The 54,518-nt window shown below is 63.6% G+C and carries 56 protein-coding genes and 1 tRNA gene (1 of these 57 running past the window's edge); 14 read left to right on the top strand and 43 right to left on the bottom strand.

The window, feature by feature from the left end; all coding sequences use genetic code 11:
• The 4 genes in view from ACGYLQ_RS12045 to ACGYLQ_RS12030 are tightly spaced (at most 11 nt apart) and all read right to left on the bottom strand, a layout consistent with a single transcriptional unit that may run on beyond the window.
• Positions 1-371, bottom strand: partial view of an OmpA family protein gene (locus ACGYLQ_RS12045; RefSeq protein ID WP_394443186.1) — the start only. The gene continues 580 nt to the left of window position 1, outside the view; only the first 371 of its 951 coding nucleotides appear in the window; it begins with the start codon at positions 369-371; its stop codon lies off the left edge, out of view.
• A complete protein-coding gene (locus ACGYLQ_RS12040) occupies positions 368-937 on the bottom strand; it encodes a peroxidase-related enzyme (RefSeq protein WP_394409677.1) in 570 nt (189 codons plus the stop codon). The genes ACGYLQ_RS12045 and ACGYLQ_RS12040 overlap by 4 nt, the downstream gene beginning before the upstream one ends.
• Before the next feature lie 11 nt (positions 938-948).
• Positions 949-1,665: a GNAT family N-acetyltransferase gene (locus ACGYLQ_RS12035; RefSeq protein WP_394443183.1), complete on the bottom strand. Its 717-nt coding sequence runs from the start codon at positions 1,663-1,665 to the stop codon at positions 949-951.
• Positions 1,662-2,381 (bottom strand): competence/damage-inducible protein A, encoded by a 720-nt coding sequence (locus tag ACGYLQ_RS12030; protein ID WP_394443182.1) that lies wholly within the window; start codon positions 2,379-2,381, stop codon positions 1,662-1,664. Before ACGYLQ_RS12030 ends, ACGYLQ_RS12035 begins: the two co-directional genes overlap by 4 nt.
• A gap of 47 nt (positions 2,382-2,428) precedes the next feature.
• Between ACGYLQ_RS12030 and sfsA the strand changes: the two genes are divergently transcribed.
• Positions 2,429-3,136, top strand: coding sequence for a DNA/RNA nuclease SfsA (sfsA, locus tag ACGYLQ_RS12025; RefSeq protein WP_394443181.1), 708 nt, complete (start codon positions 2,429-2,431; stop codon positions 3,134-3,136).
• A gap of 51 nt (positions 3,137-3,187) precedes the next feature.
• Entirely contained in the window at positions 3,188-4,018 is an 831-nt protein-coding gene (map, locus tag ACGYLQ_RS12020) for a type I methionyl aminopeptidase (RefSeq protein ID WP_271688803.1), read from the top strand.
• A 28-nt stretch (positions 4,019-4,046) separates the two neighbouring features.
• Here the strand turns inward: map and ACGYLQ_RS12015 are convergent, their stop codons facing one another.
• The 8 genes from ACGYLQ_RS12015 to ACGYLQ_RS11980 all read right to left on the bottom strand — a co-directional run bounded on the left by ACGYLQ_RS12015 (position 4,047) and on the right by ACGYLQ_RS11980 (position 11,648).
• The gene (locus ACGYLQ_RS12015) at positions 4,047-5,123 is read right to left on the bottom strand and encodes a DUF1513 domain-containing protein (RefSeq protein WP_394443180.1); all 1,077 of its coding nucleotides are present in this window, start codon (positions 5,121-5,123) and stop codon (positions 4,047-4,049) included.
• Positions 5,123-6,109, bottom strand: coding sequence for an imelysin family protein (locus ACGYLQ_RS12010; protein WP_394443179.1), 987 nt, complete (start codon positions 6,107-6,109; stop codon positions 5,123-5,125). Before ACGYLQ_RS12010 ends, ACGYLQ_RS12015 begins: the two co-directional genes overlap by 1 nt.
• Complete coding sequence (locus ACGYLQ_RS12005; protein ID WP_394443177.1) at positions 6,109-7,650, bottom strand: di-heme oxidoredictase family protein; 1,542 nt, start codon at positions 7,648-7,650, stop codon at positions 6,109-6,111. The genes ACGYLQ_RS12010 and ACGYLQ_RS12005 overlap by 1 nt, the downstream gene beginning before the upstream one ends.
• A 52-nt stretch (positions 7,651-7,702) precedes the next feature.
• Entirely contained in the window at positions 7,703-8,188 is a 486-nt protein-coding gene (bfr, locus tag ACGYLQ_RS12000) for a bacterioferritin (protein WP_136720255.1), read from the bottom strand.
• Positions 8,185-8,433 carry a bacterioferritin-associated ferredoxin gene (locus ACGYLQ_RS11995; protein WP_394443176.1) on the bottom strand — a complete coding sequence of 83 codons (249 nt, stop codon included), beginning with the start codon at positions 8,431-8,433 and terminating at the stop codon, positions 8,185-8,187. Before ACGYLQ_RS11995 ends, bfr begins: the two co-directional genes overlap by 4 nt.
• A gap of 64 nt (positions 8,434-8,497) precedes the next feature.
• Positions 8,498-9,760 carry an imelysin family protein gene (locus tag ACGYLQ_RS11990; protein WP_394443174.1) on the bottom strand — a complete coding sequence of 421 codons (1,263 nt, stop codon included), beginning with the start codon at positions 9,758-9,760 and terminating at the stop codon, positions 8,498-8,500.
• A 128-nt stretch (positions 9,761-9,888) separates the two neighbouring features.
• Positions 9,889-10,446 carry a 16S rRNA (guanine(966)-N(2))-methyltransferase RsmD gene (gene rsmD, locus ACGYLQ_RS11985; protein WP_394443173.1) on the bottom strand — a complete coding sequence of 186 codons (558 nt, stop codon included), beginning with the start codon at positions 10,444-10,446 and terminating at the stop codon, positions 9,889-9,891.
• Positions 10,443-11,648: an NAD(P)/FAD-dependent oxidoreductase gene (locus tag ACGYLQ_RS11980; RefSeq protein ID WP_394443171.1), complete on the bottom strand. Its 1,206-nt coding sequence runs from the start codon at positions 11,646-11,648 to the stop codon at positions 10,443-10,445. The genes rsmD and ACGYLQ_RS11980 overlap by 4 nt, the downstream gene beginning before the upstream one ends.
• A gap of 88 nt (positions 11,649-11,736) precedes the next feature.
• Here ACGYLQ_RS11980 and ACGYLQ_RS11975 point away from each other — a divergent pair, with 88 nt between their 5' ends.
• On the top strand, positions 11,737-12,225 hold the full coding sequence (locus ACGYLQ_RS11975) for a peroxiredoxin (RefSeq protein ID WP_209218513.1): 489 nt from the start codon (positions 11,737-11,739) through the stop codon (positions 12,223-12,225).
• Positions 12,226-12,301: 76 nt separating this feature from the next.
• On the opposite strand, the gene ACGYLQ_RS11970 is transcribed toward ACGYLQ_RS11975, so the two are convergent.
• The 8 genes from ACGYLQ_RS11970 to ACGYLQ_RS11935 form a co-directional block, all read right to left on the bottom strand.
• Positions 12,302-13,147 (bottom strand): mechanosensitive ion channel family protein, encoded by an 846-nt coding sequence (locus ACGYLQ_RS11970; protein WP_394401907.1) that lies wholly within the window; start codon positions 13,145-13,147, stop codon positions 12,302-12,304.
• Between the two features lie 12 nt (positions 13,148-13,159).
• Positions 13,160-13,468, bottom strand: a complete 309-nt coding sequence (locus ACGYLQ_RS11965) for a 4a-hydroxytetrahydrobiopterin dehydratase (protein ID WP_209218515.1) — start codon at positions 13,466-13,468, stop codon at positions 13,160-13,162.
• Positions 13,465-14,652, bottom strand: coding sequence for a GNAT family N-acetyltransferase (locus ACGYLQ_RS11960; RefSeq protein WP_394443170.1), 1,188 nt, complete (start codon positions 14,650-14,652; stop codon positions 13,465-13,467). The genes ACGYLQ_RS11965 and ACGYLQ_RS11960 overlap by 4 nt, the downstream gene beginning before the upstream one ends.
• A 48-nt stretch (positions 14,653-14,700) precedes the next feature.
• Positions 14,701-15,462, bottom strand: coding sequence for a glycerophosphodiester phosphodiesterase family protein (locus ACGYLQ_RS11955; RefSeq protein ID WP_394443168.1), 762 nt, complete (start codon positions 15,460-15,462; stop codon positions 14,701-14,703).
• A complete protein-coding gene (locus tag ACGYLQ_RS11950) occupies positions 15,459-15,917 on the bottom strand; it encodes a RidA family protein (protein ID WP_394443166.1) in 459 nt (152 codons plus the stop codon). Before ACGYLQ_RS11950 ends, ACGYLQ_RS11955 begins: the two co-directional genes overlap by 4 nt.
• Before the next feature lie 84 nt (positions 15,918-16,001).
• Entirely contained in the window at positions 16,002-17,312 is a 1,311-nt protein-coding gene (locus ACGYLQ_RS11945) for an HlyD family type I secretion periplasmic adaptor subunit (RefSeq protein WP_394443164.1), read from the bottom strand.
• Positions 17,309-19,045 carry a type I secretion system permease/ATPase gene (locus ACGYLQ_RS11940; RefSeq protein WP_394443163.1) on the bottom strand — a complete coding sequence of 579 codons (1,737 nt, stop codon included), beginning with the start codon at positions 19,043-19,045 and terminating at the stop codon, positions 17,309-17,311. The genes ACGYLQ_RS11945 and ACGYLQ_RS11940 overlap by 4 nt, the downstream gene beginning before the upstream one ends.
• A gap of 112 nt (positions 19,046-19,157) precedes the next feature.
• Positions 19,158-21,407: a transglycosylase domain-containing protein gene (locus tag ACGYLQ_RS11935; RefSeq protein WP_394443162.1), complete on the bottom strand. Its 2,250-nt coding sequence runs from the start codon at positions 21,405-21,407 to the stop codon at positions 19,158-19,160.
• Positions 21,408-21,678: 271 nt separating this feature from the next.
• Between ACGYLQ_RS11935 and ACGYLQ_RS11930 the strand changes: the two genes are divergently transcribed.
• Entirely contained in the window at positions 21,679-22,986 is a 1,308-nt protein-coding gene (locus ACGYLQ_RS11930) for an ammonium transporter (RefSeq protein ID WP_067266825.1), read from the top strand.
• Positions 22,987-23,045: 59 nt separating this feature from the next.
• Here ACGYLQ_RS11930 and ACGYLQ_RS11925 read toward each other — a convergent pair whose 3' ends face one another.
• The 6 genes from ACGYLQ_RS11925 to ACGYLQ_RS11900 form a co-directional block, all read right to left on the bottom strand.
• A complete protein-coding gene (locus ACGYLQ_RS11925; protein WP_394443161.1) occupies positions 23,046-24,110 on the bottom strand; it encodes an ATP-binding protein in 1,065 nt (354 codons plus the stop codon).
• Positions 24,111-24,113: 3 nt separating this feature from the next.
• The gene (locus ACGYLQ_RS11920) at positions 24,114-24,770 is read right to left on the bottom strand and encodes a histidine kinase N-terminal 7TM domain-containing protein (protein ID WP_394443160.1); all 657 of its coding nucleotides are present in this window, start codon (positions 24,768-24,770) and stop codon (positions 24,114-24,116) included.
• Positions 24,771-24,961: 191 nt separating this feature from the next.
• Positions 24,962-26,143: an amino acid aminotransferase gene (locus tag ACGYLQ_RS11915; protein ID WP_067266822.1), complete on the bottom strand. Its 1,182-nt coding sequence runs from the start codon at positions 26,141-26,143 to the stop codon at positions 24,962-24,964.
• Between the two features lie 33 nt (positions 26,144-26,176).
• Complete coding sequence (gene sseA / locus ACGYLQ_RS11910) at positions 26,177-27,031, bottom strand: 3-mercaptopyruvate sulfurtransferase (protein ID WP_067266820.1); 855 nt, start codon at positions 27,029-27,031, stop codon at positions 26,177-26,179.
• 248 nt (positions 27,032-27,279) lie between these two features.
• The gene (smpB, locus tag ACGYLQ_RS11905) at positions 27,280-27,768 is read right to left on the bottom strand and encodes an SsrA-binding protein SmpB (RefSeq protein WP_067266812.1); all 489 of its coding nucleotides are present in this window, start codon (positions 27,766-27,768) and stop codon (positions 27,280-27,282) included.
• A 47-nt stretch (positions 27,769-27,815) separates the two neighbouring features.
• Complete coding sequence (locus tag ACGYLQ_RS11900) at positions 27,816-28,634, bottom strand: sulfotransferase family protein (protein ID WP_394443158.1); 819 nt, start codon at positions 28,632-28,634, stop codon at positions 27,816-27,818.
• A gap of 170 nt (positions 28,635-28,804) precedes the next feature.
• Between ACGYLQ_RS11900 and ACGYLQ_RS11895 the strand changes: the two genes are divergently transcribed.
• On the top strand, positions 28,805-30,382 hold the full coding sequence (locus ACGYLQ_RS11895) for a DUF5928 domain-containing protein (protein WP_394443157.1): 1,578 nt from the start codon (positions 28,805-28,807) through the stop codon (positions 30,380-30,382).
• A 99-nt stretch (positions 30,383-30,481) separates the two neighbouring features.
• Positions 30,482-30,994 carry a PepSY domain-containing protein gene (locus tag ACGYLQ_RS11890; protein WP_394443156.1) on the top strand — a complete coding sequence of 171 codons (513 nt, stop codon included), beginning with the start codon at positions 30,482-30,484 and terminating at the stop codon, positions 30,992-30,994.
• Positions 30,995-31,107: 113 nt separating this feature from the next.
• Here ACGYLQ_RS11890 and ACGYLQ_RS11885 read toward each other — a convergent pair whose 3' ends face one another.
• From ACGYLQ_RS11885 to ACGYLQ_RS11875, 3 genes are all read right to left on the bottom strand, one after another.
• On the bottom strand, positions 31,108-33,615 hold the full coding sequence (locus ACGYLQ_RS11885) for a cation:proton antiporter (RefSeq protein WP_394408464.1): 2,508 nt from the start codon (positions 33,613-33,615) through the stop codon (positions 31,108-31,110).
• Between the two features lie 76 nt (positions 33,616-33,691).
• Entirely contained in the window at positions 33,692-34,321 is a 630-nt protein-coding gene (locus tag ACGYLQ_RS11880; protein ID WP_394430674.1) for a DUF1523 family protein, read from the bottom strand.
• 127 nt (positions 34,322-34,448) lie between these two features.
• Positions 34,449-35,237, bottom strand: a complete 789-nt coding sequence (locus ACGYLQ_RS11875; protein ID WP_394443155.1) for an alpha/beta hydrolase — start codon at positions 35,235-35,237, stop codon at positions 34,449-34,451.
• A gap of 91 nt (positions 35,238-35,328) precedes the next feature.
• Here ACGYLQ_RS11875 and ACGYLQ_RS11870 point away from each other — a divergent pair, with 91 nt between their 5' ends.
• Positions 35,329-36,804, top strand: a complete 1,476-nt coding sequence (locus tag ACGYLQ_RS11870; RefSeq protein ID WP_394443153.1) for an NAD-dependent succinate-semialdehyde dehydrogenase — start codon at positions 35,329-35,331, stop codon at positions 36,802-36,804.
• Between the two features lie 58 nt (positions 36,805-36,862).
• Here the strand turns inward: ACGYLQ_RS11870 and ACGYLQ_RS11865 are convergent, their stop codons facing one another.
• The 9 genes from ACGYLQ_RS11865 to ACGYLQ_RS11825 all read right to left on the bottom strand — a co-directional run bounded on the left by ACGYLQ_RS11865 (position 36,863) and on the right by ACGYLQ_RS11825 (position 44,511).
• Positions 36,863-37,120 (bottom strand): DUF6525 family protein, encoded by a 258-nt coding sequence (locus ACGYLQ_RS11865; protein ID WP_394443152.1) that lies wholly within the window; start codon positions 37,118-37,120, stop codon positions 36,863-36,865.
• Between the two features lie 14 nt (positions 37,121-37,134).
• Entirely contained in the window at positions 37,135-37,809 is a 675-nt protein-coding gene (locus ACGYLQ_RS11860) for a metal-binding protein ZinT (RefSeq protein WP_394443151.1), read from the bottom strand.
• A gap of 182 nt (positions 37,810-37,991) precedes the next feature.
• A complete protein-coding gene (locus ACGYLQ_RS11855; protein WP_394443150.1) occupies positions 37,992-38,498 on the bottom strand; it encodes a hypothetical protein in 507 nt (168 codons plus the stop codon).
• Positions 38,499-38,744: 246 nt separating this feature from the next.
• Complete coding sequence (locus ACGYLQ_RS11850; RefSeq protein WP_067268529.1) at positions 38,745-39,215, bottom strand: Hsp20 family protein; 471 nt, start codon at positions 39,213-39,215, stop codon at positions 38,745-38,747.
• Between the two features lie 149 nt (positions 39,216-39,364).
• Positions 39,365-40,195 carry a serine protease gene (locus tag ACGYLQ_RS11845; protein WP_271692831.1) on the bottom strand — a complete coding sequence of 277 codons (831 nt, stop codon included), beginning with the start codon at positions 40,193-40,195 and terminating at the stop codon, positions 39,365-39,367.
• A gap of 48 nt (positions 40,196-40,243) precedes the next feature.
• The gene (gene glcF / locus ACGYLQ_RS11840; RefSeq protein ID WP_394443149.1) at positions 40,244-41,572 is read right to left on the bottom strand and encodes a glycolate oxidase subunit GlcF; all 1,329 of its coding nucleotides are present in this window, start codon (positions 41,570-41,572) and stop codon (positions 40,244-40,246) included.
• A gap of 13 nt (positions 41,573-41,585) precedes the next feature.
• Positions 41,586-41,954: a hypothetical protein gene (locus ACGYLQ_RS11835; RefSeq protein ID WP_394443148.1), complete on the bottom strand. Its 369-nt coding sequence runs from the start codon at positions 41,952-41,954 to the stop codon at positions 41,586-41,588.
• Positions 41,951-43,063, bottom strand: a complete 1,113-nt coding sequence (locus ACGYLQ_RS11830; protein WP_394443146.1) for an FAD-binding protein — start codon at positions 43,061-43,063, stop codon at positions 41,951-41,953. The genes ACGYLQ_RS11835 and ACGYLQ_RS11830 overlap by 4 nt, the downstream gene beginning before the upstream one ends.
• Complete coding sequence (locus ACGYLQ_RS11825; protein WP_394443145.1) at positions 43,060-44,511, bottom strand: FAD-linked oxidase C-terminal domain-containing protein; 1,452 nt, start codon at positions 44,509-44,511, stop codon at positions 43,060-43,062. Before ACGYLQ_RS11825 ends, ACGYLQ_RS11830 begins: the two co-directional genes overlap by 4 nt.
• Before the next feature lie 185 nt (positions 44,512-44,696).
• Between ACGYLQ_RS11825 and ACGYLQ_RS11820 the strand changes: the two genes are divergently transcribed.
• On the top strand, positions 44,697-45,053 hold the full coding sequence (locus tag ACGYLQ_RS11820) for a hypothetical protein (RefSeq protein ID WP_271692826.1): 357 nt from the start codon (positions 44,697-44,699) through the stop codon (positions 45,051-45,053).
• 11 nt (positions 45,054-45,064) lie between these two features.
• Here ACGYLQ_RS11820 and rlmH read toward each other — a convergent pair whose 3' ends face one another.
• The 3 genes from rlmH to ACGYLQ_RS11805 form a co-directional block, all read right to left on the bottom strand.
• Positions 45,065-45,535, bottom strand: coding sequence for a 23S rRNA (pseudouridine(1915)-N(3))-methyltransferase RlmH (rlmH, locus tag ACGYLQ_RS11815; RefSeq protein WP_067268518.1), 471 nt, complete (start codon positions 45,533-45,535; stop codon positions 45,065-45,067).
• A 22-nt stretch (positions 45,536-45,557) separates the two neighbouring features.
• The gene (gene rsfS / locus ACGYLQ_RS11810) at positions 45,558-45,929 is read right to left on the bottom strand and encodes a ribosome silencing factor (RefSeq protein ID WP_067268516.1); all 372 of its coding nucleotides are present in this window, start codon (positions 45,927-45,929) and stop codon (positions 45,558-45,560) included.
• 186 nt (positions 45,930-46,115) lie between these two features.
• Complete coding sequence (locus ACGYLQ_RS11805; protein ID WP_394443144.1) at positions 46,116-47,471, bottom strand: mechanosensitive ion channel family protein; 1,356 nt, start codon at positions 47,469-47,471, stop codon at positions 46,116-46,118.
• A gap of 278 nt (positions 47,472-47,749) precedes the next feature.
• On the opposite strand from ACGYLQ_RS11805, the gene leuC reads away from it, so the two are divergent.
• Complete coding sequence (gene leuC / locus ACGYLQ_RS11800; RefSeq protein ID WP_394443142.1) at positions 47,750-49,156, top strand: 3-isopropylmalate dehydratase large subunit; 1,407 nt, start codon at positions 47,750-47,752, stop codon at positions 49,154-49,156.
• A 38-nt stretch (positions 49,157-49,194) separates the two neighbouring features.
• Here leuC and ACGYLQ_RS11795 read toward each other — a convergent pair whose 3' ends face one another.
• Entirely contained in the window at positions 49,195-49,410 is a 216-nt protein-coding gene (locus ACGYLQ_RS11795) for a DUF2945 domain-containing protein (RefSeq protein ID WP_067268510.1), read from the bottom strand.
• Positions 49,411-49,490: 80 nt separating this feature from the next.
• Between ACGYLQ_RS11795 and leuD the strand changes: the two genes are divergently transcribed.
• The 5 genes from leuD to ACGYLQ_RS11770 all read left to right on the top strand — a co-directional run bounded on the left by leuD (position 49,491) and on the right by ACGYLQ_RS11770 (position 53,635).
• Positions 49,491-50,096, top strand: a complete 606-nt coding sequence (gene leuD / locus ACGYLQ_RS11790) for a 3-isopropylmalate dehydratase small subunit (protein ID WP_067268508.1) — start codon at positions 49,491-49,493, stop codon at positions 50,094-50,096.
• A gap of 277 nt (positions 50,097-50,373) precedes the next feature.
• Positions 50,374-51,204, top strand: a complete 831-nt coding sequence (locus ACGYLQ_RS11785) for a hypothetical protein (protein ID WP_394443141.1) — start codon at positions 50,374-50,376, stop codon at positions 51,202-51,204.
• A complete protein-coding gene (locus ACGYLQ_RS11780) occupies positions 51,087-52,193 on the top strand; it encodes an endonuclease/exonuclease/phosphatase family protein (RefSeq protein WP_394443140.1) in 1,107 nt (368 codons plus the stop codon). The genes ACGYLQ_RS11785 and ACGYLQ_RS11780 overlap by 118 nt, the downstream gene beginning before the upstream one ends.
• A 69-nt stretch (positions 52,194-52,262) precedes the next feature.
• Positions 52,263-53,369 carry a 3-isopropylmalate dehydrogenase gene (gene leuB / locus ACGYLQ_RS11775; RefSeq protein ID WP_394443139.1) on the top strand — a complete coding sequence of 369 codons (1,107 nt, stop codon included), beginning with the start codon at positions 52,263-52,265 and terminating at the stop codon, positions 53,367-53,369.
• Positions 53,370-53,558: 189 nt separating this feature from the next.
• Positions 53,559-53,635, top strand: a tRNA-Pro gene (locus ACGYLQ_RS11770).
• A gap of 45 nt (positions 53,636-53,680) precedes the next feature.
• On the opposite strand, the gene ACGYLQ_RS11765 is transcribed toward ACGYLQ_RS11770, so the two are convergent.
• On the bottom strand, positions 53,681-54,439 hold the full coding sequence (locus tag ACGYLQ_RS11765; protein WP_394443138.1) for a MauE/DoxX family redox-associated membrane protein: 759 nt from the start codon (positions 54,437-54,439) through the stop codon (positions 53,681-53,683).
• Positions 54,440-54,518: the final 79 nt, after the last annotated feature.

Below are 54,518 nucleotides of genomic sequence, written 5' to 3'. Positions count from 1 at the left end.
ACATACATGTTCGGCCCCGGCAGCACCTCCACGGCAAAGCGAAAATCAAAACCGCCGCACTCCCGCGCGGCACAGTCGAGCACGATATCAAAGCCCGCCCCTTCAAGTTGCCGCCGCAGCGGGCGCATCACTTGCAAAGCGGTCAGCCCCGGCGTGTCCATCCGCCAAGCGGCGCGGCGCACGTCGCCATCGACATTGACCCGCGCCACCTGCCCTTCGGCATAGACGCCCACGGGCGCGGCGAAGCGATCCGGCGCGGTGTTGCGTTCCGCCGTCAGCCGCGCGGTGCTGGGCAGCGCCAGTTCAAGCGCCGCCGCCGGGGCCGCCAGCAGCACCCCGACCAGAGCCGCAGCGACGCGCGCCCGGATCATCGCGCCTGCGCGTGGTAATCGTCGTTGGGGCGCATGTCGGTGGCGCTGGCCACCCGGTTGGTCATGTTAAAGAAACCCGCCACGCTGGCGATGTCAAAGATGTCACGGTCGGTAAAGCCTGCATCGCGCAGCGCTTGACGGTCGGCTTCTTCGACCTTGGCGCTGGCTTCGGTCAGTTTGACGGCGAAATCCAACATGGCGCGTTGTTTGGCGCTGATCTTGGCCACGCGGTAGTTCATCACCAGCGCCTCGCCCAACTGCGGATCACCCGACATTTCGCGCACCGCCGCCCCATGGGCCACAAGGCAATAGTAGCATTTGTTGACCGAAGACACCGCCACCGCGATCATCTCACGCTCAAGCTTGCTGAGCGCGCTGTCGCCCAGCATCAGATCGTTATACATGCCGGTAAAGGCGTTCAGCTTGTCGATGTCAAAGGCATAGGCGCGCAGCACATTGGGCACCATCCCGAGCTTTTCCTGACAGACGTCGAAATACTTCTGCGTCGCCTCGGGCAGCGGATCGACCATCGGCAGATCAAGTGCGGTGGGCATGTCGTTGGCCATGGTCTTATCCTTCACTCGGTGCTTTGACGGTAATGATAGTGCCCGACCGGGGCAAAGCCCAGCTTGGCATAGAGCGCCTGCGCGCGGGTATTGGTATCGACGCAAAGCACCGACAGCCGCGCGGCCCCCTGCGCCTGCCCCCAATGGGCGGCGGCCCGCATCAGCCAAGTCGCCACGCCTTGGCGTTGCTGATGGGGCAGCACCTCGACCGCGTGGACCATGCAGATATCATTGTGAACCCCGGCAAAGGCCACGCCTGCGGGTTTCTCGTTCCAGCGGGCGAGAATGCCAGTCTTGGTTGCGGCACGGTCCATCACGGCAAGACGCGCGGGGCCGACCCCGCCGGCGGCCCAGACCTCGGCCATGATCGCCAGCGGCTCCCAAATGCAAAAGGCGGTAACCGGGGGCATGGGCACATCCGTCAGTCGGGTGATCGGCAGGCTCAGCACCGTGACCGGATCGACCACGTCGTAGCCCCGTGCGGCCAGCAGCGCGTCGAGGTCATCTTCCCCGGCGCGCACCATGAACAGCGGGCGCTGGTCCATCTCGCGCATCGCCGCTTCGGCGGTCGGAATGTCGGCGTCGGTTATTGCCCCGCGTGCCGTCGCCGCCGAGACGCGTTTGCCGCCGCCCTGCCCTTCGCGCAGGGTCCATGGCCCGTGATCAAACCGTCGCGCGGCGGGCCAAGTCGCGTCGCCCGCGTCGAAAAACGCCTGCGCCTCGCTCATGCGAAGGCGGCCTTGAGCTTGGCCATCGCGGCTTCGACCATCCCCGGATCGCTGCCCCGGATCACCACATGCGCGCCAAAGACACCGTCCTTTTGAAACGGGTAGCTGCCCATCGACAGATGCGGATATTCCTCGGCCAGCGCCCCCAGCGGCCCGGCGATATCGCCCTCGCCCCGGTCAATGCGCAGGGTCTCACTGATCAGCGGCTGGCCCCCGGTCAGCTCCGGCAAGACACTGGCAACCATGGCCTGAAACACCGCAGGCACCCCGGCCATCACATGCACGTTTTCGACGATGAACCCCGGCGCGGCAGAGACCGGGTTCTCGATCAGCGCGGCGCCTTCAGGGATGCGCGCCATGCGCAGGCGTGCCGCGTTCATCTCGGTCCCGGCGCGGGCATAATGTGCCGCCAAAATCTCGCGCGCATCGTCGCGCACGTCGATGTCGCGGTTAAAGGCGGCGGCGATGCAATCGGCGGTGATGTCGTCATGGGTCGGCCCGATCCCGCCCGAGGTAAACACGTGGGTATAGGCCGAGGACAGCGCCTGCACGGCGGCGATGATCGCCCCGTGATCGTCCGAGACCACGCGCACTTCGCGCAGGTCGATCCCCACTTTCGTCAACTCCCCCGCAAGGTGATGCATATTGCTGTCACGGGTCCGGCCCGAGAGGATTTCGTCGCCGATCACGATCATCGCGGCGGTGGGGTTTGACATGGGGCGGCTCCTTGAGGATGGCGTCCCTTCGGTATAGGCCGCGCCCCATGCTCTTTCAAACCCAACTTGTCCCCGCCCGGCTGATCCGCCGCTACAAACGCTTTCTGGCCGATTGCAGGCTGGAGGAGACGGGCGAAGAGGTGGTGGCCCATTGCGCCAACCCCGGCTCGATGATGGGGATGGCGGAACCGGGCAGCCGCATCTGGCTGGAGCCGAACGACGATCCGAAGAAAAAGCTGAACTACGGCTGGCGGTTGGTGGACCATGAAAACGGCCATTTCACCGGCGTCGACACCGCCCTGCCCAACCGCGCGATGAAGGCGGCGCTGATCGCGGGTGAGGTCGCCCCGCTCGCCGCCTATACCGAGGTGCGGCCCGAGGTGAAATACGGCGAAAACTCCCGCATCGACTTCCTGCTCAGCGGCGATGGCCTGCCCGATGCCTATGTCGAGGTGAAATCCGTCACCCTGTCACGCGAAACCGGGCTGGCCGAGTTTCCCGACAGCGTGACCGCGCGCGGGGCGAAACATCTGGGCGAATTGGCGCGGATGTCGCAGGCCGGGCACCGCGCCGTGCTGCTCTATCTGGTGCAGCGCACCGATTGCACCCAGATGCGTCTCGCCGCCGATATCGACCCGACCTATGCCGCCGCCTCCCAAGCCGCGCGGGCGGCGGGGCTGGAAATCTACGCCGTCGGCACCCATATCACGCCCCAAGCCGTCACACTGGCGCAACCGATCCCCTTCGCGGGCTGAGCCGCTCTGGCCCTCGCCCGAAAGCCACGTTAAGTAGGAGCGAACACAAGCATGGAGAGAGCGGTGAACAACGCACACCGAGGCCGCCAGACGCGCGACGGCATTCGCATTTACGAGCCTTCCGATCATGCCGGGATGCAGGCAGCGGGCCGTCTCGCCGCCACCATTCTCGACGAGATCGCAGAGCATGTCTTCCCCGGTCAGACCACCGGTGAGTTGGACCGCCTGATCGAAGAGAAGGTCAACGCCGCCGGGGCGAAATCCGCCACCATCGGCTACAAGGGCTACAAACACGCCAGCTGCATCTCGGTGAACCATGTGGTCTGCCACGGGATCCCCAGCGACAAGAAGCTGAAAGACGGCGACATCCTGAACATCGACGTGACCGTCATCGTCGATGGCTGGTTCGGCGACACCAGCCGCATGTATGTAGCGGGCAAACTGTCGCGCAAGGCCGAGCGGCTGATCAACGTGACCCACGACAGCCTGATGCGCGGGATCGAAGCGGTGAAGCCGGGCAATACCTTTGGCGACATCGGCCACGCGATCCAGACATTTGTCGAAGGCCACCGCATGTCGGTCGTGACCGACTTCTGCGGTCACGGGCTTGGACAGGTCTTTCACGCGCCGCCTAACGTGCTGCACTATGGCCGCCCCGGCACCGGTGCGGTGCTTGAGCCGGGCATGTTCTTTACCATCGAGCCAATGGTGAACCTTGGCCGGGCCGAGACTAAGACCCTCGCCGACGATTGGACCGCCGTCACCCGCGACAAATCCCTTTCGGCACAGTTTGAACATTCGGTCGGCGTGACCGAAGACGGGGTGGAGATCTTCACCCTCTCGCCCGGTGGTTTGTTCCACCCGACCTACAAGACCGACTAAATGCGGCGGGGGCACGGCCCCCGCCCGCCTATGCGTCGATGGCAACCAAATGATTGTCCCACGCCCGTTTGGCCGTGGTCAGCCGCGACAGCGTGGTCTCTTGCAGCGACAGGATACCGCCCAGCCCATCCGTAGCCACAAAGCCGCCCCGGCCCGGTGCCAGCCCGCAGACATCGGCGCGGCGATGACTGGCGAGGAATGCACCCTTGTTGTCAAAGACATGCAGCCGCCCGCCGCGCGGTGAGGTGATCCCAACGGCTCCGCCATCGGCAGCAAATGCCACGCTGCCCGCGTAGCCCTGCATCGCGATTTGCTCGGCCAGATCGGCTTCGGCCAAGATCGGGTCTTCCCCGCGACGATGCAGACCCAGCAGCGGCACGCCGTCGCCCGGCTCCCCCTGCCATTGCATCGCAAAAGCCACCTGCCCGTCCGGCGCCAAGGCCAGATGCCGGATCGAATTCTTATGCAGGTCATCAGGCAGCGAAACCTGCTCAAGCACCTCACCCGAGAGGCTGACATAAGACAGATTGGGCCGCATGACGTCGATGTTCAACTTCTCCCGCCCGCTGTCGGGATGGGTGCGGATGCCGCCATTGGCCACGACCAGCACATCCTCAGACCAGCGGCGGATTTCATGGGGGCCGACCCCGCCCGAGGCGATCTCTCCGATCCGGGCATAGCCATCGGCGCGGGACCACAGGCCGATGCGCCCTTCGCCGCTGCCGATGTCATTCTCGCTGGTGGCGAGGATGGCCCCGCCCTGCAAAAACGCCCCATGTCCGTAGAAATGCCGCCCCTCCAGCGCGTCGAGCCGATGGGCCAGACGGCCCTTTTCGCAGTCGATCACCAGCGCGAACCGGCCCGGGCGGCGGGCAAAGGCGACCGCCTCGGACGCGGTGGGATGGGCGGCAGCGGCATGGCCCCGGTCGGGCAGCGGAATGCGGAAAATGTCGTGGCCGGTCCCATCCAGCCCAAAAAGCGCATAGGCCCCCGAAGGGTCACGCGCGGCGGCAAGGTAGACGGGGCTTCCGGCGGCGGCCCAACCCATCGCCGGCAGGCTCGACGCGGCGGCGAGACCGGCGATGAAATGGCGGCGCGAGGGCATCAATCCCCATCCGCCGAGTTGAACCCGACCGAGACGCCAAGCGCCGGGGCGATCTCTGCCCCCACCGCCTCGGAAATGGCGCGCAGATCGTTTTGCAGCGCCTCGACCCGGATACGGCTGATCGGATCGGCCACCCCGGCAAAAACGGGGTCTTCCAACGCGCGCGCGGCGCTCAAGGCGCGGTCGAATGTGGCGTCGGTCTTGGGGGTGGGCGCGTCCGACAGCGTGTCGGCCAGTCCGTGCAATGCTTCGAGCGACAGGACCACATTGCGCAGGCTGCGGCCCGAACGGCGCGCCTCGGCCACCTGCGGTTTGGGGGCGTCGAAACGGCCCATCGGGCGGCCCAGACGTTGGTCCGCGACGAAGTCCAACCCGGTGGCGAGGGCGGTGTAGAGCGCTTGAGACGCCTCGCGCGGGCTGAGGAAACGGTCATTACCCGCCTCTCCTGCGCTGCTCAGCCTGGCGCCGAAATCCTCACGCCATGCGGTGTCGACCTCCCGCCCCAGTTCCGCCAGATCTGCTGCCATCGCGCGGGCCAGTGCGCAGCTATAGCTGTCAGCCTCGTAGCCCGCGAAATCCTCGTCATAAAGCAGCCGTTCCAGCGCAAAGAGCCCGCGCGCGGCGATGGAGACTTCGGCGTAATCACCGCTTGTCGCGATCGGGTCTTCGTCGGCCACCATCCGCGCCACGCTGCGCCCCACCATGCCGCGCGTATCGGGCCAGAAGGCGATGGCCAGCCCGCGCCCGTCTTCCTCTAGCGGTCCAAGGGTCAGATGCGCGATGCCCATCCATGCGTCGAAGGCCTCTTGATAGGCCGGGCGCAGGGCGGCATCGGTGCAATCGGCCTGCGCCGCCGTATCAAGCGCCGCCGTGGCCGAGGCGAAACGGGCGGTGCCGGGCAGCGCGTGATCTTGGATCACCTCCTCCACCCCGGCGAGGGCGGGGGCGGCAGTCAGAAGGAATGTGGCGGTCAGCAGGCTGCGCATCAGAGGCTCTCCAGATAGCGGATCAGGGCGTCACGGTCGGCTTTGGGCATGTCGACCACGGCATCGCGGGCGGGCTGTGCTTCGCCACCGTGCCAGAGTACCGCTTCGAGCAGCGACCGCGCGCGCCCATCGTGCAGGAATTGGGTATGGCCGTTGACCTGCTCGGTCAAGCCGATGCCCCAGAGCGGCGCGGTGCGCCATTCGCGCCCGTTCGCGCGGCCCTCGGGGCGGTTGTCGGCCAGCCCTTCGCCCATGTCATGGAGCAAAAGATCGGTCATCGGCCAGATCAGCTGAAAGCTCTGCTCGGGCTGGTCCTCCAACCGTTCGGTCACGAATTTCGGCTGGTGGCAGGAGGTGCAGCCGACCTCATGGAACACCGCCTTGCCGCGCAGCACCTCAGGCGCGCCGACATCGCGGCGGGCAGGCACGGCAAGGTTGCGGCTGTAGAAGGTCACCAGATCCAGCCCTTCGGCGTCGATCTCGGTGCCACGGTCGTCACCATCCCCATGGGGTGCCGCGCGGCAGGCGGTCTGCTCTGCCGTGCAATCGCCCCATGCCGCGTCGAAAATGGGGGAGGAAATGCCAATGTCGCCTGCAAAGGCGCTGGCGGATTGCTCGCGGATCGTCGGCGCCCCGGCTTTCCAGCCGAAACGGCCCAGCATCGGACGCGCATGTTCAAAGGACCAGACGATCTGCGCCCGGCCCGAGATGCCATCGCCATCGGCGTCCTCCGGGTCGGCCAGTGTCAAGATATCTGCCGCCGGAATCGCCTCCAACAGGCCCAAGCCGATCATCGGCGGGGCGACGCGGGGGCTGAGCATCGCGCCCTCGGCCAAGGGGCCATAGCCGAGGTCTTTGGCACTGTAGCTCGGGCGGCGCAGGCTGGCGGTCTCCCCCTCCGACAGGGCGACTTCCACCTCCTCATAACGCACGCCGAGACGGTACTCCGCCGGATGTCCCGCCACCCCGAAATCCTGCAATTGCCCGCCATAGACCGGATCGGGCCGCGTGCGCGGTGTCTTGTCGCCAACCGACAGCAGGAAGGCCTCGATCTCGCTCATCGCCTCTTCGGGGGGCGTGGGGACCGAGATGCGCAGGAACATCGACACCGCGTCATCCTGAGGCCCCTCGGGCGGGTGGCCGCGCCCGTCTTTCAGGTGGCAGCGCTGGCAGGAACGCGCGTTGAAGAGCGGCCCCAGCCCGTCAGAGGCCAGCGTCGACGAGGGGGAAGAGACCCAGAGTTTCTTGAACAGCCCGTTGCCGACCTTGAAATCCAACTCCCGCTCGAAAGGGATATTGCCCGAGGGCAGCGAAAACGCATCGGCATTGCCGCGCGGGCTGACCGTGGCGGCCCCTGCCGGGTTCGTCTCAAAGGGTTCGGGCTCGTCGAATTCGGTCGCGGGGGCGGTGACCTTGGCGATCCGGGCGGCCTCTTCCGCGGTGCGGGGGATCACCTTTAGATGCGGTTCCTCCAGTGCTTGCGGAGCGGCGGCGGCCATGCTCGCGGCGGCCACCGTGAGCATCGGAATGAGGAATCGCATGGGGAATGCCTTGGATAAGCGGCAGGCCCGAAACCGGGCCTGCCTGTCGCGGTTACTTGCTGTCGTCTGTCGGTTTGGCCTGAAGCTGACCATAGACGGCCTCGCCCAGTTCCGCCTGAAGCGCCAGTTGGGTTTCGAGGAAGTCGATATGCCCTTCCTCATCGGCAATCAATTCTTCGAACAGGTTCTTCGAGACGTAATCGCCCACCTGATCGCAGTGATTGCGCGCTTCGATATAGAGGGTGCGGGCCTCATGCTCGGCGGCGAGATCGGCCTCCAGACATTCCTTGACCGTTTCACCGATGCGCAGCGCGTCCAGCTTTTGCAGGTTGGGGTGCCCTTCGAGGAAGATGATCCGCTCGATCAGCTTGTCGGCGTGGTTCATCTCTTCGATGCTTTCCTCGCGCGATTTATCGGCAAGCCGACCATAGCCCCAGTCTTCTTGCAGGCGGTAATGCAGCCAATACTGGCTGACCGCCGTCAGTTCGCTGCGCAATGCCGCGTTGAGATATTCGATGACCTTGTCGTCGCCCTTCATGAACCTGTCTCCTTGTTTGGTTTCGCCTGACGTAGAGTGGTTGTCAGCATCGGCACGGAAAAGTTGCCATTTCCGCGCATGGTAGACAAGAACAGAGGCATGCAGCCCCCACAATCGGCCGCTTTGCCCAAGGCGCGGTAGACTTTACCGGCCGTGATGACCGTGCGTGCGTCAGAGGCGCGCATCCAGTCGATGGCATTGTTGATGTCGCGATCGGTGATGTTCTGACAGTGACAAACAATCATGGTGTTGCGTATTCCTTGGCTGGCCCCGGGCCGCGACACGCGCGGCCCGGGGGAAAGTTTAGGATTACTGGAAGACGGCCTCCGGCGCGTCGAGGCTGTCGGAGCCTTCAAAGGCGATCTCGTCACCGCCCAGAGCCGTCACTGCGCGTTCGATGGCGCGGGTCTGGTTCACCAGCGCGTCGACCGCGCCCATGATCAGCGCCTCGCCTTCGGCATTGCCGCGCTCAAGCATCTTGTCATAGCTGAAGCCCGCTTCGGCGGCGGTTTTGATCTGGCCCAGCTCCACCATGGAGGCGTTCAGCTTGGCGCGCAGGTCTTCGTCGACGCCGGCATCGGCACTGGCCACCAGATCGGACAGCGACGCGCCCGAGACCACACGCCCATCGACGCGCAGGTATTCGCCCAGATAGACATTCCGCACGCCCAGCCCGTCGTAGTAGTGGCTGTTGTGGGTGTTGTCCGAGAAGCAATCATGCTCTTCCTCGGGGTCGTTCAACATGACGCCCAGCTTCATCCGCTCCCCGGCCTGTTCGCCGTAGGAGAGCGAGCCCATGCCGGTCAGGATCGCGTCGATCCCGGCGTCTTCGTCGGCCAGCACGGCGGCGCGTGCCTCACCGCCTTCGGCCCATTGCCCGGCCATCCATTCCAGATCGCTGACCAAAAGATCGGTGGCGGCCTTGAGGTATTGCCCACGGCGGTCGCAATTGCCGCCGGTGCAGTCGTCACCCGCTGCGTAGTCGGTCCAAGGACGGTCGCCCGCGCCGTGGTCGGTGCCGTTCAGGTCTTGGCCCCAGAGCAGGAATTCGATGGCGTGGTAGCCGGTGGCGACATTGGCCTCAACCGCGCCCGCCTCATGCAACTGCCCTTCGAGCAGTTCGGGCGTGATCTCGGTGGCGTCCACCTCTTCCCCGCCGAGCGTGAAGGTCGGTTTGGCGATGACGTTCAGGACCGCCAGCTGGTTCTCATCCGTCTCACCGCCATAGGAGGCGTCGACATAGTCGATCAGACCTTCGTCCAGCGGCCATGCGTTTACCTTGCCTTCCCAGTCATCGACGATGGCGTTGCCAAAGCGGAACACCTCGGTCTGCTGGTAGGGCACGCGGGCGGCCAGCCATGCGGTTTTCGCGGCCTGAAGCGCCTCGGCAGAGGGGGAGGCGATCAGCGTCTCGACGGCGGCTTGCAAGGTCTGCGCGGTGGTCAGGCTGTCTTCGTATCCGGCCTGCGCGATGTCGGCATAGGTGTCCAGCACCTCGGCCTTGCCTTGGGCGAATGCCGGGGCGGCGGCGAATGTGATCAGCGCAATGGCCGTGGACGCTTTGAGGCGCATCGGATGTCCTTCCTTGAAAATCACCATGGTCCCGACACAGGGCGTATCGGGCCTTCGGGCAATAGGTGACTTATTTTGTCGGAAAATACAAGGTACAACCTCAGGCGGGCTGAACCTGGGGAACCCCGTTAGTTGGTGGCCCTTTCCAACAGGGTCACATGGGTATCGCCATATTTGCGCGTGTCGATCCGGGCGAATCCCTCAGGCGCCTGCATGGGGGCGCTTTCCTCCCAAACGACCATCGCCCCGGGGGTGAGCCAGCCGCCTTCGGCCGCCGCGGCAAGCGCCTTTTGCCCCATGGACTTGCCATAGGGCGGGTCGAGAAAGACCAGATCAAAAGCCGCCTGCGTCCACGGCCCCAGCCGCGTGGCATCATGGCGCAGCAGTTGCGTGTCCGCCACCGTGTCCAGCTTGCGGATATTCTCCCCGATCAGCCGCTGCCCGCTGCGGCCATTCTCGACGAAACAAACCGACGCGGCCCCGCGCGACAGCGCCTCGAACCCAAGCGCGCCGGTGCCTGCAAAGAGGTCCAACACCCGCGCGCCTTCGATTACGTCGTGATGGGTCAGCATCGAAAAAAGGCTTTCGCGCACCCGGTCCGAGGTCGGGCGTAGATGCGCCCCGGCGTCGCCCTTGCCAAGTGCCGCCAGCGGGCGGCCCCGGTATTTCCCAGCGATGATCCTCATGCCCGCAGCAGCGCCTTGAGGTCCGCCTCGGGGTCCGCGACCAAGGCAGGGTCGGGCGATTTGCCCGCCTCAATCAACCGTTTGCCGACCATATAGCCCCGTGGATCGTTCGCCGCATCGACCGCCAGCAAAGTCTCACCGCGGTAATACCAGAAGGACGCACTGCCCGCGCCCCGGCGGGTGACGACGCGGTCATAGCCTGCGTTTAGCCCAGCGATTTGCAGTTTCACGTCATATTGGTCAGACCAGAACCACGGTTTGGCGATGTATTCCTTGCCCGCGCCGAGGATGTTTTCGGCCACGACCTCGGCCTGATCGATGGCGTTCGGCACGCTTTCCAGACGGATGCGCCCGCCGCGATAGGGGAATGAGGTGCAGTCCCCCGCCGCCCAGATGCCGGGCAGGTTCGTGCGGCCCTGCGCGTCGACCTTGATGCCGTTGTCGATCTCGACCCCCGCGCTGGCGGCCAGCGCGATGTCGGGCTCGATGCCGACGCCGGTGATGACGAAATCGGCGGCGATCTCTGTGCCGTCGCTCAGCCGTGCGCCGGTGACATGGCCCTCACCCGAGAGCCGCTCCAGCCCCACGCCTTCGCGCAGGCGCACGCCGTGGCTTTCGTGCAGGGCGCGGAAATAATCGCTGGTCTCCGGCGCCGCGACCCGTTGCAGGATGCGGTCGGCCATTTCCACCAGCGTGACCTCAAGCCCCAGCTTGGCCGCGACCGCCGCCGCCTCCAGCCCGATATAACCGCCGCCGACGATCAGCACCTTCGCGCCTTTGACGAAACGCGGGGCCATGGCATCCACATCCGCCAGATCGCGCACGGTAAAGACACCCTCCAACGCCCCGCCGATCGCGGCGGGCAAGCGGCGCGGGGTCGAGCCAGTGGTCAGCACCAGTTCGTCATAGGCGACAGCGCCGTCGGAGGTGCTCAGCACCCGCGCCTCGGGATCAATCGCCGTAACGCGGCAGTCGGTTTTCAGCGTGATCCCCTGATCGGCGTAGAATGCCTCGGGCCGGAGCAAGAGACGCTCTTGGCTCATATCCCCCAGCAGGTAGCCTTTGGACAGGGGCGGGCGTTGGTAAGGGGGGCATGGCTCGGCGCCGATGAGGGTGATTTTCCCCTCGAACCCGTCGCTCCGCAGCTTCGCCACGCATGACGCCCCCGCCTGCCCGGCTCCGATCACCACCACATGCTGCATCTGCCATCCCCCGATTGATCTGGTCTCAGTCGCGGTCAAAGCCTATATCTGGCCCCAAGACAACCGCAATGACAGGAGAGGCTATCCCATGACGATTTCTCAAGGTTCGACACTGCCGGACGCGAAACTGGTTCAGATGGGCGCCGACGGGCCCGAGCCGGTGCAGATGGCCGACAAGGTCAAAGGCCGCAAAGTGGTGATCTTTGCCGTGCCAGGCGCCTTCACGCCGACTTGCCACTCTGCCCATGTGCCCAGCTTCGTGCGCACCAAGGATCAGTTCGACGCCAAGGGCGTGGATGAGGTGATCTGCATTTCCTGCAACGATCCTTTCGTGATGAAGGCTTGGGGCGAGGCGACCGGCGCAACCGAGGCCGGGATCACCATGCTCGCCGACGCGAGCAGCGCGTTCACCCGCGCCATCGGCATGGAGTTTGACGCCGAAGGCGCCGGGCTGGTGGGCCGGTCCAAACGCTATGCGATGCTGGTCGAGGACGGTAAGGTCACGCTCTGGCAGCCCGAAGAAAGCGCAGGCACCTGCGAGATTTCCGGCGGCGAAGCGCTGCTGGACAATATGTAAAAACACGAACGCCCGGCCAAATTGGCCGGGCGTTTACTGATAGGGGTGCCCCACGAAGGGCCGCAGTCACGAAAGCCTATTCCGCAGCCTGCACAATGGTACGCGTGGGGAAGGGAATATCCACCCCGCCCTCATCCAGCGCCTCTTTGACCTTGCGGGTCATATCGGCCTTGAAGGCAAAGTAATCATCGGCGCTGCACCAGACCCGCACAAGGAAATCTACCGAACTATCGTTGAGGTTGTTCACCTGAATGAAGGGCTCGGGATCCGTATGCGCGCGCTCATCCGACATGATTGTGCTGCGGATGATATCCTCGGCGGTCTTGAGGTTCGCGCCATAGCCCACACCAAAGGTCCACTCCGCCCGGCGCGTCGGGTTGACCGAATAGTTGGTGATCACATTGCCCCAAACCTCAGAGTTCGGCACGATGACCTGCACGTTGCTGAGATCGGCCAGAACCGTGTAGTTCAGGTTGATCTGTTTGATCGTCCCCATCTCTCCCGCGATCACAACGAAATCGCCGATCTTGATCGGGCGGAACAGGATCAGCATGACGCCCGCGGCCACGTTCGACAGGGTGCCTTGCAGGGCCAGACCAATCGCCAGACCCGCGGCACCGATGACTGCCACGACCGAGGTCGTTTTGACCCCGAAAGTGTTGAGCACGAACAGAACAGTGAAGCCCAGCACCACATAGCGCACGATGGAGGCGAGGAATTCGAACAGCATCTCATCGAGATGCTTGTGCCGCTTGCCCAGATTCTCGACCCGGTGTTGCAGCCAACTGGAGATGATCCACCCCAGCAGCAAAATGGCAATCGCGGCGATCACCGATCCCGCCGCGCTGGCCAAGAACTCCAGCGTCAGCAGATCGGCAACTGTCTTGCCCTGCCACAACTCGGTTTCAAACAAATCTTGCATCCGGTCTCTCCGTCAGTCTTTGCCGGCCCCAAAGAGACCATCCATCTTACGCGCCAGCTTCGCATCGAGCGAGCTGAGCCCATCCACGTCATGGGTGATCAACGTTACCTCCACCCGGTTGTAAACGTTGCTCCATTCCGGATGGTGATTCCATTTTTCCGCCCAGATTGCTACCCTTGTCATCCAGCCAATGGCATCCACGAAATCACTGAACTTGAAGGTCTTGTGGATCGCATCCCGGCCTTCCACCATCTCCCAGCCCGTGTTGAACAGCGGCTGAAGCAGGGTCTTGCGGGTTTCGATGCTCAATCTCTCGGTCATTCTTGTTCCTCGATCGTCGTCTTTTTGAAAGGTCCGTAGTCGGTCAGCACGCTGATCTCTTCGTCCACGGCGTCGCGTTCGGCCTGCAGATACTCCCCCACGGCGGCGGCAAAGCCCGGATCGCGCATCCAATGCAGCGACCATGTGGGCGAAGGCAAATAGCCCCGCGCGAGCTTGTGTTCGCCCTGCGCGCCCGCCTCAACGCGGGCAAGCCCATGGGCGATGGCGAAATCCATGGCGCGATAATAGCACAGTTCGAAATGCAAAAAGGGGTGGTGTTCGGTACAGCCCCAGTAGCGGCCAAAGAGCGTCTCGCGCCCGATGAAGTTGAGCGCCCCGGCCACCCAGTGCCCATCACGTTCGGCCAGCACCAATGCGATATCTTCGCGCAGATTTTCCTGCGCATGGTCAAAGAAGTCCCGCGTGAGATAGGGTGAGCCCCATTTCCGCGCGCCGGTGTCTTGGTAGAACTGCCAAAAGGCGTCCCAATGTTCCGGCTCGATCTGGTCGCCGGTGAAGGTATGGATCGTGCCGCCGAAATCCTGCGCCTGCGCGCGTTCCTTGCGAATGTTCTTGCGCTTGCGCGAGGACAGGCTGGCGAGGAACCCGTCGAAATCCGCATAGTCACGGTTGTGCCAATGGAACTGCTGGCTTTTGCGGCTCATCAGGCCAAGCTCTTCGGCACGCGCGACTTCGCCCCCGGTGCAAAAGGTCACATGCAGCGACGACAGCGCGTTGTTGTCGGTCAGCTGCACCGCGCCTTGAACCAGCGCGGCGGTGCCCGCCTCTTCGAACCCGGGCCGCAGCAGAAAACGCCGCCCGGTGGCGGGGGTATGCGGCACCGCGATCTGGAGTTTCGGGTAATAGCGCCCACCCGCGCGCTCATAGGCATGGGCCCAGTTGTGGTCGAAGATATATTCGCCTTGGCTGTGCGATTTGGCATACATCGGCGCGACGGCAATCACTTGGCCCGCGATCCGCGCCACCAGATACTGCGGCTGCCAGCCGGTGCCGGGGCCAACCGAGCCGCTGCGCTCAAGCGCCGAAAGGAAGCGATAGGTGGTGAAAGGGTCGCGCGGACGGCCCCCATCCGCGGCCTCGGGACAGGCGCAGGCGTCCCAATCCTCTTGGCCGATCTGCGCCAATTCCGGCACCACGGTAATCTCGATTTCCTGCGCGTTCATCTGAGCCTTGCCTGCCTTGGGTCCTATGTGTGGCCTCGGCCTCGCAGATCAAGGGCGCGGGCGCGGCAGATAATCCTCAAAGGTCACGTTCTGCGCCACCTTACGCGCGATCTTTTCCTCCGCTTGGCTGCGGATCGTCCAACAGAGCACCGCCGCCCCTTCGGCCTTGAGTTCCGCCACACGCGGGCGGTTCAGGTCGTCGGCCTCATGGCTGATGAAACAAGACCCGCTGTCGGCGTAATCGGGAATCTCGCGCAGCCGGTCGCAGGTCGCGGCGGGCAGCGGCCATTCATCGGGGCGATAGGCACTGGTGGTCAGACCGCGCGGCACCTCGGGCAAAAGCCGGGCCAGCGCGCGCACCGAATGCGGGTTGAAGGACATGACCGCCAGATCACCGCGGTAGCGGCCAAGCGGTTCCGCCGCGGCGGCCTCAAGCGCACCGACATCCGGCCCCATGGCACCGTCCTGATCCTTGAACTCCACCAAGAGCGGCACGCGCCCGGCAACGAGGTCGAGGATTTCTTCAAGCGTCGGAATCCCCTCATCACCGCCCTTCAGCGGGATCGCGGCAAGGGCGCTTGCGTCGCGCAGCCGAACCGCGCCCTGCTCTGCCGTCAGCCGTTCCAACCCGTAATCGTGGAACACCATCGGCTTGCCATCGGCGCTGAGTTGCAGGTCGATCTCGATCCCCAGGCCCGCATCGACAGCCGCGCGCACGGCGGCGCGGCTGTTCTCGGGCCGTCCAGCGGCGAGGTCATGCAGCGCGCGATGCGCCAGCGGAATGTTCAAGAAGGCGGCAGGAAGGGTCATTCGATCTCAAAGATGCCTTCGATTTCGACGGCGACACCCAGCGGCAGCGATGCGGCAGAGACCGCCGAGCGGGCGTGACGGCCCGCATCGCCCAACGCCTCGACCATGAAATCGGAGGCGCCGTTGATCACCTTGGGCTGGTCGGTGAAATCGGCGGTGGAGTTCACGAAACCGGTCAGTTTCACCACACGCTTGAGCCGATCCAGATTGCCATCACAGGCGGCGCGGACCTGCGCCAGAAGGCTCAGCGCACAGCTGCGCGCAGCGGCGGCACCGGCGTCGACATCCATATCGGCGCCCAAACGCCCCGTGATCAACCCATCCGGCCCGTTGGAGATCTGGCCTGAGACATAGACGGTATTGCCGGTGACCACGAAGGGCACATAGTTCGCAGCGGGTGCGGGCGCGTCGGGCAGGGTGATGCCGAGATCGGCAAGGCGGGCGGTCAGGGACATGACGGGCTTCCTTTGGTTGCAATTCTGGGCGGACGCTAACCGCCCGCCGCGCCAAGGGAAAGCCCCTTTGCCACCTGCCCCGCCTCAGCTTTCGCGGAAGGCGCGGGCGAAATAGTCGGCCATCGGTTTCAGCAAATAGGCCATGGGAGAGCGCTCCCCGGTGCGGATGAAAGCCTCAACCGGCATGCCGGGGAGGAGGATGGTGCCTTCCTCCAGCTTATCCGTCTCACCGGGGTTCAGCGCGATCTCGGCCCGGTAATAGCTCTGACCGGTGGCGTCATCCTCGATGGAATCGGCTGAGACCTGAAGGACCTTGCCCACCAGTTCCGGCGTGGTGCGCTGGTTCAGTGCCGAAAGACGCAGGTTCACCTCTTGGCCCACGGCGACCTGATCAATGTGAATGGTCTGCACCTGCGAGGCGATGATTAGCGGACGGTCCTGCGGAACGAGATACATCAGCGGCTCCGCCGCGCGCACGACGGAACGCGGGGTTTGCACCTGCATGCCATAGATCACCCCCGACACCGGCGCGCGGATATCAAGGCGGTCAATCTCCGCCCTGAGCGCGCGGCGCTGCTCGGCCATCTCCAACTCACGATAGCGCAGATCGCGCAGCTGGGTGATCGCCTCTTCCCGCCCGGCGGAGCGCAGTTTGAGCCGTTCGATGTCGATCTCTGTCACCCGCTCTTGTGACTGCGCCTTTTGCGCCGAAAGCTCTCCGATCTGGCCGCGCAGGCGGGCCTGTTCGCGCATGAGGGTCAGCACGGCGGAGGCCTGCGTCAGGCCCCGGTCCAGCAGCGATTGTTGGTTGGCCAACTCCTCTTCGATCAGCTCCAACTGCCGCGAAAGCGCGGCCTCCTGCGCATCGACCCCGCGGATTTGCGCGTTGATCTGCGCCCGGCGTTTGCCCAATTGCTCAAGCTCTTGCGCCACGCTGACGCGGCGCGCGTCAAAGAGGTTGCGCTGCCCGTCCACCAATTCCTGCACGTCAGGGTTCGTCGCCCCGGCTGATAGCAACTCTTCGTCAAAGGTGACCGTCTCGACCTCGTCGCGCTGCGCCTCTAGCCGTCCCCGGCGGGCCATAAGCTCGTAAAGCTGCCCTTCGACAATGGCCAATTGCGAAGTCAACTGCTCCGCATCCAGCCGCAGCAGCACATCCCCGGCGGCGACGCTGTCGCCCTCATCCACGAGGATGTCGGCCACCACGCCGCCGGTCTCATGCTGGACGATCTGCCGGTTGCGGTCGACTTCGATCCGGCCCGAGGCCACGACCGCCCCGGCGATTTGGCTGGTCACCGCCCAAGTGCCGAAACCACCGAAGAGCAGGAGCAGCCCGATGAACCCAAGGATCAGGGGCCGCTTCGCCGACCAGCGCTTGTCGTCACGGGCGTTCATACCACGCCCCCCGAGCGCGCGGGCGCTTTCTGGATCTCGCGGTGGTTTTGCACCATCCCGGCCAGCACCTCATCCTTGGGACCAAAGGCTTTGCGCATGCCGTTATCCAGCACCAGCAGCGTGTCGCATTCCTGAATGGCCGCCGGGCGATGCGCCATGATCAGCACGGACCGCCCGCTGGCCTTCATCTGTCGGATCGCGTGGTTCAGCGCCTGAGAGCCGGTATTGTCGAGGTTCGAGTTCGGCTCATCCAGCACGACGATCACCGGGTCATCATAAAGCGCCCGCGCGAGCCCGATGCGCTGCATCTGCCCGCCCGAAAGCCGCACCTGCCCCGCGCGGATGGGCGTGTCATAGCCTTGCGGGAATTCGAGGATCATCTCATGGGCCGCCGCCATCTTGGCCGCCTTGACCACTTTGGCGTCGTCAGGATCGGGGGAGAGCCGGGCGATATTCTCGGCAATGGTACCGTCGAACAACTGAACGCGCTGCGGCAGATATCCGATATGCCGCCCCAAAGTCTCGCTCCCGTAATGCTCCAGCGCCGCCCCGTCGAGGCGGATAGACCCGCCCGCAGGCGGCCAGACCCCGGTGAGCGTACGGGCCAAGGTCGATTTCCCCGCCCCCGAGGGGCCGATCACGCCAACCGCCTGCCCCGGCTCCACGGTGAAGTTGATCGACTTGAGTGCCGCCTGCTTCTCACCCGGTGCCACGACGGTCAACGCCTTTGCGGCGAGCTTTGCCTTTGGCTGTGGTAGGGCGGTGCGCGCGGGCTCCTCCCCCACCGCACCCAGAAGCTGCGCCAGATTGGCCCAACCGGCCCGGCCCCGCTGCACGACCGGCCATTGGTTCAACGCCAGTTCCACCGGCGCCAGCGCCCGGCCCAAGAGGATCGAGCCTGCGATCATCGCGCCCGGCGTCATCTGGTTTTTCAAGACCAGCCAAGCGCCGAGGCCCAGCATGGCGGATTGCAGAAACAGCCGCAGCGTCTTGGTCATCGCGGTGAAAGTGCCGCCCACGTCGGTCGATTTCACCTGCTGCGCCAGCGCCTGCCCCCGAGCCTGCTGCCAGCGGGTAAAGGCGGCATCGCGCATCCCCATGGCCTGCACCATCTCCGCCTCGACCCTGATCTGGCCCGACATGGCATCCGCCGCCTGCCCCGAGACGCCAGCCCGGGCTTGGCTTTCGCGCGACAGCATTTGGTTGGCCACCGCGATTGCCACCAGCACGGCGGCACCGCCCAAGGCCAGCCAGCCCAACATCGGGTGGAACAGAAAGATCGCGGCAAAGAAGATCGGCGTCCATGGCGCGTCAAAGGCGGCCATCAGCACCGGGGAGGTCATGAGGCGCTGCACAGCTTCGAGATCGGCAAGGCCCGCGTTGGTTTTCACGTCCGGCGCCACGGCGGATTTGCGCACCACCGCGTCGAACACCCGCCGGTCGAGATCGGATTGAAACCGCGCCCCCACCCGCGCCATGATCCGGCCGCGCGTGTAGTCCAAAAGCCCCATCACCGCATAGAGAAAGACGACGAGAACCGAGAGGGCGATCAGCGTTTCCTCTGACCCTGAGCCGAGCACGCGGTCATAGACCTGCAACATATAGAGCGGGCCGGTGAGCATGAGCATATTGGCAAAAAGGCTGAACAGGGCCACCGCCCAATAAAGCCCACGGCTGCGCCTGCGCACGCGACGCAGCTCGGACAGCCCCCTGTTCACCACATCGCTTTGCATCAAACCCCTTCAACGCTGCCCGCCACGCGCGCAGCACCTTCCCGCCTTTGGGGAATTGATACTGAGTTTAACAACCCAATGCTATTGATTTTTCGGCCCGCCGCCGACCGCCTCAGCGGTCAAGGAAGTTCGGCGCGGGCGCGCTGGCCCCGCTGCCGCTGCTGCCGCCGCCAAAGATATCGCGCAGAACCCGGTCGATCACATTGTCCGCGCCGCCGCCTTGGTTGCCACCGCCCTGCGGTTGCGGCTGTGGCTGCGGTTCTGGCTGTGCCTCGCTCAGGTTGCTGGGCGGGGCGGGCGCCTGCATCGGCAACTCCTTGAGGGGCATTCCCTCATGCACGCGGCTCATGGTTTCGCGCCAAATCTCTGCGGGCAGGCCACCGCCCGTGACCCCGGTGAGCGGCGTGTTGTCGTCATAGCCCATCCAGACCCCGGCCACATAATCCGCCGAGAATCCCACAAACCAAGCATCCTTATTGGCCGAGGTGGTGCCGGTCTTGCCCGCGAGTTGCCGCCCGCCAAACTTGGCGCGCTGGCCGGTCCCTTCGGAGATCACCTTCTCCATCATATAGACCAACTGGCGCGCGGCATCTTCTTGGATCACACGTTCGTTGATGCCGCCGCCGGTGCCCATCAGCGGCTCCGTCTCGCCCAGAAGGCGCAGGTCCACCAACCCATAGGGCGTCACCGATGAGCCGCCGTTGAGGATACCGGCATAGGCGCCGGTCATTTCAAGCAGGGTGCTCTCCGATGCGCCAAGCGCCAGCGCCGGACCAGCGGCCAGATCGCTTTTGATGCCGAACTGGGTGGCGACCGAACTCACCGTTTCGCGGCCCACGCTTTCCGAGACTTTCACCGCCGGAATGTTCAGCGAGCTTTTCAGCGCCTCGGTCAGGGTCACCGGCCCCTTGAAACTCTTGGTGTAGTTCTTGGGGCACCATTGACCCGAGCCGGGAATGTTCAGGCAGTAGGGCTCATCCACGATGATGTCATCGGGCGAATAGCCCAGATCGAGCGCCGCGGCATAAATGAAGGGTTTGAAGGCCGAGCCGGTCTGCCGCATCGCCTGCGTGGCGCGATTGAAGGCGCCCGCGACCTTGGTCTTGCGACCGCCCACAAGCGCACGCACCGCGCCATCGGAGGACATCACCACGATCGCCGCCTGCGCCTTGGAGCCTGCGCGGACCTTATTCTCAAACACCCATTTCAAACCTTCCTCGGCCGCGCGTTGGATGCGCTGATCAAGGGTGGTCTTGATGATCACGTCTTCGGTGGTGTTGCGGGTAAAGAATTCCGGCCCCGAGGACATGACCCAATCGGCGAAATAACCGCCCGCCTCGGCCTCTGCCGCCTCGGACAGTTGCGCGGGGTTGGCGATGGCCTCATCAGCCTCGGCGGCAGAGAGATAGCCCTGCTCTTCCATCAGGCGGATCACCGTGGCGGCGCGGCTTTGCGACCGGTCCAGATTGTTGGTGGGCGAGAGCGTCGTGGGCGCGGTCAAAAGACCGGCCAGCATCGCGCCTTCGGCGGGCGAGAGGGCCGCTGCGGGCTTGCCAAAGAACCGCTGCGCCGCGGCCTCTGCCCCAAAGGCACCGCCGCCCATATAGGCGCGGTTAAGGTAGATCGAGAGGATGTCGTTCTTGGTGTATTTCAACTCCATCGCGATGGCAAAGAGCGCTTCCTTGGCCTTGCGACCCAAGGACGAACGACGGCATTCCGCCTCATATTCCTTTTCCGTCATGCCGCTGCTGGGGTCATAGGGCTCGCCCAGACAGAGCAGTTTGGCTGTCTGCTGGGTGATGGTCGAGCCGCCGTGGCCGGAAAGCGGCCCGCGCCCCTCGCTCAGGTTAATGCGCACGGCCGAGGCGATGCCCCGCGGGCTGACACCCAGATGGCGATAGAATCGCTTGTCCTCGGTGGCGATGACCGCGTTTCTCAGATGTCTGGAGACCGATTCCGCTGAAACCACGCCGCCGAACTGGTCGCCGCGCCAAGCAAAGACCTCTCCCTCTCGGTCGAGCATAGTGACAGACCCGCGCGCGCGGCCATCCAGCAGCGTTTCGAGCGGCGGGATCGTGGTGTAGATATAGCCAACGGCCAAGGCAAGCACGAGGAAGATCACAAGGCTCACCCGCCATGTGATGGTCCAGATCAGCCGCCAAATCCAACGGGCCACCCCCGCGAAAAAGCCGAGGATACCGCCGCGCCGTGGGCGTTTGGGACGGGCGGCTTTGCGGCGGGCGGGCGCGGCCTTGCGCGTGGCCGGTTTGCCCCGCGCTGCGGTCTTGGCCTTGGGTTTGGCCTTACCGGGATACCGCTTGTCGGCCACCAAAGGGCGTTTGCGCTTGTTCTTGTCGGTCATAATATCGCCTGCTCGGCCCTATTTTTCGCCACTTTAGCCTGACTGCAGCGGTTTGTTTAGCGCTGCAAGGTCCAATCGGCGTCAAATGTCTGATTAATTTATAGGCAGATTCCAGCCTGCGCCCGCTTTTTAGGCGGCACTGCCACGCAATGGCGCAAATATGGCAGGCAAACCTGTCCAAGAGCGCCCGATATCCGGTTTTCTCATGCTGCACGGGCAGCCGCCCGCTTCGGTAAGCACGCATTCGGACCCGCAGACAGGAAACGACCATATGAAACCCATCTTAATACTTCCCCTCGCAGCGGCGGTCAGCGCCCTGCCCGGGCTGGCGCTGGCACAGGACGCGGAATACGCGACGCTGGCGGATACGACCTTCATCTTCAACACCCTGCTTTTCCTGATCGGCGGCTTCCTCGTCTTCTGGATGGCGGCGGGTTTCGCCATGTTGGAAGCGGGGCTGGTGCGTTCCAAGAACGTCACCACGCAGCTGACCAAGAACATGGGCCTTTTTGCGCTTGCCGCGGTCATGTATTGGCTGGTGGGCTACAACATCATGTATCCCGGTGACGGCAATTGGATCATGGAAGGCGTCTTTGGCACCTTCGCGACCAAGGACATCAAAACCGAGATCGACGCGGGCGGCTACTCCAACGCCTCCGACTTCTTCTTTCAGCTGATGTTCTGCGCCACCACCGCCTCCATCGTGTCGGGTGCGCTGGCCGAGCGGATCAAGCTGTGGCCCTTCCTGATCTTCGTGGTCGTGCTGACCGGCTTCATCTACCCGATCGAAGCGTCCTGGCAGTGGGGCGGCGGTTTCCTTTCCGCTATGGGCTTCAGCGACTTCGCCGGCTCGACCCTCGTGCACGCCGCAGGTGGTTTCGCCGCCCTCGCCGGGGCCATCGTTCTGGGGCCGCGTTTGGGTAAATACGGCAAGGATGGCCGCGTTGTGCCGATGCCGGGTTCCAACCTTGCCCTCGCCACTTTGGGCACGTTCATCCTGTGGATGGGCTGGTTCGGCTTTAACGGTGCGTCGCAGCTTGCCATGGGCACCATCGAAGACGTGGACGCCGTGGCGCAGATCTTTGCCAACACCAACATGGCCGCTGCCGCCGGTGCCGTTGCCGCGCTGATCCTGACGCAGGTGATGTACAAGAAAGTCGACCTGACCATGGTGCTGAACGGCGCGCTGGCCGGTCTCGTCTCGATCACCGCAGGGCCGCTTGACCCGACGCTGTTTGGGGCGCTTTGGATCGGTGCCGTGGGTGGTGTCATCGTGGTGCTGACCGTGCCGATGCTCGACAAGTTCAAGATCGACGATGTGGTCGGCGCGATCCCGGTTCACTTGATCGCCGGTTTCTGGGGCACGCTGGTCGTGCCGGTCTATACCGAAGGCACATCATTCGTCACACAGATCATCGGCTTCGCCGCGGTTGGCCTCTTTGTCTTCATCGTCAGCTTCGTCGTCTGGCTGATCCTGAAAGCCGCCGGTGGCATCCGCGTCAGCGAAGAGGCCGAGATCACCGGTCTGGACATGTCCGAACTGGGCATGGAAGCCTACCCCGAGTTCGCCAAGGGCTAAGCCCCGGCGACATCGCCAAACAATCGACCGCCCGGCCAGCAATGGCCGGGCGGTTTGCGTTAGGCCACTAGGGGTAAAGAAATCGTAAAGGTCGTGCCGACACCCGGCGCGCTGACATAGCGGATGCTGCCGCCGTGCCGGTCCAGAATCTGCCGGGTGATATGCATTCCCAGACCGCTGCCATAGGCGACCTTGGTGTCCGAGCCGTCGACCTGCGAAAAGGGCGCAAAGACCTGCTCTTCCGCGCCCGGGGGGATGCCACAGCCACTGTCGCTGACCTGCACATGCGCCATGCCTTCGGACTGCTGAAGGCTGACCTCCACCTGCCCGCCCGGGGCAGAGAATTTCACCGCGTTCGACAGCACATTTCCAAAGACCTGCCCCAACCGCTCTGCATCGGCTTGGACCGTCAGCACCGTCTCGGGCATCTCGCAGCGGAAGCGGATATCCTTCTCCGGTTGCAGGCTCTCCGCCCGCGCCACAGCCTTTTGCACCAACGGGGCGAGAGCGGCAGGTTGCAGGTCGATGCTGAACTCCGCACTGCTGAGGCTTTGGGTGTCGATCAGATCATTGACCAAGGTCGTCAGCGTCTCGGAGCCACCTGCGGCCTTTGCAAGCAAACGCGCCTTTTGGGCATCGCTCACCTTGGCCCCGCCCTGCAACAACAGGCCAAGCGCGCCGTTGATGACCGTCAGCGGGGTGCGCAGTTCATGGCTGACCGTGGCGAGGAACTGCGCCTGCATCTGCTCGGCGGCGATGGCCTTTTCAGCGGCGATCTTTTGCACGGTCACATCCAAAAGTGCCACAGCCCAGCCCACCTGTTTCTGCCCCGCCCCCAGGGAAATCGCATGGGCGCGCACGGCGAAATGGCGGTGGCCCAATTGGATATCGGTCACGTCGGGCAGGCTGCCATGGGCCGCGAGATAGCGGATGATCGGCCCCAACTCCCCAAAGGCGCTCAGCGGTGCCTCGGGGTCGGCCTCCCGACGCAAGAGGTCGGCGGCGGCTGGATTGGTCTCGATCGCAGCGCCGCTCGGGTCGACCACGAAAACCGGATCGGTGCTGTTGTAGAACAACAGCTCTCGCGCGATTGCGTTCACGTCGATCCAGCGGTTATCGGCCACCAGCTAGACCACCAGCGTCAGCGAAAGCGCGAATGAGAAAGGCGCCGGATCGGTATTGAACAGGGTGATGCCGCCCAAGATATAGGCCAGATTGGCCACCATGGGGATCAGCGTCGCGGCGAAAAGCTTGAGGAAAAAGCTGCGCACCGCCGGGTTGGCCGAACGCACCGCCCGCCCCGCCACGACCGCCGCCGCCATGATGACCATGTAAAGATAGGTGATCGCGATGAAGAACAACGGCCCGTGGTCGGATTGGACATAGGCCCCCTCTGCGCGCAGCAACCACTTGGTGTCCGGGCCATAGAATGTCTCATGCCAACCGCTCGTCACCGCGGCGAGGGTGATCAGCGCAGGCGCAAGCCCCGCGCAAAGCGGCACGAGCCACCGCGGCACCTTGGCCCCGAGCGCATATTCATAGAGGAAGAAAGCCCAGAAGGTCGGCAGCAGCACAAAGCCGATCCACGCCCATCGGCTGACCCCAAAGGCGCAGGCGGCAGAGGGGGCGGAAAGTTCGACCCCGACCGACAAAAGCCAGAAATCCATGGCCAGAATGGCCAGCAAAAACCAATGTTTACCGGGCAGGCTGCTGTGCCCGCGCACCCAATAGCCCAACACGGTGACAAGCGTGGCTGTCACGATCACCAGCTCTACCGCTGGCAAGCTCACATCCAAGCGGATGCACTGTAATAATGATTCTAAAATTGGCCCGACCCTGAGTTTCCACTCAAGCTATCCAAACATGCCATTTCGACCAAGTTTTGATTAAAACGGGCCAGAATAGAGGCATAGGGCGATTGTTCCGCAAGAATCGAAGGCTGACCGGGCCGCGACATGCGCGGCCCGCTGCGCAGTTAGATACCGACGTCGATGATCGCACGGGCGAGGATCGGCACGCTGTTTTGGTTCAGCCCGGCAATGTTCATACGGCTGTCGCCGACCATATAGATGCCATGTTTCTCACGCAGCGCGTCGACCTTATCCGGCGTGGTGCCAAGGCGCGAGAACATGCCCCGGTGCTGGGCGAGGAAGCCAAAGCGGTCCGATCCGGAAAGTTTCTGTAACTCACCCGCCAGCTGCTCACGCAGCCCCAGCATGGCGTTGCGGACATCCTCAAGCTCGGCCATCCAATCGGCCTTGAGCTCGTCATCGGTCAGGATGGTCGACACGATCCGCGCGCCGTGATCGGGCGGGAAGCTGTAGTTCTGGCGGTTGAGGAAGGCCAAAGTGGCTTGGTTCAGCCCCTGCGCCGCCTCGGCAGCCACCAGCATCAGAATGCCGGTCCGTTCGCGGTAGATGCCGAAGTTCTTAGAGCAGCTTGCCGCGATCAGGCATTCCGGCACCGAGGCGGCCACTTTGCGCGTCGCAGCGGCGTCCGCTTCCAACCCGTCGCCGAAGCCCTGATAGGCGATGTCGATCATCGGCACGGCACCGGTGCTTTGCAGCACTTCGATCACCGCGTCCCACTCCGCGCTGTTGAGGTTCGCGCCCGTGGGGTTATGGCAGCAGCCGTGCAGCAGGACCACATCGCCTTTCTTGGCGGTCTTGAGGTCTTCGATCATGCCATCGAAGTTCACGCCGCCGGTCGCGCTGTCGAAATAGCGGTAGTTAACCACTTCCATGCCCAGATAGGACAGGATCGACAGGTGGTTCGGCCATGTCGGGTCAGAAACGAAAACGCGCGCTTCGGGGTTGGCCATACGCACCAGTTCAAAGGCCTGACGCACGGCACCGGTGCCACCGGGGGTGGCGGCGGCGGCAATCGCGCCGCGCGGCACGGCATCGCCCAGAACCAGCGCGGCCATCGCATTGGTATAGGTCGGATCACCTGCAAGACCGGTGTAGACCTTGGTGTCTTGGTTTTCCCAGATGCGCTGCTCGGCGGCTTTGACGGCGCGCATCACCGGGGTGTTGCCGCTGGCGTCTTTGTAGACACCGACGCCGAGGTCGATCTTCGTGTCGCGCGGGTCTTCGCGGTAGGCCTGTACAAGGGCGAGGATCTTATCGGCGGGTTGCGCCTTGAGCGTCTCGAACATGGGGTTCTCCGGTTGGAAGGTAACGGTAAAGGATTAAGCCGCGCCGGTGGCCACGGGCACGGTGGGGAACATGCCCCATTCCGCCCAAGAGCCATCGTAGAGCGACCATTTGCGGTGGCCCAGCCGCTCCAGCGCCAGCGCCAGCACGGCGGCGGTGATGCCCGACCCGCAGGAGGTGATGACAGGTTTCGACAGGTCCACGCCCGCCGCCTCGAAAATGGCGCGGGTCTCTTCGGGGGTCTTCATCGTTTTGTCGTCGTTGAGCAATTCGGTGAAGGGCACGTTACGCGCGCCGGGAATATGGCCTGCGCGCAGCCCCTCGCGCGGTTCAGGCGCATCGCCGCGGAAACGTGCTGCGGCGCGGGCGTCCACGATCTGCGGATCGCCGAGTTTGGAGGCATGGGCCACCTGTGTCACATCGCGCACCAATTGGTTCTGGAAACGCACGGTCATATGGCGGTCGCGCGGCACGGGGGGCATGTCTTCGGTCTCGCGCCCCTCGGCCTGCCATTTCGGCAACCCGCCATCCAGCACGGCGACATTCTCTTGCCCCATCAGGCGGAACAGCCACCAGACCCGGGCCGCCGACATCAGCCCCGCGCCGTCATAGACCACCACCTGATGCCCGTCACCCACACCCATGGCGCGCAGCCGCGACATGAATTTCTCGATCGGTGGGGCCATATGCGGCAGGTCCGAGCGCGCGTCCGAGATATCGTCGATGTCGAAAAAGCGCGCGCCGGGGATGTGCGCGGCGTCATACTCCGCCTTCGGATCACGCCCGGCGTCGGGCAGATACCACGAGGCATCAAGGATGCGCAGGTCCGGGTCTTTCAGATGCTGAGCCAACCAATCGGTTGAAACCAATGTCTTGGGATCGTCGGCCATGGGAGCCTCCTTCGTCGCGGGCGTTGCCCATGCCTATAACCGGCAGGGGATGCTGGCAAGTGGAAGGGGGCGGTGAGGGGCGTTGCCTGCCCCTGGGTTGGCGATGCTATGGGGTATTCATGCCACTTTATAGTTCAGGTTTGATGTGTGCTCGCGAAGGAGCACCCAGCCTCACCAAATCGCCTACCCCGGGGTGGGGCAGGCGATGGCCCGGCGCCTGCGGCTTGTCCCGGGCCTACGTGGCAGCCTTACCCGTGATCCTTCAACAACCGCTGCTTCTGCCGCGACCAATCACGTTTCGCCGCCGTCTCGCGCTTGTCGTGCAGCTTCTTACCCTTAGCCACACCGATCTTGATCTTCGCCATGCCGCGATGGTTGAAATACATCACCAAGGGCACCAGCGTCATGCCCTTGCGCTGCGTCGCGTTCCACAGATCGGCCAATTGCTTGCGGCTGACCAGCAGTTTGCGCCGGCGCCGTTCTTCATGCTGAAAGGTCTTGGCCTGCTTGTAGGGCGCCACATAGGAGTTCACCAACCACAGTTCGCCATCCTCCACGGCGGCGTAGCTCTCGGCGATATTCGCCCCGCCTTCGCGCAGGGATTTCACCTCGGAGCCTTCAAGGATGATGCCGCATTCGATATCTTCTTCGATCGCGTAATCAAACCGCGCGCGGCGGTTTTCGGCGATCACCTTGTAATTCGGATCGGATTTGGAACTGGATTTGACCTGTGACATGCCAAAGCATGTAGAGCGCCCCCCGCCCCGGTGCAAGATGCTGCCGCTCAGTCACCGAGTTTGGCGTGCACCTCATCCAGATCGATCTCCCCCAGGGGTTGCTTATTGCCGGGGTTGTCGAAGTCATATTTGAACAGATCGAAGTCGCGTTTGTAGATCTCGCGCATCAGATGCATCGACAGATCGTCAAAGTAATCCTCGACCGGATGCGCCCGCTTGGGCCCATGGCCCTCGCTCTCATTAAAGCGCGGGATCGCCGCCAGATCGACGGGGTGCGGCGTGTCCACGGCATCGAGCACCTGTTGCATCCCATCGTTGAACCGCTCGGTCCAGAAGATCTGGTCGTAGGTGCCGCCGTTGACGATAAAGGTGCTGACATGGCCCGAGACCGCCGACCAGTGAATGTCCGGGTCCATTGGCCGCCGCCAACGAATGGTATCGCGGGCGAACAGCAGGAACCGCCGGAAGCTCGCGATCTGGTCGAACTCCTGCTTGCCGTCCTCACCGCCCACGTCGATCCCATATTTCTGCACCAGCAGCGGCACCAGATTGCCGCGATAGCGCCGCCCGTTGCGCTGAATGCCGCAAATCTTGTCAAAGAAAGACGACAGAATCCGCGTGTAAGGGTTGCGCACACAGGTAAAGGCATAGGACTTGCGCGCCGTCACGTTCTCGGTGATCGGCCCCTGCGACCCATCCAAAGCCCATTTATGAATCCCCGACTTGGCATCATGGATGTCGCCGTCAAAGAATTCGCCCTGATCGGAATAATACATGATCTGGCCGATGGTCGAACAGGCGCATTTCGGCACCACGCGGTACACCATGCTCTCACTTTCCGTCATCCATGTTCCGGGAAAACCCATGCGCGTCCTGCCTCCTGCTGGCGCTGGCTGTTTTAAGCAACAGTCAGACCTCGGTGCAAAAAAGCAAAGAAATGCTGTTTATTCAATCGGTCTTCAGGATTAACTAGGAAGGTGATCCACGACAAAAGGCCGATGCAAGCGGGCCGCGACAAGGACATTCGGTATCCTGCATGGCGAAAATTGCCTATATCCTGCTGTGCCACAAGGATCCGGAGGCCATTATCCGGCAAGCCGAGCGGCTGACCGCGGTGGGCGATTACATGGCGATCCATTTCGACGCCTCCGCAAGCGCCGAAGACTACGCCCAGATCACCGCGGCCCTGCGCGACAACCCCAATGTCACCTTCCCGCGCAAACGCATCCGCTGCGGCTGGGGCGAATGGTCACTGGTGCAAGCCACGCTCGACACGCTCACCGCCGCGATAGAAGCCTTCCCGCGCGCCACGCATTTCTACCTGCTGTCGGGCGATTGCATGGCGATCAAATCCGCCGAATACGCGCATCGGTTCCTTGATGAGACTGACGCAGATTTCATCGAAAGCGTGGATTACTTCGAAAGCGATTGGATCAAGACCGGCTGGAAAGAAGAGCGGCTGATCTATCGCCATTGGTTCAACGAACGCACGCAGCGCAAACGCTTCTATGCAATGTTCGAGGCGCAAAAGCGTCTCGGCCTGACCCGCAAGATCCCTGCCGACCTTCAGGTGCAAATCGGCAGCCAGTGGTGGTGCCTGCGCCGCCGCACCGTGGAGGCACTTATGGCATTCAGCCACGAGCGCCCCGATGTCATCCGCTTTTTTCGCAGCACTTGGATCCCAGATGAGACCTTTTTTCAAACCCTCGTGCGCCACCTCGTCCCCGAAGGTGAAATCGCCAACCGCAGCCTGACCTTTCTGCTGTTTTCCGACTACGGCATGCCGGTCACCTTCTACAATGACCACTATGACCTGCTGCTCGGCCAGAACCACCTCTTCGCCCGCAAAATCAGCCCCGAGGCACTGGACCTCAAACGCCGCCTCGGCCTGCTCTATGCCGCCCAAGGGGTGCCTTTCCAGAGCAGCGACGAAGGCCGCAACCTGTTCGAATTCCTCACCGCGCGGGGCCGCATTGGCCGCCGCTTCGCCCCCCGCTTTTGGGAGAGGGAATCCAGCCTTGGCCGCGAACGTGAACTGCTGATCATCATCGCCAAGAAATGGCATGTGGCAAAACGGCTCGTCGGACGGATACGCCAGCAAACCGGCCTCCCAGCGGTGGATTTCCTCTTCAACGAAGAAGACACCCCCCTGCCCGATCTCGGCGGCATTCAAAACACGCTGGAAAAACGCACCCGCCACCGCCGCGCCCTGATGCGGATGCTCTACGACTACTACGACAGCACGCGGCTGATCGTCTGCATCGACACGTCGAACCTCGACCTGCTCCGCGATTTTGCCTCGGACCGCGCGCAGGTGCGCATGCTCGAAGTCGAATGCAAACTGACCGACGCCTATCTCAGCGGCCACGCCCGGCGCATCGGCCTGAGCGGCGCGCAAACATCGCAAGAAAACCTGTCCCGCCTGCTCCCCACGATCCGCGGGAACATGCTGCATGAGGTCGACCAAATCCGCGACGCCCAATTCGCAAACTACAGCCGCCTCTCCGAATACGCCGACCCCGAAACCAACGCCGCGGCCCTCGCCCATTTCCTTAAGGTGACCCAAGACGAGGCCCGCGCGATCGTCCAGCCCGCAGGCCTCTTCGCAGATTAGCGCCGCCCGCCCCTACCGTTCGGAACAGCCCCCCGTCCCAAGCGTTGAACCAAGACCGCCGTTTCGCGGCCCGACGCACCACAACGCAAGAGGTTTTCCATGACACATAAGTTCACCGCCCTCGCCACATCGCTCCTGCTCGCCCCCGCAGCCCTCTTCGCGCAAGAGACCGCCCCCGAGGCTGAGCGCATCAGCATGTCCCAAGCCATCAAATCCGCGCAAAGCAGCATCGATGGCGGCGTTCTGGAAGCCGAGATCGAAACCGAAGGCGACGCGCTGGTCTATGAGATCGACCTCGTCCGCGGCGAATCTGTGTACGAAGTCACCGTCAATGCCGCCACCGGCGATGTGATGAAGCAATCCGAAGAGCAACTCACCAGCTTCCTCAGCGGCCTCTTCCAAGAGGACGAATTGCGCGCCGCTGGCACGGCCCGCGATGTGCTGATGACCGCGCTGACCGAGCTGGAAAGCCAAGACGGCACACGGATCGAGGAAGTCTCGCTCGACGATGAAGATGACCGCATGGTCTATGAAGTCGAACTGACCGACGCCACCGGCGAACGCGAACTGCTGATCGACGCCACCACCGGCGAAATCACTCCCGACGGCTAACCCCAGCCAAAGGTGCGGCCGCCTCTACCGGCCGCACCCCCCTATCTTCATCCTTTCTCAAATACCCTGCACAACACCGCCCCCAAACGCCCCCCAACGTTTGACGCCCCGACCTAACCCCGCCCGCCCGAGATCAGATCCACCGGATCGATCCCGCGCTTCTCCGCACTGGCACGCACCGCCTCGCGCAGGGCCGCGCTCCGTTCCAGCAGGCGGCGGAACCGGTCCTCGTCCAGAACCAAAAGCGTGGTCGGCGCGATGGCGCGCACATCCACCCGGCGGACGCGGTTCGTCAGGATGGCCATCTGGCCGAACATCTCCCCCCGCCCCAAACGCCAAGTCTGACCCGCGCTTTCCAATTCGACAGCACCTGAGGCGATGAAAAACACGCTGCGCGCGGGGCTTTCCTTGCGCAAAACCACGTCGCCGATATCGACATAGCGTGTCTTGAGCGCCCGGCTCAGCCGCTTGAGCGCGCCCTCCTCCAGATCCGCAAACAGCGGAAACTGCTCGATGAAAGCGCCCCGCCGCACGGCAAGGTCAAGGCCCGGACGCCCCTCTGCCGCGGTACGCCGGGTCGCCAGTTCCTGCATCAAGGCGGTATAGACCTCGGCCCCAAAAAGACCGTCTTCGCGCATCAATGTATATTCGCGCTCTTCCAAACGCAGCGCCGTGCGGCGGATGAAACGCCGTTCCAACTCCTCGGCGTAGCCGGGATACTGCAAGCGCAGCCCCTCCAGCGCGGTTTCAATCCCTTCGATGCGGCGCGCCAGAAGGTCGTGCAGCAATTCCGCCACCCGCCGCCCGTGGATCCGGCGAATGCGGCCATCGATAAAAGTGCCCAGATCCCGCAGGATCAGCCGTTGCGACAGCAGCATTTCAAAGCGGTCCGCCGTCATCCGCGCCAGCGGCCCCGACACGCCGTAGCGCCCATGCAGCACTGCCGCCGCGCGAAAAGTGCGCCCATAGGCCACGCTGCGCCGGGCCGCGCGTTGATAGCCGCTGCGCCCTTGGGTTCGCGCCCCTTCGATCAGCCGGTCCGCATCCGAGAGCACCAGATCGGCCATCCGGGCCGAGATCGTCCGCTCCCGCACCCGTGCAAGGATCGTGTCACGCTCATGCCCCGCCAGCGCGATCAGCCCAAGCGCGATGCGGTCGCGGTCGAGGATATCGGTCGCCTCCTCCGCGGTCTTGACCGCTGTTTCAAGCCGTTCGCCAAACCGTTTCGCCTCGGAGCGCACGATGTCGCGGTTCAGATCGTAATTCTCTGTCGTTTGGGCCACGTCCTCGCGCACGGTCTGCAAGGCCACGGCGATGACCTGCCGCGACAGCGCGTGATCGATGGGCGAGAGTTGATCGAGCCCCAACCGCCCGATGATCCAACGCAGCGTCGTACCCTGGGCCAGCAGGGTGAAGAGCGTGAAGCCGGTGGCCAAGATACCCACGATCCGCTGAATGTCGTCCGGCACGCGCACGCTTTCCGTCACCGCCAGCGCCAGCGCCAATGTGACCGCTCCGCGCAAGCCGCCCCAGAGGATCGCCACCCGATAGGGCCGCTCGACCGCAGGCGAAAGCTTCGCCGCCGTCAACAGGGGCAGCAGGCCGAAAAGGATCACCGCGCGGGCGAAAATGGCAGCCACCACGACCACGGCGATGAGAAAGAAATCCTCCAGCCGGACTTCCTCAAGCAGCCGCGGGATCAGCAGAGCAGCGAGGATAAAGATCAGCGCCCCGGCCCAATGGGCCAACACGTCCCAAAGCTCGCGCAGGTTGGTCAGCGCCTGTGGCGGCAGCCGCCCCGGCGCGGTGAGGTTCAGCGTCAACCCCGCCGCCACCACGGCGATCACCCCCGAAGCGCCGACGCTTTGCTCGGCCACGATATAGGCCAGATAGGGCAACGCGACCGAGATCGACTGCTGCGCCAATTCATGCCGCGCAAACAGCGCCATGACCCAAACCGCGATCCGCGCGCCCAGCCAGCCCACCAGCGCCCCGCCTGCGATCAGCATCGGGAATTGCGCAAGCGCACTGCCCAGTTCCGGGTCGGGAATGCCTAGCATGACATAGCCCATGAACAGACCGAAAAGCGCGATGGCCGCGGCATCGTTCAGCAGGCTTTCGCCCTCAATGATCCGCGCCAGCCGCCGCGGGGCCGAGATCGACCGAAAGATCGAGACCACCGCCGATGGGTCCGTGGTCGAGACGATGGCCCCGATCAGCAGACAGGCCGCCAGCGGGATCGCACTGACCCAGAACAGTGCGTAGCCGATGCTGACCGTCGCCACCACCACGGCCACGACCGCCAGCACCAGAATGGGCACCCAGTCGTCGACCATGCGGCGCAGGTTCATCCCCAATGTCGCCTGAAACAACAGCGTCGGCAGGAAGACGTATAGAAAGACGTTCGACCGGATCGGCAGCCCCAGAATGGCCGCCGCCACCGGGTTCAGCGCATCCGTCAGATCGGTCCGCAAGAAAAAGGTCGCCGAGACCCCGATCAGGATGCCCAGCACCGCAAGGATCACGCTATAGGGCAATTGCAACCGCGCCGCCAAAGGTTCGGCCAAGCCGATAACGACAAAGAGCGACGCAATGACCGTGGTGACGAGGATGATGTCCATATAGGATGGAATACCAGAATTTAGCTGAATGCGGGGCGCTTCTTGCCCCGGTCAGCGCCTGCAGTTCGTGGTGAGGTTACTTGCGCGCGCGACGTTCGGCGCGCCAGCGGGCAAAACGGCCCCGCCGCGCGGCGATGTCATCCTCGATCGCCTCGATCTTGGGGTCCAGCCGCGCCCGGCGGAACCGCCGCCAGCGCACCCAGATCGCATAGAAGAGTGCCGCGGCGAGGGTCAGCACGATGATGGTCACGAAAGGGATGCCCTTGCCCGCCTCCGGCCCCTCGACCGGGCGGAGCGAGATGGCATTGGGGTAGATCGACAACAGCTCACTGCGCCAGCCATAGTGTTTCAGCGCATAATACTGTGGCGCGCCGGTGGTGCTGCGGGCATCCGCCGCCTCGGCCTGAAGGTTGGCGGTGTCGAACTTGAAATAGGGCGGCCAGCCCCAGCCGGTGTCTTCGTTGCGGTAGACCATGACATCGCCCTTGGCGCGCCGGGTCTGGATGAAAAAGACATCGCGGTTGACCGCCTGCCCCGCGCTATCAGTCGATGAGCCGGACCAGAAGATCGAGTTGTTGCCGAAGTCGATCCGCTTTTCATAGGTGTCCGTAACGCGGACGATATCGGTCTGCGGCAGGGTATAGTGGAAGAACGCCCCCACCAGCACCCAGACGGTCACCCAGAACACCCATTTAACGATTCTCATCTTCGGCCCTTTCCATTAGGTCGCGCGGCCGGACAGGGCCTTTGCCCTTCTGACATAGTGTTTCCGCGGCACTGCGGCAAATGCCTTACGCGCAATAAGGCGGGACATTTGCCGCAGAATGCGGACCTTAGCTGCCCAGCAGCGCTTTGGTCAGGTCGCTGTCCGGCTCTGACAGCGGATCGATCACGTCGAAATGGTGTTTGCCCTCGGCCACCACATGTTTCGCGCCCCAACTGCGGGCGAAATTCTCGGCCTGCTCGAGGAAGACGGGCCGCTCCGCCGCGCCGACCCAAACGGTCACATCCACGCCGTGGGGCGGGGTCATCTTGATCGGGCTTTCCGCGGCGGCTTCGGCCTCATCCAGCCGCAGGGTGTCGTTCATCTCGGTTTGCAGCAAGGGCGCCAGATCAGCCACGGGGGAGATCGGCACGATCCGCGTGATCCGGTCGCGCACCTCGGCCCCCAACAGCAGCGGGTCGGTCATGCGGGCCACCAAATGCCCGCCCGCCGAATGGCCCGACAGCACGATGGTGCCCTGCGTGCGGTTCGACACTTCGGTCAGCGCCGCGGCGATCTGGGTGGAAATCTCGGAAATGCGCACAGCGGGGCAGAGGTCATAGGACGGCACCGCCACGGCATAGCCCCGCGCCAAAGGACCGGCGGCCAGATGCGACCAATAGCTTTTGTCGAAAGCCTTCCAATAGCCGCCATGCACGAAGACCGCCGTGCCGCGCGACACGCCCTCGGGCTGGAAGAAGTCGAACTTTTGACGGTCCGAAGGGCCATAGCGCACGTTAAGCTGCGCCCGCGCCCCCAATGACGCGCGGAATGCTTCTGCCTCCTTTTCCCAGCGGGGCGGAAAGCCGTCGGCCCCGTCGATATAGGCAGCGTTTGCATAGGCGTCATCTAGCATCATTTGGGTCTCCCACCCCGGATTTGATCAAACTTAACTGGACAATCATACTCGTTGTTGCTTTGGAGGCTATAGAGAATAGCGGAGAGATGACATGACTGATGCTAAGACGGATCTGAAATCACTGCTGAAAGACCCCAGCCTGCTTGAAACCCGCGCCTATATCGGCGGCCAATGGGTCGAAGGCGACGACGGTACATTTGACGTGACCAATCCCGCGCGGGGCGATGTCATCGCACAGGTCGCCGACCTCAGCCGCGCGCAGGTCGCGGGCGCGATTGCCCAAGCCGAGAAGGCGCAGAAAGACTGGGCCGCTTGGACCGGCAAGGAACGCGCCGCCGTGCTGCGCAAATGGTTCGACCTGATGATGGAGAACCAAGACGATTTGGGCACCATCCTCACCGCCGAACAGGGCAAGCCGCTGGCCGAAGCCAAGGGCGAGATCGCCTATGGCGCGTCCTTCATCGAATTCTTTGGCGAAGAGGCCAAGCGCGTCTACGGTGAGATGATCCCCGGCCACCAGCGTGACAAACGCATCATGGTGATGAAGCAGCCCATTGGCGTCGCGGCCTCGATCACCCCGTGGAACTTCCCCAACGCGATGATCACCCGCAAGGCGGCCCCGGCGCTGGCGGCGGGCTGTTCCTTTGTGGCGCGTCCGGCGGCGGAGACGCCGCTCTCGGCCATCGTCATGGGCGTGCTCGCGGAACGCGCAGGGATCCCGGCGGGCGTGTTCAACGTGGTGCCATCCTCCTCCTCCTCGGCCGTGGGCAAGGAGTTCTGCGAGAACCCCGCCGTGCGCAAGCTGACGTTCACCGGCTCCACGGAAGTCGGGCGCATCCTGCTGAAACAGGCCGCCGATCAGGTGATGAAATGTTCGATGGAACTGGGCGGCAACGCGCCCTTCATCGTCTTCGACGACGCCGATCTCGACGCGGCCGTCGAGGGCGCGATCATGTGCAAGTTCCGCAACAACGGCCAGACCTGCGTCTGCGCGAACCGGCTCTATGTGCAGGCGGGCGTCTATGACGCCTTCGCGGCCAAACTGAAGGACCGCGTGAGCAAGATGAAGGTGGGCGACGGGCTGGAAGAAGGCACCGATCTTGGCCCGCTCATCAACCCCGAAGCTTCGGACAAGGTGCAAGAGCATATCAAGGATGCAGTCGACAACGGCGCGGAAATCATTCTGGGCAACGCCAAGGACGACATGGGCGGCAACTTCTTCGGGCCCACCATCGTGACCGGCGTGACGCAGGACATGAAGGTCGCCAAGGAAGAGACCTTCGGCCCCCTCGCGCCGCTCTTCAAGTTCGAGGATGTGGATGACGTGATCGCCATGGCCAACGACACGATCTTTGGCCTTGCCTCCTATTTCTATGCCAAGGACCTCAGCCGCGTCTACAAGGTGGCCGAGGCGCTGGAATATGGCATCGTCGGCGTCAACACCGGCATCATCTCGACCGAGCTTGCGCCCTTTGGCGGGGTCAAGCAATCCGGCCTCGGGCGCGAAGGATCGCACCACGGGATCGAAGACTATCTTGAGATGAAATACGTCTGCCTGTCGGTCTAAGCACCGGCGGAAGTTAAAGAAACGGGGCGTGCCATGGCGCGCCCCGTTTTGCATCGGGCTATTGCGTCAGCCGGTCCTGTGCCAGCATCCGGCGCTCCGCCTGCGAAAGATGCGAGATCGCTTGCGCGACATCACCTTCGCAACGCCGCAACGCCCGACACCACAGCCGATGCGCCGAACGGGGCGACCACGGCAGCGCCGCCTGCGCCAGCCATGCCCGCAGGGGCGGCGGCAGTTGGTCAAAGGCCGCCATCGGGTTCCCCTGACGGCGCCGCTGTTTCAGCCCGCTGCGCAGGTTTCGCTTTTTGCCAGTCATGCCGCGGGCCGCCCTTAATGCGCCTGCATATCCGCCGCGATCTCAGACGCGCTCAGCTCGGCGGGGAAATAGGTCGGCCAATTGGTCAACTCTTCCAAAACCTCGGCGCGGTCGTCGCCCCAGTAGAGGTGATAGTGATCGGCCTTTTGCGGCGCGATGATATGGTCGCTGAATTGGATATATTCCGGCGCTTCGGCATCGCCGCCCTCTTTGGCAAAGACATAGCGCACGCCGCGGTTGCCCTTCTTGTAGGTCAGCACTTCATAACCATCGCTGGCATAGCGCCCCTGCACCGGATCACCGTCTCGGAAGAAGGTCACGGCATTACCGTCGATGGTGATGCGGTCCACATCGGTGGCATAGCCAACCTCGTAATAGGCCTTGTACTCCGCCGCCGTCTTGTCGCCGTGCTCGGCCTTGTGCTGCATCACCGCGTCCAGCGCGCCCTGCTGCAAAAGCGGGTAGACCGATTGCCAATCACCCTCCCAATCCGACAAGGGCCGATCCTTGATCTGCGCGTCGTCAAAGTAGCCTTTGTAGATGTCGTTCTGGTCGTGGGCGTGGTCATGCGCATGGGAATGATCGTGGTCATGCGATACCTCTTTCGTTTCAGCCACGACCGGGGCCGAAAGGGCAAGGCCCGCGCTGAGCGTCAGGAAGAATAGCGGGGATGCGGATGTTTGGGGCATGTCGTTCTCCGTGGTTTGGCCTGCGTCATGATTCGATATGTTATATCATAACTAGCGCGGAGTAGCCCTGTCCCGGAGAGTTTGCAACCCGATGTCCGCCAGCCCGAACATGAAAAAGCCGACAGCACTTTCATGCTGCCGGCCTTCGGGCGGGGGAGAGATACGCCCTGGGGTGACCCGTCTTAGTTCGTCCGGGTCTGCGCCGCGCCGTCCGCATTCACTTGCTGGGACAGGGCCGCGGCGAATTCTTCGCCTGTCATGCCGATGAGCAGCTGGCCATCGGCGTCGACATCTTGGTCGATCTGTACGACCGCACGGTCGCTATCGGCGGCGAATGCCTCGGCCAGATCGATGGAATAGCGCATGGAACCGTCCGCTTGCGGCTCTGCGTTCGAGATGGTGCCGATGACCGTATCATCTGAGGCGACGGCCACGGTGCTGCCATCCAGCGCGATATCGGAATCCGTATCAATGTCCGAGGTCACGGTTTGGTCGATGGCCTGTTCGGTGGTCAGGGTGCCATTCGCCTCGGCCCCGGCTGTGGTGTCCAGTTCCGTGCCCGCCAGATCGGCGGTCGCATCGGTGCCGACACCCGCGTCCAGCGTCTGTGCGGCGACTGGGGCCGCCATAAGAGCGGCGACAGCCGTGGTCAGGGAAAGCTTGCGTAGGGAATTTGCATAGGTCGTCATGGTTCTTCCTTTCATTGCGCGTGCGGTACTCTGCACGCTGTTGTCCGGGCACGCCTGCCCGGTCCCCCACTCAACCCGACAGCTTTTACTTGGTTTCACCCCGCCCCCCGCGCAGCAGAAAGCCGCCGCTTTCGCCCCTAGCCTTCGGCAGATATTCACCCACGAAAGGATTGAGCTTGGGAGGCGACCGCCCACAAAAAAGGCCCGCCAAAAGCGGGCCTTCGCAAAGCGCTGGAACGGTCGCGCTTAGTTCACGGATTTGGCGTCAACCACGTCCTTGTCGATCGCCTTCACCTCGGAAGAGATGGTGATCTGGCGCGGTTTCAGGGCCTCGGGCACCTGACGCTCAAGCTCGATATGCAGCATGCCATTGGCATGGGCCGCGCCGATGACCTGAACGTGGTCCGCCAGATGGAAGCGACGCTCAAAGGCGCGGGTGGCGATGCCACGGTGCAGATAGGTCTTGGCCTCATCCTCATCCGCCTTGCGGGCCGAAACGATCAGCGCCTTCTCACGCACTTCGACGCTCAGATCGCTATCCGAGAAACCGGCGACGGCGATCGAGATGCGATAGGCATCGTTGTCGAGCTTTTCGATGTTGTAGGGGGGATAGCTGGGGGTGGCCCCATCATTTGTCAGAACCCGGTCCATCATGTTGGCGATCTGGTCGAAACCAACGCTGGAGCGGTAAAGGGGTGCGAAATCAAAGCTACGCATGTGTTCATCCTCATCAGTGAGCGATTGACATATCGGGCCTTCCACCATTGGACAGACCCGGTTTTTCAAGCGCCGAAGCCCTATTGAGGCACCTCGGCAAAGCTCATGTGGGAAAGGGTTTGCGCGCTTTCAAGTCCTGCCGCGCAGAATTACGGGCGGATGAATTTCGCCCCGGTGCCGCGCTCTTCGCCGACGCGGATGCGCTTGCCTGCGGGGTTGGAATCGAGGAAGACGCCCTTGCCCGCCACCAGCTCCGCTTGCAGCAGCGCCAAAGGCGCGCCAAGCGCCGTGCCAAGCGAGACCTGCGCGCCCTCAACCTCGGCCTTGGCCGAAACGACGGAGACGATATGCGCCTCGCCTGCGACGAAGCTAAAGATCGGCGCGCCGCTAGAGCCGAAATCGACCGCGCAGGAGGTCACCAGAACCCCCTCTTGCTGGGCCAGCACCTTGCAGACTTCTTGCAAAGACGGTGCCTCGGCCCGATCGCGGGCATAGCTGACCACGCCCACACGGTCGCCGGGGCGCGGACGCGCGGCGGTGCCGAAGGGGCGGATGGTGGTGTTGCGGATCGGGCGGGAGAGTTCCAGAAGCGCCAGATCATTGCGCACCCGGCCCGAAGAGACCTCACCGTCGTAGACGTAATCGGGATGCACCACAGCGCGGCGAATGTCGCGGTAGGCCCCGGCGCGGCCATTGCGCCAACCGGCGAGGAACTGCACCTCACCATGGTCGATCCGGGCCTTGGTTTCGCGGTCAAACAGGCAATGCGCCGCGGTCAGAACCAGACGCGGGGCGATCAGCGTGCCGGTGCAAAAGCCGGTCCCACCGATGTCGAGACGGCCCACCGCCTCCCAAGCGGCGGCATCCACACCGTTGTCGAGCGCTTTGAGCGCGCTGTCTTGGGCCAGCGCCGCCGTGGCAAGGGTAAAGACGCCGAAGATAGCCGCCAACAATTGTCGCAAAATGCACCTCAAAACCATGTTTACTTGGCGGATATAGGGGAGTTGCGGCGAAAATACGGCGCAGGCTTAACGTAAACGCGGCACCTGTGCAGGCGCGTCAGGATCACGGCTGAGCGCGGGCGGTTTCGGCCCGCCACAGGCCCAATCGAGCAGTTCGACGCTATGCACCACCGGCACCCCGCTGCCCGATCCGATCTGCATCATGCAGCCGATATTGCCCGCCGCGATTACGTCCGGCGATTTGGCCTCCAAGGTCTTGATCTTGCGCTCTTTCAGCTTGGCCGAAATCTCGGGCTGCATCAGGTTATAGGTACCTGCCGAGCCGCAGCAGAGGTGACTGTCCGCCGGTTCCACCACCGTGTATCCCGCCTGTTTCAGCAGAGTCTTCGGCGTGGCCTTGATCTGTTGCCCATGCTGCAGCGAGCAGGCCGCGTGATAGGCGACGACAATGCCCGGCTCTGCCGGTTCGGCAAAGGGCAAGTCGAGCTCTGCCAGCAGTTCCGTCACATCCTTTGCAAGGGCCGAAACCCGTGCCGCATCCTCTGCCAACGGGTCATTACGGAACATATGGCCGTAGTCCTTGACCGTGGTACCGCAGCCCGAGGTGTTGATCACAATGGCATCCAGCCCCTCGCCGTCCATCTCGGCCCGCCATGCGCGGATGTTGCGGGCGGCGTGGGCGTGGCTCTCATCGGTCTTGCCCATGTGATGGGTCAGCGCGCCGCAACAGCCCGCCCCTTGGGCCACCACCACCTCGCAGCCCGCGCGGGTTAGCAGCCGGATCGTGGCGTCGTTGATATCGGTGTTCAGCGCCTTTTGGGCGCAGCCGGTCATCAGGGCCACCCGGCGCAGCGGCTTGCCATGGGCGGGAAAGCTCTGCGGGTCGTCGTTGCGGCTGACCGGGGGGACCGTCTTGGGCGCCATCTCCAGCATGGCGCGCAGCCGCGCGTCGGGCATCAGCCGGGCAAAAGGCCGCCCGATCTTGGCCCCGAGCAGCGCCAGCCGAAAGCGTGTGGGATAGGGCAGAATCCGCGCCAGCATCCAGCGCAGGGCGCGTTCGCCCATGGGGCGCTTGTAGCGTTCTTCGATATAAGCGCGGGCGTGATCGACCAGATGCATGTAATGCACGCCCGAGGGGCAGGTCGTCATACAGGCGAGGCAAGACAGGCAGCGGTCGATATGCTGAACCGTCTTTGGATCCGGGTCGCGGTCGTTCTCCAGCATGTCCTTGATCAGGTAGATGCGACCGCGCGGGCTGTCCAACTCATCGCCCAAGACCTGATAGGTCGGGCAGGTCGCCGTGCAGAAGCCGCAGTGCACACAGGCGCGCAGAATCTCATTGCTGCGCTGCGTGTCGGGGTCCTGCAATTGCGCGGGGGTGAAGGTGGTTTGCATGGCGGCTCCGTTCCTATGTGCTGCGCATCAGATTGGCGAGGACGAGGCCGAACCACGGCACCGTCGTGCCCACGGCCCCCAAAACCCCGCTCCACCGGCGCATCGCCGGGCGCGGATCGGCCCGGCGCAGGGATTGGACCACCAGCGCGATCACCCCGATCCAAGCGGCCCAGAGCGCCAAGGCGATGACCCCCAACAGCCAAGCGCTGTCACCCCAATAGCGCAGCAGACCATAGCGCAGGGCAAGCGCGATGAGAAAGGTCACCAGCACCATAGCCGCCAAGGCGCGGATGGCCCTAAGCGAAGGCGGCACGGCGATCAGCGCCTTGAACAGAAAGGGGCCGATCAGAAAGACGATGAGGAAGACCAGCACCAAAGTCATGTGCTGCGGGCCAAGGCTTCGGCGTTAAACAGGCCACGGGGGTCGAACTTGGCCCTGAGCCCCGCCGTCAACCGCGCCACCCCCGGCGCTTCGGGCTCCTGCCGGGGCAGAGCCCCCGCCGCCTCGGCCCGCAACAAGGTCGCGTGGCCGTCATACCGCCCCAAACGCGCGCGCAGGTCCGTGCCGGGGGCCATGCGCAGCCATAGCAGCCCCCCGGCCCAATCATAGAGCCGCGCCTCCGCCCCGGACTTTGCCGCAAGCGCCGAGGCCTCGGTCGGGCGGCAATGCAGGCGCCAGACATCGCCCGCCGCCCCATGGAAAGGTGCCACATCTCGCAGATCACGCCAGAGGGTCTCTGAGCTACCTTCTGCAAGCACCTCGATCTCGCCCCCCGTGGCGGCGAGCAAATCCTTCAACCGCCCGATCCGGTAGGTGACTGAGGTCTCGAACCCCTCTAACCGCAGAACCGTTCGCCCCTGCGCCGGGTCATGGGCCGCGCCAGTTACCTCGAAGGGGCTGCGCATGGCCAGCGCCATCGCGGCGATGGCGGCGGCCTCGTCCAGCCCGGACAGCACGAGCGTCGCGCTGGTTTCGGGTTTCGGGAGTACCTTCAGCGAGACTTCGGTCAACGCGCCCAAGGTGCCCTGCGACCCGGCCATGAGCTTGACCAGATCATAGCCGGTGACGTTCTTCATCACCCGGCCCCCGTTCTTGATGATGGCCCCCTGCCCATCGACGAACCGAACCCCCAAGAGGAAATCCCGCGCCGCCCCAACAGCAAGCCGCCGCGGGCCACTGACATTGGCGGCAAAGACCCCGCCGATGGTCGGCGTGCCGCTGCGGCCCATGAGCGCGCGGTGGTCCATCGGCTCAAAGGCAAGCCGCTGCCCCTCTGCGGCCAAAGCGGCCTCGATCTCGGAGACCGGCGTGCCCGCCTGCGCGACCAGCGTCAGCGCGCCCGGCTCGTAAAGGGTGACCCCCCGCAGACCGGCAAGCGACAGCGCCGCGCCCGGCCCTGCCATGCCACGTGTATCGCCACCCCGCAGGGAGAGGGGCGCCTCTGCGGCACGGATCGCCTCGGCCAGTTCCGCTTCGGAAGTAACCGTCACGCCGCCACCGACACGCCGCTGCCGCGCCGCCCTTCCGTCACGTCGAGGGGGAAGACCTTGGCCGGGTTCAACAGCCATGCCGGGTCGAAGACATCCTTCACCATCAATTGCGCCTCAAGATCCGCGGGGCCGTATTGCTCATGCATCAGATCGCGCTTCTCGATCCCAACCCCATGCTCCCCGGTCAGGCAACCGCCCGCTTCGACGCAGAGCCGCAGGATGTCGGCGCCAAAGGCCTCGCATTTCTCCAAATCGCCGGGTTTGTTGGCGTCAAACAGGATCAGCGGGTGCATATTGCCGTCGCCCGCGTGAAAGACATTGCCGACCTTAAGGCCATATTCAACGGACATCTCACCGATGCGGCGCAGCACCATGGGCAATTCGTTCACCGGGATGGTGCCATCAAGGCACATGTAGTCGTTGATCTGCCCCATCGCGCCAAAGGCGGACTTGCGCCCCAGCCAGATCGCGGCGCTTTCCTCGGCGCTGGTGCTTTCGCGCAGTTCCACCGGGTTGTGACGGCGGGCAATCTCGGTGATCAGGGCAAGCTGGTGGTCGATCTCGGCATCCGAGCCTTCGACCTCAATAATCAGCAGCGCCTCGCACATCGGATAACCCGCATGGGCGAAAGCCTCCGTCGCCTCGATGCAGGGGCGGTCCATGAATTCGATCGCCACGGGCAGGACACCGGCCTTGATGATGTCGCTGACACAGGCCCCGGCGACGGCGTTGTCGTCGAACCCCATCAGCACGGGCCGCGCGCCTTCGGGTTTGGGCAGGATGCGCAGGGTGGCTTCGGTCACCACGCCCAACTGCCCCTCGGAGCCGCAGATCACGCCCAAAAGGTCCAGCCCGCCCGCGTCCATATAACCGCCGCCGATCTCGACCACTTCGCCGTCCATCATGACCATGGTGACGCCCAAGAGGTTGTTGGTGGTGACCCCGTATTTCAGACAATGCGCCCCGCCCGAGTTCATCGCGATATTGCCCGCGATGGCACAGGCCAACTGGCTGGAAGGGTCGGGCGCGTAGAAAAAGCCGTCTTCCTCCACCGCGCCGGTGACGCTGAGGTTGGTGCGCCCGGTCTGCACGCGCATCAGACGGTTGTCGTAATCGACCTCAAGCACCTCGGCCATGCGCGCCACCCCCAGCACCACGCTATCGGCGGTGGGCAAGGCCCCTCCGGCAAGCGAGGTGCCCGAGCCGCGCGGCACCACCGGCACGCCCTCCTCATGGCAGATTGCCAGAATGGACGAGACTTCTTCGGTGCTGGCAGGCAGGGTTACGGCCAGAGGGGGGCATTTATAGGCCGTCAGCGCGTCACATTCATAGGCGCGGGTCTCATGCGCATCGTCGATCACGGCATCGCGGGGCAGAGCCGCACGCAGCCGCGCCACGACCCGCGCCTTGCGCGCAATGATCCCGGCATCGGGTGTTGGCATCTGCATTGCGGTCCCTCCTCTGGCCCGCAGCATAGAGCCTATGGCGCGGGTTTGGCCAGTTTGCCGCGCGCCTGGTGCAATTGCACCACTAAATTGCGGCTTCAAGGTGAATTGCACCGGGCCCAACTTCCGCCTACCTTGGAACCTTTCCGAAATGCGCTATATTCAGTTCGTTGTTTTATTGGTGTCCCATGTTCAAACGTAGCCTCATTCTCGCCTTTTTGGCCTTTGCCGCGCCGGGTTTCGCCGATCCGCCCGCCATTTTGAATGTCACGGTCGATCGACAGGGCGATTTGTGGAAGTTTGACGTCACCATCCGGCACAACGACAGTGGCTGGGACCACTATGCCGACGCTTGGCGCATTCTGGACCCCGATGGGAAACCCTTGGGCACCCGCAATCTGGCGCATCCGCATGTGAAAGAGCAGCCCTTCACCCGCTCGCTTTCGGGCGTGCGCATCCCCGAGGGGATGACAGAGGTCAGCATTCAGGCGCGCGACAGCGTCAGTGGCTGGTCTTCGGAATTGGTGACGATCCCGCTGCCCTGACCTGCGCCCTTTCAGACCCGGTGATAAGGCCCGCCCGAAAGGATCGCGGCGGCGCGGTAAAGCTGTTCGGCCAGCATGACCCGCACCAGCATATGCGGCCAGACCATCTTGCCAAAAGAGAGGGCATGATCCGCCTCAGCCCGCAGGCTGGGGTCGATGCCATCGGCCCCGCCGATGACAAAGGCCAAATCCCCCCGCCCGGCGTCCCGCCAATTGCCAAGCCGTTCGGCGAATGCGGGGGAGGTTTCGACCTTGCCACGTTCATCCAGCACGCAGATCACCGCCCCTTGGGGGATCGCGCGCCGTAGCAGCACGGCTTCGGCGGCCATGCCGCCGTTCTTCTTGTCTTCCATCTCGACCACGCGCGCGGGGCCAAGGCCCAGACCGCGCCCGGTCCGGTCGAACCGGGTCAAATAATCATCGACAAGGGATTTTTCCGGACCGGCGCGAAGCCGGCCCATGGCACAGATGTGAACCCGCATGACCTAGGCCCGCAAAGCGGGATCAGTGCGGTGCCGCTGTGGCCGCGTCGTCGCCGCCCAGCCACATCTTTTCAAGCTGGTAGAATTCACGCACTTCGGGCCGGAAGACATGCACGACAACGTCGCCTGTGTCGATCAAGACCCAGTCGCCGGTTTCGCGGCCTTCCATCTTGGACGTGCGTCCGGTGGCGTCTTTGACGGCCTGCGCCAGCTTTTCCGAGATCGCCGAAACCTGCCGCGTGGAGCGGCCCGAGCAGATCACCATATAGTCGCCGATGGCGGTCTTGCCGCGCAGATCGATCTGCACGATATCTTCGGCCTTGTCGTCATTCAGCGAGGAAAGGATAAGCGCCAGCAGGTCGTCGCTGGTTGCGATTTGCGAGGCGGCAGTCATTGCAGCCCCATGGTCAGCAGCCTGCGCTGCGTCAACGTTAAGAGACAGGACATTGTCCTCCTTCGTAAATAGCACCATCAATGCTGAACGCTTGCCCCGGTGCCGAGCAGCCCCAATTTAGCGACCCGGGGTTCATTTTTCAATGGATCGCGTAGCCATAGCGTTAACCACGGCGCAAATCCCCGCTCACTCAGGCATATCCCGAGATGCCGCGGCACGCGACAGGGCCAGTTGACTGTCTTCGATGACTTTTACCTCGCGCTGCGGGAAGGGGATGGAGATGCCGTGTTCCTTGAAAGCATCCCAAAGCGCCAGATAGACATTGCCGCGAATGTTGGTCAGCCCGCCGGTTGGGTCCTTGATCCAGAAGCGCAGGATGTAATCCACCGACGAATCGCCAAAGCCGACGATATGGCAAACCGGGGCCTTGTAGCTCAGCACCCGGTCGACCCCCTTGGCCGCCTCCACCGCCAGTTTGCGCACCAGATGCGGATCGTCGGAATAGGCCGTGCCGAAATAGATATCGAGCCGCACAAAGTCATTGGAGTGGGACCAGTTCACCACCTGCCCGGTGATCAGATCTTCGTTCGGGATCAGGTATTCCTTGCCATCCCGCGTCACCACAGACGCATAGCGCGCGCCGAGCGTTTGGATCCAGCCAAAGGTCTCGCCCAGACTGATCACATCGCCGGGCTTGATCGACTTGTCGAGCAGGATGATCACGCCAGAGACGAGGTTCGACACCACCTTTTGCAGTCCGAAACCAAGGCCCACACCGATCGCACCTGAGAGCACGGCGAGACCGGTCAGGTCGATCCCCACCGCCCGCACCCCGATGAAGAAGGCAAGGCCGTAGAGCAGGATTTGCACCCCCTTCACGGCCAGCACCTGCATGGAGGGGCTGATGTCTTCGTTCTTGCGGATCGTCGCGGCGGTGGTCGTGCTGACCAGCCGCGCCATGGTCAAAAGCGCGCCGACAACCACCAGCGCGGTCAGAATGGTCAGCACCGAGAGGCGGAATTCGCCCACCGTCAGCGCGACGCCGTCCAGAAACAAGGCCACATCATCGGCGACGTTCAGCATGTAGAGCGTGGCATAAATCCACAGCCCCCATGTCACCATGCGGCGCAAGGGACGGTTGCGCACCAGACGCGCGGCGAAAGCGATGCCCACATAGATCGCCGCCAACGTCGCCGCCAAACCGATGAGATAGGACCGTGACGGCCAAGTCACGTTTTGCATCACCTGATAAAGCAGCCCCGCCAGCAAAGCGAACCAGATCAGCCCCAAGCGCCGTTTGACCTGCACCACCACACGCAACTGCCACTTGGACCAGCCTTCGCGCGAGCGGACCCAGTTTTGCAACATCACGCCGGTGACCCGGTGCAACACCCACGCCAACGCCACCAAGGCCAGCAGGATCAGGATTTGGTTTTGCCGCCAGCCGGGGTTTAGAATGCTTTCCCCAAAGCCGAGCACCCCGTCGAACAGAGCCTGAAGCGACAGCAGGAAGTTCGTAAACGGGTGGCTTTCAGGGATCATGGTCGGCCTTTGCAGCTAGGGAGGATCACGGTCGCACAGGCTTTGCGTCGGGGCAAGATGACCCGCAGCCCACCCCCTGCCTCCAAGACGATCACGACACCTTGCGAGACTCGCTCAGGCTCTATATCCCTTGCCCCATGATACTGGTGTTTGATCTTTGCGACCGTGCGCGTCTGCGCGAACGCTTTTTCGGCGCGACGCATAGCGTTCTGGCGCGACTATAAGCCACCCCTCTCAGCCACACCCATAGCCATTCCAAACCACGGGAGAGGACCATCATGTCCCCCAAGACGCTTTACGATAAAATCTGGGACGCCCATGTCGTCCACGAAGCCGATGACGGCACCTGCTTGCTTTATATCGACCGTCACCTCGTCCACGAAGTGACCAGCCCGCAGGCCTTTGAAGGGCTGCGCATGTCGGGCCGCACGGTGCGCGCCCCGGACAAGACCATCGCCGTGCCGGATCACAACGTGCCGACCACCGAGGGCCGCGAAGACCCCGAAGCGATGACCGAGGACAGCCGCATTCAGGTCTCCGCCCTCGACAAGAACGCGCGTGAGTTCGGCGTGCATTACTACCCCGTCTCGGACGTGCGCCAAGGCATCGTGCATATCGTCGGCCCCGAGCAGGGCTGGACCCTGCCCGGCATGACCGTGGTCTGCGGCGACAGCCACACCGCGACCCACGGCGCTTTCGGCGCGCTGGCCCACGGCATCGGCACGTCTGAGGTCGAACACGTCCTTGCCACCCAGACGCTGATCCAGCGCAAGGGCAAGAACATGAAGGTCGAGATCACCGGCAAGCTGCGCCCCGGCGTCACGGCCAAGGACATCACCCTTTCCGTCATCGGCGCCACCGGCACCGCGGGCGGCACCGGCTATGTCATCGAATACTGCGGCGAGGCGATCCGCGACCTGTCGATGGAAGGCCGCATGACCGTCTGCAACATGGCAATCGAAGGCGGCGCCCGCGCGGGCCTCATCGCGCCGGATGAGAAGACCTTCGAATACTGCAAGGGCCGCCCCCACGCTCCGAAAGGCGCACAGTGGGAAGCGGCGATGGACTGGTGGAAAACCCTCTTCTCTGACGAGGACGCCCATTGGGACAAGGTCGTCACGCTCAAGGGCGAAGACATCGCACCGGTCGTCACATGGGGCACCTCGCCCGAAGACGTGCTGCCGATCGACGCGACGGTCCCCTCGCCCGATGACTTCAAGGGCGGCAAGGTCGACGCGGTGAAACGTGCGCTGGAATATATGGACCTGAAACCGGGCCAAAAGCTCACCGATATCGAGATCGACACTGTCTTCATCGGCTCCTGTACCAACGGCCGCATCGAAGACCTGCGCGCCGCTGCCGAAGTGCTGAAGGGCAAGAAGATCAAGGACGGTCTGCGTGCCATGGTCGTGCCCGGCTCCGGCCTCGTCCGGGCGCAGGCCGAGGAAGAAGGGCTGGCGGATATCTTCCGCGAGGCCGGTTTCGAATGGCGTTTGGCAGGCTGCTCCATGTGTCTGGCAATGAACCCCGACCAGCTTGCTCCCGGCGAACGCTGCGCGGCGACGTCGAACCGCAACTTCGAGGGGCGTCAGGGCTATAAGGGCCGCACGCATCTCGTGTCCCCCGGCATGGCCGCCGCCGCCGCACTCACCGGTCACCTGACCGACCTGCGCGAACTGGCGTGAGCGACCGGGGCATGGATACCGGGCGCGTTGCGCAGGGCTCAGTCGGCCTTGCGCAACTCGCTGCCGGACTTCAGCACTTCGCTGCCGTCGTCCTGTTCGATCTTATAGGCCGGTTCGTCATCGCTCGCCTTGCGGGTCACCTCGCTGCCCTGCAGCTTCAGCGTGATCTTCTGCGTGTATTTCTTGACGATCTTGCCGGTCCCGGTGCCATTGCCCCAGTCCCATTCCACCTTCGTGCCGGTTTGGTACGACATGCCATGCCCTCCTGATATACCATTTGCCTAGAACGCGCCGTCAGGCGGCGCGGTTCCCGCACTCTCCGAAGGATACCCCGATGGAAAAGTTTACAGAAATCACCGGCACCGCGGCTCCCATGCCGCTGGTGAACATCGACACCGACATGATCATCCCCAAGGTCTTTCTCAAGACGATCAAACGCTCCGGCCTTGGCGTGAACCTGTTCGACGAAATGCGCTATGACCGCGAAGGCAACGAAATCCCCGATTTCGTGCTGAACCAACCGCAATATCGCGACGCGCAGATCCTCGTGGCGGGCGACAACTTCGGCTGTGGCTCCTCGCGCGAACACGCGCCTTGGGCGATCCTTGATTTCGGCATCCGCTGCGTTATCGCACCCAGCTTTGCCGACATCTTTTACAACAACTGCTTCAAGAACGGCATCCTGCCGATCGCCCTGCCGCAAGAGCAGGTCGACGTGCTGATGAAAGACGCCGAAAAAGGATCGAACGCGCGGATGACCATCGATCTGGAAGGCCAGACCGTGACCACCTCAGATGGTGAGACATTCCCCTTCGAAGTGGACGCCTTCAAAAAGCACTGCCTTCTCAACGGGCTGGACGACATTGGCCTCACGCTCGAAAAAGGTGCCGCCATCGACAGCTATGAGGATTCGCTGGGCCAAAGCCGCCCTTGGGTCTAACGCCCGGCCTGCATGATCAACCTTGTGGGCGCAAACCGCGCGCCCACAAGATGTTGCCGCCTGCCATCAAACCGCCACGGAATTGATGCAAGAAGGCACCACCCCCTCCCTCAAAATACCCCAGTATCCTGCTCTTCTCTCCGCGGAGCCTTGAGGCATGTGCGGAAAGAAGGCAAAAATTGGACCAGAATGAGGCACACCCCATCAACCGGGGGCATCAAGTTGGAACAAGCACGCGGCATCGTATCGCGGCTGGCCAGTTTGAAAGGGCAGAGCAGTGATCGGACGAATGACAGGCGCGGCGACGCGTGGCCTATTGGTGGCGCTATTGATTGCCATCCCGGCGCTTCTCTTGCCGGGGGCCGATGCGGAATCCAGCCAAATCACCGTGCTGCTCGCCTGTATCGCGGCGATCCTGACCTTCATGGAATACAACGCCCGCCAGCCCGGCATCGTCGAATTCCGCGACGCGCCGCCTTTCAATCGGCTGCGCTTCATCAGCCTGCTCTTCACGATCCTCGTGTTGTCGCTTATCGCGCGGGGTCAAACGGCACCCACCCTGCTGACCGACGCGCTCACCGCGCTTGGCACGATACTGGGCAATGCGCTTGATTTCCCCTATTCCCCGGTGCGCCTCGTGGTTCTGATGATGCCCGCCGACGCCCCTCTCGCGGCGGTCAACCTGATCCGCACGGCGGCGGGACTGGCCTATCTGGTCTCGCTCATCGCATTGGCGACCTTCGTGGTGCTGGTGCGTGTCATGGGCTGGCCCGCGCGCCAAGGCGCCTTCAACGTCTGGGTGAACCTGCCACTTTTCGATCCAACCGCTGGGGGCGATGTGCTCTACCGGCTGCAACGGGACGCGCGGATCAACATCGCGCTTGGCTTCCTTCTGCCCTTCTTCATCCCCGCAGTGGTCAAGGCCACCGCCGATCTGCTAGATCCGATCTCACTGAGCAATCATCAAACCATGATCTGGACAATAAGCGCATGGGCATTCCTTCCGGCCAGTATGATCATGCGCGGCATCGCCATGGGGCGGGTGGCCGAGATGATTCACGACAAACGCCGCCGCGCCTACGCCGAAGCGCATATGCAGGCCGCCTGATCCGCCTCCTGCTGGCGCTGCTCCTGCTGACCGGCACCGCGCAGGCCGAACCGCTGCGCATCGCCACCTTCAACACCGAATTGTCGCGCAAAGGGCCGGGCCTGCTCCTGCGCGATATCCTACGCGGGGACGATCCCGCCGTCGCCTCCGTGATCGAAACCATCACCAGCGCCGATCCCGATATCATCGCGCTACAAGGCATGGACTACGATCTCGAACAGGCCGCCCTCAACGCCCTCGCTGATGCCCTCTCCGCCGCGGGCGCGCCCTATCCCCACCGCTTCGCCGCGACGCCCAATGCAGGCCGCCAAAGCGGGGTCGACCTCGACGCTGACGGCAGGCTCGGCACCCCCCGCGACGCCCAAGGCTATGGCCGTTTCTTCGGCCAAGGCGCCATGGCGATCCTCTCACGCCACCCGATCCAAGAGACCGAGTTTCAAGACTTCAGCACCCTCCTCTGGCGCGACCTCCCCGATACACTCTACCCGATGATCGACGGCACCCCCTTCGCGGGGGCCGAAGCCCATGCCACGCAGCGCCTCTCTTCCAACGGCCACTGGTCCCTGCCGATCCAAACCCCGGAGGGCCCCGTGACGCTGCTGACATACCACGCCACCCCGCCGGTCTTCGACGGCCCCGAAGACCGCAATGGCCGCCGCAACCATGATGAAACAGCCTTCTGGTCTCACCACCTTGCCGGAGCCATCGGCACCCCGCCCCAAGATGCTTTCATCCTCCTCGGTGATGCCAACCTTGATCCTACGCGCGGAGAAGGACGCGGTGACGCCATCGCCATGCTGCTCGTTCACCCTACCTTGCAAGACCCGCTGCCCGACCAGCCCACCGTCGACTGGTCGCAAACCGGCCCAATGCGCGTGGACTACATCCTGCCCTCCCGCGACTGGCAGGTGCTCGACGCTGGCCTCATCTGGCCCAAGGGCGAAAGCGCCAGCCGCCATGCCCTCCTCTGGGTCGACCTCACCCGCTGACGCCCCCTATCTTGACCCTCCGGAACCCGCAGGCTACCCAATCTCCAACCGTATTTTCAGGAGTTTCCCATGGCCAACCCATCCTTGCTCATCCTCCCCGGCGACGGCATCGGCCCCGAGGTCATGGCGCAGGTCACGCGCATCATCGACTGGTTCGGCGAAAAGCGCGATCTGGCCTTCGACGTAGAGCATGATCTGGTCGGCGGTGCAGCCTATGACAAACACGGCACCCCGCTACATGATGACACGATGGCCCGCGCCCTCGAAGTCGACGCCGTGCTGCTGGGCGCCGTGGGCGGCCCGAAATACGACGACCTCGACTTCGCCGTGAAACCCGAGCGTGGCCTTTTGCGCCTGCGCAAGGAAATGGACCTCTTCTCCAACCTGCGCCCGGCACAATGCTTTGACGCGCTGGCCGATTTCTCCTCGCTGAAAAAAGACGTGGTCGCGGGGCTCGACATCATGATCGTGCGCGAACTCACCTCCGGCGTCTATTTCGGCGAACCGCGCGGCATCTTCGAGGAAGGCAACGAACGCGTCGGCATCAACACGCAGCGCTACACCGAAAGCGAGATCGAGCGCGTCGCCCGTTCGGCATTCGAACTCGCCCGCCGCCGCGGCAACAAAGTCTGCTCCATGGAGAAAGCCAACGTCATGGAAAGCGGCATCCTGTGGCGCGAAGTCACCCAACGGGTGCGCGACGCCGAATACCCGGATGTCGAACTCAGCCACATGTATGCCGACAATGGCGCCATGCAGCTCGTGCGCGCACCCAAGCAGTTCGACGTGATCGTCACCGACAACCTCTTTGGCGACATCCTCAGTGACTGCGCCGCCATGCTGACCGGCAGCCTGGGCATGCTGCCCTCCGCCAGCCTCGGCGCACCCAACGCCGATGGCCGCCCCAAGGCCCTCTACGAGCCCGTCCACGGCTCCGCCCCCGACATCGCAGGCCAAGGCAAGGCCAACCCGATCGCCTGTATCCTCAGCTTCGCCATGGCGCTGCGCTACTCCTTCGACCAAGGCGAAGAAGCCGCACGTCTGGAAAAAGCCGTCGAACGCGCGCTGGCCGATGGCGCCCGCACCCCCGACCTGATGGGCCCCGAAGGCGGCACCCCCATCACGACCGAGGAGATGGGCGACGCGATCCTCAAAGCCCTCGACGCCAGCCTCTAAGAAACCAAGGCGGGGTTTCACGCCCCGCCCCCTCCCCTTCATCCTTTCTCAAATACCCTCGGGGGAGCAGCCGCAGGCTGCGGGGGCAGCGCCCCCAATTACCCCCGCTTTCCGCAAACGCCACGCAAAATCCCTGCAACTGACCAATTGCCAAAGCCGCCAAGCTGCGCTATTGCGCTGCACATCGGTCGGGCTGTAGCGCAGCCTGGTAGCGCACCTGCTTCGGGAGCAGGGGGTCGGAGGTTCGAATCCTCTCAGCCCGACCAGATACCCCCACAGCTCCCTAGGCCCAAGAACTCGGATCACTCCGCTCAGCCGTAGACCTTGAGCAGCATCCAAACCCCCATGCCCAGCATCATGACGTTCTCGGTAAGCGAGACGAACCCAAGCGGCACATTGCTCGACCCGCCGACGCAAGCGCATTTCAGCTCGCGTTTATCGACATAGACCGCCTTGATGACCGAAACCGCGCCAATTGCGCCGATCACGATCGCCACGGGGGCCGAGAGCCAGGTCAGCGCCCCGGCGGTCATCAAAATACCCGCCAACGCCTCCCCGAACGGATAGACCTTGCCATAGGGCACCCACCGCTGCGCCAGCAGGTCGTAGTTCAGAAACATCGTAGAAAAGCTCTCAATATCCTGCAACTTCTGAACGGCGAGGAAACACATGGAGATCGAGATGAACCACTCGAAGGCCCGAAGTGTGAAGATGTTGCCGAATGCATACCAAGAGAGCCCCAGTGCCATCAGGAAGGCCACACCGAAAATGGCAATGACGGGCTGATAGCTGGTGTCCGATTGCTCTTCCTTGGGCTTGTCCAAACCGAAATGCACGCGCAGATCGTCGTAGCCACCGATCCGCTCCCCCTCGATGAAAGTCTGCGGCGTGGTCTCCACACCCTCTTTCGCCATGAAGGCATCGGTCTCTTCGCGGGTCGTGAGGTGGTGATCTTCGACGTGGTAGCCCTGCCGCTCCAGCAGGTCTTTCGATTTCAGCCCGAAGGGACAGAGGTGTTGCTCCATCACCATCCGGTAGAGTTTCGCGGTCTTGCCCTTTCCTTCGGCCATCCTAAAGCGTCCGACGCAAAACCTGAATCGGAATAGATTCCCTTGAGGGCTGATCTGTGATTCATCCTGTTTGGGAGGA

It is taken from the genome of Sulfitobacter sp. 1A12779 (assembly GCF_043557315.1).
GTDB lineage: Bacteria > Pseudomonadota > Alphaproteobacteria > Rhodobacterales > Rhodobacteraceae > Sulfitobacter > Sulfitobacter faviae.
This window is presented reverse-complemented; position numbering and strand designations above follow the sequence as displayed.

Coding starts and splice junctions, on each gene's coding strand:
- ACGYLQ_RS11890 (WP_394443156.1), top strand. CDS start 30,482: ATGACACATAAGTTCACCGCCCTCGCCACATCGCTCCTGCTCGCCCCC.
- glcF (WP_394443149.1), bottom strand. CDS start 41,572: ATGCAAACCACCTTCACCCCCGCGCAATTGCAGGACCCCGACACGCAG.
- leuB (WP_394443139.1), top strand. CDS start 52,263: ATGGCCAACCCATCCTTGCTCATCCTCCCCGGCGACGGCATCGGCCCC.
- sseA (WP_067266820.1), bottom strand. CDS start 27,031: ATGGCCGACGATCCCAAGACATTGGTTTCAACCGATTGGTTGGCTCAG.
- ACGYLQ_RS11970 (WP_394401907.1), bottom strand. CDS start 13,147: ATGCAAGATTTGTTTGAAACCGAGTTGTGGCAGGGCAAGACAGTTGCC.
- ACGYLQ_RS11980 (WP_394443171.1), bottom strand. CDS start 11,648: ATGCAGCATGTGGTGGTGATCGGAGCCGGGCAGGCGGGGGCGTCATGC.
- ACGYLQ_RS11835 (WP_394443148.1), bottom strand. CDS start 41,954: ATGACTTTGGTGCTGGTCTTCCTCATCGTCTTTCTGATCGGCCCCTTT.
- ACGYLQ_RS11990 (WP_394443174.1), bottom strand. CDS start 9,760: ATGCGCCTCAAAGCGTCCACGGCCATTGCGCTGATCACATTCGCCGCC.
- rsmD (WP_394443173.1), bottom strand. CDS start 10,446: ATGAGGATCATCGCTGGGAAATACCGGGGCCGCCCGCTGGCGGCACTT.
- leuD (WP_067268508.1), top strand. CDS start 49,491: ATGGAAAAGTTTACAGAAATCACCGGCACCGCGGCTCCCATGCCGCTG.
- smpB (WP_067266812.1), bottom strand. CDS start 27,768: ATGTCACAGGTCAAATCCAGTTCCAAATCCGATCCGAATTACAAGGTG.
- ACGYLQ_RS12040 (WP_394409677.1), bottom strand. CDS start 937: ATGGCCAACGACATGCCCACCGCACTTGATCTGCCGATGGTCGATCCG.
- ACGYLQ_RS11930 (WP_067266825.1), top strand. CDS start 21,679: ATGAAACCCATCTTAATACTTCCCCTCGCAGCGGCGGTCAGCGCCCTG.
- ACGYLQ_RS11945 (WP_394443164.1), bottom strand. CDS start 17,312: ATGAACGCCCGTGACGACAAGCGCTGGTCGGCGAAGCGGCCCCTGATC.
- ACGYLQ_RS11895 (WP_394443157.1), top strand. CDS start 28,805: ATGGCGAAAATTGCCTATATCCTGCTGTGCCACAAGGATCCGGAGGCC.
- ACGYLQ_RS11845 (WP_271692831.1), bottom strand. CDS start 40,195: ATGGTTTTGAGGTGCATTTTGCGACAATTGTTGGCGGCTATCTTCGGC.
- ACGYLQ_RS11850 (WP_067268529.1), bottom strand. CDS start 39,215: ATGCGTAGCTTTGATTTCGCACCCCTTTACCGCTCCAGCGTTGGTTTC.
- ACGYLQ_RS11900 (WP_394443158.1), bottom strand. CDS start 28,634: ATGGGTTTTCCCGGAACATGGATGACGGAAAGTGAGAGCATGGTGTAC.
- rlmH (WP_067268518.1), bottom strand. CDS start 45,535: ATGCGGGTTCACATCTGTGCCATGGGCCGGCTTCGCGCCGGTCCGGAA.
- ACGYLQ_RS11940 (WP_394443163.1), bottom strand. CDS start 19,045: ATGCAAAGCGATGTGGTGAACAGGGGGCTGTCCGAGCTGCGTCGCGTG.
- ACGYLQ_RS11805 (WP_394443144.1), bottom strand. CDS start 47,471: ATGATCCCTGAAAGCCACCCGTTTACGAACTTCCTGCTGTCGCTTCAG.
- ACGYLQ_RS11795 (WP_067268510.1), bottom strand. CDS start 49,410: ATGTCGTACCAAACCGGCACGAAGGTGGAATGGGACTGGGGCAATGGC.
- ACGYLQ_RS11915 (WP_067266822.1), bottom strand. CDS start 26,143: ATGTTCGAGACGCTCAAGGCGCAACCCGCCGATAAGATCCTCGCCCTT.
- bfr (WP_136720255.1), bottom strand. CDS start 8,188: ATGAAGGGCGACGACAAGGTCATCGAATATCTCAACGCGGCATTGCGC.
- ACGYLQ_RS11765 (WP_394443138.1), bottom strand. CDS start 54,439: ATGGCCGAAGGAAAGGGCAAGACCGCGAAACTCTACCGGATGGTGATG.
- ACGYLQ_RS11965 (WP_209218515.1), bottom strand. CDS start 13,468: ATGACCGAGAGATTGAGCATCGAAACCCGCAAGACCCTGCTTCAGCCG.
- ACGYLQ_RS11885 (WP_394408464.1), bottom strand. CDS start 33,615: ATGGACATCATCCTCGTCACCACGGTCATTGCGTCGCTCTTTGTCGTT.
- ACGYLQ_RS12010 (WP_394443179.1), bottom strand. CDS start 6,109: ATGCGCAGCCTGCTGACCGCCACATTCCTTCTGACTGCCGCCCCCGCC.
- map (WP_271688803.1), top strand. CDS start 3,188: ATGGAGAGAGCGGTGAACAACGCACACCGAGGCCGCCAGACGCGCGAC.
- ACGYLQ_RS12005 (WP_394443177.1), bottom strand. CDS start 7,650: ATGCGATTCCTCATTCCGATGCTCACGGTGGCCGCCGCGAGCATGGCC.
- ACGYLQ_RS11875 (WP_394443155.1), bottom strand. CDS start 35,237: ATGATGCTAGATGACGCCTATGCAAACGCTGCCTATATCGACGGGGCC.
- ACGYLQ_RS11880 (WP_394430674.1), bottom strand. CDS start 34,321: ATGAGAATCGTTAAATGGGTGTTCTGGGTGACCGTCTGGGTGCTGGTG.
- ACGYLQ_RS12035 (WP_394443183.1), bottom strand. CDS start 1,665: ATGAGCGAGGCGCAGGCGTTTTTCGACGCGGGCGACGCGACTTGGCCC.
- ACGYLQ_RS11865 (WP_394443152.1), bottom strand. CDS start 37,120: ATGACTGGCAAAAAGCGAAACCTGCGCAGCGGGCTGAAACAGCGGCGC.
- ACGYLQ_RS11780 (WP_394443140.1), top strand. CDS start 51,087: ATGGGCATTCCTTCCGGCCAGTATGATCATGCGCGGCATCGCCATGGG.
- ACGYLQ_RS11950 (WP_394443166.1), bottom strand. CDS start 15,917: ATGTCCCTGACCGCCCGCCTTGCCGATCTCGGCATCACCCTGCCCGAC.
- ACGYLQ_RS11960 (WP_394443170.1), bottom strand. CDS start 14,652: ATGAACGCGCAGGAAATCGAGATTACCGTGGTGCCGGAATTGGCGCAG.
- ACGYLQ_RS11825 (WP_394443145.1), bottom strand. CDS start 44,511: ATGCAGATGCCAACACCCGATGCCGGGATCATTGCGCGCAAGGCGCGG.
- ACGYLQ_RS11870 (WP_394443153.1), top strand. CDS start 35,329: ATGACTGATGCTAAGACGGATCTGAAATCACTGCTGAAAGACCCCAGC.
- ACGYLQ_RS11975 (WP_209218513.1), top strand. CDS start 11,737: ATGACGATTTCTCAAGGTTCGACACTGCCGGACGCGAAACTGGTTCAG.
- leuC (WP_394443142.1), top strand. CDS start 47,750: ATGTCCCCCAAGACGCTTTACGATAAAATCTGGGACGCCCATGTCGTC.
- rsfS (WP_067268516.1), bottom strand. CDS start 45,929: ATGACTGCCGCCTCGCAAATCGCAACCAGCGACGACCTGCTGGCGCTT.
- ACGYLQ_RS11935 (WP_394443162.1), bottom strand. CDS start 21,407: ATGACCGACAAGAACAAGCGCAAACGCCCTTTGGTGGCCGACAAGCGG.
- ACGYLQ_RS11955 (WP_394443168.1), bottom strand. CDS start 15,462: ATGACCCTTCCTGCCGCCTTCTTGAACATTCCGCTGGCGCATCGCGCG.
- ACGYLQ_RS11860 (WP_394443151.1), bottom strand. CDS start 37,809: ATGCCCCAAACATCCGCATCCCCGCTATTCTTCCTGACGCTCAGCGCG.
- ACGYLQ_RS11820 (WP_271692826.1), top strand. CDS start 44,697: ATGTTCAAACGTAGCCTCATTCTCGCCTTTTTGGCCTTTGCCGCGCCG.
- ACGYLQ_RS12015 (WP_394443180.1), bottom strand. CDS start 5,123: ATGCCCTCGCGCCGCCATTTCATCGCCGGTCTCGCCGCCGCGTCGAGC.
- ACGYLQ_RS11855 (WP_394443150.1), bottom strand. CDS start 38,498: ATGACGACCTATGCAAATTCCCTACGCAAGCTTTCCCTGACCACGGCT.
- ACGYLQ_RS12030 (WP_394443182.1), bottom strand. CDS start 2,381: ATGTCAAACCCCACCGCCGCGATGATCGTGATCGGCGACGAAATCCTC.
- ACGYLQ_RS11995 (WP_394443176.1), bottom strand. CDS start 8,433: ATGATTGTTTGTCACTGTCAGAACATCACCGATCGCGACATCAACAAT.
- sfsA (WP_394443181.1), top strand. CDS start 2,429: ATGCTCTTTCAAACCCAACTTGTCCCCGCCCGGCTGATCCGCCGCTAC.